Source organism: Streptomyces sp. HUAS 31, from assembly GCF_028198125.1.
Classification (GTDB): domain Bacteria; phylum Actinomycetota; class Actinomycetes; order Streptomycetales; family Streptomycetaceae; genus Streptomyces; species Streptomyces chartreusis.
In genome coordinates, this window is record NZ_CP116353.1 from 1996174 (window position 1) to 2051483 (window position 55310).

The 55310-nt window shown below is 71.7% G+C and carries 54 protein-coding genes (2 of these 54 only partly in view); 25 read left to right on the forward strand and 29 right to left on the reverse strand.

Going from position 1 to position 55310, the window contains the following annotated elements; genetic code table 11:
• Both PGH47_RS08680 and PGH47_RS08685 read left to right on the forward strand, forming a co-directional pair.
• Positions 1-717, forward strand: partial view of an L-idonate 5-dehydrogenase gene (locus PGH47_RS08680; RefSeq protein ID WP_271662930.1) — the 3' portion only. The gene continues 309 nt to the left of window position 1, outside the view; 717 of the gene's 1026 nt are visible here — the last part of the coding sequence; the start codon falls outside the window, past its left edge; the stop codon is at positions 715-717.
• A 159-nt stretch (positions 718-876) separates the two neighbouring features.
• Positions 877-2013 carry a hypothetical protein gene (locus PGH47_RS08685; protein ID WP_271662931.1) on the forward strand — a complete coding sequence of 379 codons (1137 nt, stop codon included), beginning with the start codon at positions 877-879 and terminating at the stop codon, positions 2011-2013.
• Here PGH47_RS08685 and PGH47_RS08690 read toward each other — a convergent pair.
• The 4 genes from PGH47_RS08690 to PGH47_RS08705 form a co-directional block, all read right to left on the reverse strand.
• Complete coding sequence (locus tag PGH47_RS08690; protein ID WP_271662932.1) at positions 1967-2590, reverse strand: cytochrome b/b6 domain-containing protein; 624 nt, start codon at positions 2588-2590, stop codon at positions 1967-1969. The genes PGH47_RS08685 and PGH47_RS08690 overlap by 47 nt on opposite strands.
• Complete coding sequence (locus PGH47_RS08695) at positions 2574-3323, reverse strand: molybdopterin-dependent oxidoreductase (protein WP_107909224.1); 750 nt, start codon at positions 3321-3323, stop codon at positions 2574-2576. The genes PGH47_RS08690 and PGH47_RS08695 overlap by 17 nt, the downstream gene beginning before the upstream one ends.
• Positions 3324-3442: 119 nt before the next feature.
• The gene (locus tag PGH47_RS08700; RefSeq protein WP_271662933.1) at positions 3443-4987 is read right to left on the reverse strand and encodes an APC family permease; all 1545 of its coding nucleotides are present in this window, start codon (positions 4985-4987) and stop codon (positions 3443-3445) included.
• Between the two features lie 112 nt (positions 4988-5099).
• Positions 5100-6047, reverse strand: coding sequence for a hypothetical protein (locus PGH47_RS08705; RefSeq protein WP_271662934.1), 948 nt, complete (start codon positions 6045-6047; stop codon positions 5100-5102).
• 306 nt (positions 6048-6353) lie between these two features.
• Here PGH47_RS08705 and PGH47_RS08710 point away from each other — a divergent pair, with 306 nt between their 5' ends.
• The 4 genes from PGH47_RS08710 (at position 6354) to PGH47_RS08725 (ending at position 8577) form a co-directional block, all read left to right on the forward strand.
• Positions 6354-7247, forward strand: a complete 894-nt coding sequence (locus tag PGH47_RS08710) for a DMT family transporter (protein ID WP_125526415.1) — start codon at positions 6354-6356, stop codon at positions 7245-7247.
• 33 nt (positions 7248-7280) lie between these two features.
• On the forward strand, positions 7281-7796 hold the full coding sequence (locus PGH47_RS08715) for an NUDIX domain-containing protein (RefSeq protein ID WP_271662935.1): 516 nt from the start codon (positions 7281-7283) through the stop codon (positions 7794-7796).
• 65 nt (positions 7797-7861) lie between these two features.
• Positions 7862-8254, forward strand: coding sequence for a YidH family protein (locus PGH47_RS08720; RefSeq protein ID WP_269642889.1), 393 nt, complete (start codon positions 7862-7864; stop codon positions 8252-8254).
• Positions 8251-8577, forward strand: a complete 327-nt coding sequence (locus PGH47_RS08725) for a DUF202 domain-containing protein (protein ID WP_107909218.1) — start codon at positions 8251-8253, stop codon at positions 8575-8577. Before PGH47_RS08720 ends, PGH47_RS08725 begins: the two co-directional genes overlap by 4 nt.
• A 195-nt stretch (positions 8578-8772) precedes the next feature.
• On the opposite strand, the gene PGH47_RS08730 is transcribed toward PGH47_RS08725, so the two are convergent.
• Positions 8773-9759, reverse strand: a complete 987-nt coding sequence (locus tag PGH47_RS08730; protein WP_271662936.1) for an NADP-dependent oxidoreductase — start codon at positions 9757-9759, stop codon at positions 8773-8775.
• 112 nt (positions 9760-9871) lie between these two features.
• Here PGH47_RS08730 and PGH47_RS08735 point away from each other — a divergent pair, with 112 nt between their 5' ends.
• The 3 genes from PGH47_RS08735 (at position 9872) to PGH47_RS08745 (ending at position 12600) form a co-directional block, all read left to right on the forward strand.
• Entirely contained in the window at positions 9872-10168 is a 297-nt protein-coding gene (locus tag PGH47_RS08735; protein ID WP_107909216.1) for a hypothetical protein, read from the forward strand.
• Positions 10169-10344: 176 nt separating this feature from the next.
• On the forward strand, positions 10345-11379 hold the full coding sequence (locus PGH47_RS08740; RefSeq protein WP_271662937.1) for a phosphotransferase family protein: 1035 nt from the start codon (positions 10345-10347) through the stop codon (positions 11377-11379).
• A 6-nt stretch (positions 11380-11385) separates the two neighbouring features.
• On the forward strand, positions 11386-12600 hold the full coding sequence (locus PGH47_RS08745; protein ID WP_271662938.1) for an acyl-CoA dehydrogenase: 1215 nt from the start codon (positions 11386-11388) through the stop codon (positions 12598-12600).
• Positions 12601-12617: 17 nt separating this feature from the next.
• Here PGH47_RS08745 and PGH47_RS08750 read toward each other — a convergent pair whose 3' ends face one another.
• From PGH47_RS08750 to PGH47_RS08760, 3 genes are read right to left on the reverse strand one after another with little or no spacing between them, the layout of a single operon-like run.
• Positions 12618-13211: a TetR/AcrR family transcriptional regulator gene (locus PGH47_RS08750; RefSeq protein ID WP_271662939.1), complete on the reverse strand. Its 594-nt coding sequence runs from the start codon at positions 13209-13211 to the stop codon at positions 12618-12620.
• Positions 13212-13266: 55 nt separating this feature from the next.
• Positions 13267-14931 carry a class I adenylate-forming enzyme family protein gene (locus PGH47_RS08755; RefSeq protein ID WP_271662940.1) on the reverse strand — a complete coding sequence of 555 codons (1665 nt, stop codon included), beginning with the start codon at positions 14929-14931 and terminating at the stop codon, positions 13267-13269.
• Entirely contained in the window at positions 14928-15701 is a 774-nt protein-coding gene (locus PGH47_RS08760; protein ID WP_271662941.1) for an SDR family oxidoreductase, read from the reverse strand. The genes PGH47_RS08755 and PGH47_RS08760 overlap by 4 nt, the downstream gene beginning before the upstream one ends.
• Before the next feature lie 188 nt (positions 15702-15889).
• Between PGH47_RS08760 and PGH47_RS08765 the strand changes: the two genes are divergently transcribed.
• Both PGH47_RS08765 and PGH47_RS08770 read left to right on the forward strand, forming a co-directional pair.
• Positions 15890-17122: an exo-beta-N-acetylmuramidase NamZ family protein gene (locus PGH47_RS08765; protein WP_271662942.1), complete on the forward strand. Its 1233-nt coding sequence runs from the start codon at positions 15890-15892 to the stop codon at positions 17120-17122.
• A gap of 97 nt (positions 17123-17219) precedes the next feature.
• Positions 17220-18554, forward strand: coding sequence for a serine-threonine protein kinase (locus PGH47_RS08770; RefSeq protein ID WP_271662943.1), 1335 nt, complete (start codon positions 17220-17222; stop codon positions 18552-18554).
• Positions 18555-18576: 22 nt separating this feature from the next.
• Here the strand turns inward: PGH47_RS08770 and PGH47_RS08775 are convergent, their stop codons facing one another.
• Positions 18577-21375, reverse strand: a complete 2799-nt coding sequence (locus tag PGH47_RS08775; RefSeq protein WP_271662944.1) for a penicillin acylase family protein — start codon at positions 21373-21375, stop codon at positions 18577-18579.
• Between the two features lie 231 nt (positions 21376-21606).
• On the opposite strand from PGH47_RS08775, the gene PGH47_RS08780 reads away from it, so the two are divergent.
• The 3 genes from PGH47_RS08780 to PGH47_RS08790 all read left to right on the forward strand — a co-directional run bounded on the left by PGH47_RS08780 (position 21607) and on the right by PGH47_RS08790 (position 24199).
• A complete protein-coding gene (locus tag PGH47_RS08780) occupies positions 21607-22212 on the forward strand; it encodes a hypothetical protein (RefSeq protein ID WP_269642899.1) in 606 nt (201 codons plus the stop codon).
• 84 nt (positions 22213-22296) lie between these two features.
• Positions 22297-23016, forward strand: coding sequence for a 3-keto-5-aminohexanoate cleavage protein (locus PGH47_RS08785; RefSeq protein WP_271662945.1), 720 nt, complete (start codon positions 22297-22299; stop codon positions 23014-23016).
• A 115-nt stretch (positions 23017-23131) separates the two neighbouring features.
• Positions 23132-24199, forward strand: coding sequence for an RNA ligase (ATP) (locus PGH47_RS08790; protein WP_271662946.1), 1068 nt, complete (start codon positions 23132-23134; stop codon positions 24197-24199).
• Between the two features lie 54 nt (positions 24200-24253).
• On the opposite strand, the gene soxR is transcribed toward PGH47_RS08790, so the two are convergent.
• Entirely contained in the window at positions 24254-24727 is a 474-nt protein-coding gene (gene soxR, locus PGH47_RS08795) for a redox-sensitive transcriptional activator SoxR (RefSeq protein WP_271662947.1), read from the reverse strand.
• 149 nt (positions 24728-24876) lie between these two features.
• Here soxR and PGH47_RS08800 point away from each other — a divergent pair, with 149 nt between their 5' ends.
• Positions 24877-25338, forward strand: coding sequence for a MaoC family dehydratase (locus PGH47_RS08800; protein ID WP_271662948.1), 462 nt, complete (start codon positions 24877-24879; stop codon positions 25336-25338).
• Positions 25339-25358: 20 nt separating this feature from the next.
• Here the strand turns inward: PGH47_RS08800 and PGH47_RS08805 are convergent, their stop codons facing one another.
• From PGH47_RS08805 to PGH47_RS08815, 3 genes are all read right to left on the reverse strand, one after another.
• On the reverse strand, positions 25359-25982 hold the full coding sequence (locus PGH47_RS08805; RefSeq protein WP_107909204.1) for a TetR/AcrR family transcriptional regulator: 624 nt from the start codon (positions 25980-25982) through the stop codon (positions 25359-25361).
• A gap of 89 nt (positions 25983-26071) precedes the next feature.
• Complete coding sequence (locus PGH47_RS08810) at positions 26072-26317, reverse strand: YiaA/YiaB family inner membrane protein (protein ID WP_030955107.1); 246 nt, start codon at positions 26315-26317, stop codon at positions 26072-26074.
• A 69-nt stretch (positions 26318-26386) separates the two neighbouring features.
• Positions 26387-27538, reverse strand: coding sequence for an acyl-CoA dehydrogenase family protein (locus tag PGH47_RS08815; RefSeq protein WP_126901925.1), 1152 nt, complete (start codon positions 27536-27538; stop codon positions 26387-26389).
• An 87-nt stretch (positions 27539-27625) separates the two neighbouring features.
• Between PGH47_RS08815 and PGH47_RS08820 the strand changes: the two genes are divergently transcribed.
• The 3 genes from PGH47_RS08820 to PGH47_RS08830 all read left to right on the forward strand — a co-directional run bounded on the left by PGH47_RS08820 (position 27626) and on the right by PGH47_RS08830 (position 30394).
• Entirely contained in the window at positions 27626-28267 is a 642-nt protein-coding gene (locus PGH47_RS08820; protein ID WP_269645565.1) for a TetR/AcrR family transcriptional regulator, read from the forward strand.
• A 78-nt stretch (positions 28268-28345) separates the two neighbouring features.
• Positions 28346-29056 carry an ArsR/SmtB family transcription factor gene (locus PGH47_RS08825; RefSeq protein ID WP_271662949.1) on the forward strand — a complete coding sequence of 237 codons (711 nt, stop codon included), beginning with the start codon at positions 28346-28348 and terminating at the stop codon, positions 29054-29056.
• A 399-nt stretch (positions 29057-29455) separates the two neighbouring features.
• A complete protein-coding gene (locus tag PGH47_RS08830) occupies positions 29456-30394 on the forward strand; it encodes a DMT family transporter (protein WP_271668012.1) in 939 nt (312 codons plus the stop codon).
• Here the strand turns inward: PGH47_RS08830 and PGH47_RS08835 are convergent.
• From PGH47_RS08835 to PGH47_RS08890, 12 genes are all read right to left on the reverse strand, one after another.
• Entirely contained in the window at positions 30386-31708 is a 1323-nt protein-coding gene (locus PGH47_RS08835; protein WP_271662950.1) for an MFS transporter, read from the reverse strand. The genes PGH47_RS08830 and PGH47_RS08835 overlap by 9 nt on opposite strands.
• Before the next feature lie 125 nt (positions 31709-31833).
• Positions 31834-32913, reverse strand: a complete 1080-nt coding sequence (locus PGH47_RS08840; protein ID WP_271662951.1) for a Zn-dependent alcohol dehydrogenase — start codon at positions 32911-32913, stop codon at positions 31834-31836.
• Between the two features lie 11 nt (positions 32914-32924).
• Positions 32925-34313 carry an aldehyde dehydrogenase family protein gene (locus tag PGH47_RS08845; protein WP_271662952.1) on the reverse strand — a complete coding sequence of 463 codons (1389 nt, stop codon included), beginning with the start codon at positions 34311-34313 and terminating at the stop codon, positions 32925-32927.
• A 117-nt stretch (positions 34314-34430) separates the two neighbouring features.
• Positions 34431-34883 (reverse strand): DUF3574 domain-containing protein, encoded by a 453-nt coding sequence (locus tag PGH47_RS08850; protein WP_271662953.1) that lies wholly within the window; start codon positions 34881-34883, stop codon positions 34431-34433.
• 30 nt (positions 34884-34913) lie between these two features.
• Positions 34914-36251 carry an ABC transporter ATP-binding protein gene (locus tag PGH47_RS08855; RefSeq protein WP_125529236.1) on the reverse strand — a complete coding sequence of 446 codons (1338 nt, stop codon included), beginning with the start codon at positions 36249-36251 and terminating at the stop codon, positions 34914-34916.
• A gap of 240 nt (positions 36252-36491) precedes the next feature.
• Positions 36492-37370 (reverse strand): class F sortase, encoded by an 879-nt coding sequence (locus tag PGH47_RS08860; protein WP_271662954.1) that lies wholly within the window; start codon positions 37368-37370, stop codon positions 36492-36494.
• Positions 37360-37971: a hypothetical protein gene (locus PGH47_RS08865; RefSeq protein ID WP_271662955.1), complete on the reverse strand. Its 612-nt coding sequence runs from the start codon at positions 37969-37971 to the stop codon at positions 37360-37362. Before PGH47_RS08865 ends, PGH47_RS08860 begins: the two co-directional genes overlap by 11 nt.
• A 97-nt stretch (positions 37972-38068) precedes the next feature.
• Entirely contained in the window at positions 38069-39307 is a 1239-nt protein-coding gene (locus tag PGH47_RS08870) for an MFS transporter (protein ID WP_271662956.1), read from the reverse strand.
• A 46-nt stretch (positions 39308-39353) separates the two neighbouring features.
• A complete protein-coding gene (locus PGH47_RS08875; protein WP_271662957.1) occupies positions 39354-40763 on the reverse strand; it encodes a CitMHS family transporter in 1410 nt (469 codons plus the stop codon).
• A gap of 132 nt (positions 40764-40895) precedes the next feature.
• Complete coding sequence (locus tag PGH47_RS08880) at positions 40896-43148, reverse strand: molybdopterin oxidoreductase family protein (protein ID WP_271662958.1); 2253 nt, start codon at positions 43146-43148, stop codon at positions 40896-40898.
• A 150-nt stretch (positions 43149-43298) separates the two neighbouring features.
• Complete coding sequence (locus tag PGH47_RS08885) at positions 43299-43913, reverse strand: TetR/AcrR family transcriptional regulator (protein WP_030951335.1); 615 nt, start codon at positions 43911-43913, stop codon at positions 43299-43301.
• Positions 43910-44611, reverse strand: a complete 702-nt coding sequence (locus tag PGH47_RS08890; RefSeq protein ID WP_271662959.1) for a hypothetical protein — start codon at positions 44609-44611, stop codon at positions 43910-43912. The genes PGH47_RS08885 and PGH47_RS08890 overlap by 4 nt, the downstream gene beginning before the upstream one ends.
• A 160-nt stretch (positions 44612-44771) precedes the next feature.
• Between PGH47_RS08890 and hmgA the strand changes: the two genes are divergently transcribed.
• Genes hmgA through PGH47_RS08905 form a run of 3 tightly spaced genes read left to right on the forward strand, consistent with a single transcriptional unit; the run spans position 44772 to position 48070 of the window.
• Positions 44772-46124 carry a homogentisate 1,2-dioxygenase gene (hmgA, locus tag PGH47_RS08895; RefSeq protein WP_271662960.1) on the forward strand — a complete coding sequence of 451 codons (1353 nt, stop codon included), beginning with the start codon at positions 44772-44774 and terminating at the stop codon, positions 46122-46124.
• A gap of 27 nt (positions 46125-46151) precedes the next feature.
• Positions 46152-46901, forward strand: coding sequence for a GntR family transcriptional regulator (locus PGH47_RS08900; RefSeq protein ID WP_271662961.1), 750 nt, complete (start codon positions 46152-46154; stop codon positions 46899-46901).
• 26 nt (positions 46902-46927) lie between these two features.
• Positions 46928-48070, forward strand: coding sequence for a type ISP restriction/modification enzyme (locus PGH47_RS08905; RefSeq protein WP_271662962.1), 1143 nt, complete (start codon positions 46928-46930; stop codon positions 48068-48070).
• Between the two features lie 75 nt (positions 48071-48145).
• Here the strand turns inward: PGH47_RS08905 and PGH47_RS08910 are convergent, their stop codons facing one another.
• Positions 48146-48868, reverse strand: coding sequence for a TetR/AcrR family transcriptional regulator (locus PGH47_RS08910; RefSeq protein ID WP_271662963.1), 723 nt, complete (start codon positions 48866-48868; stop codon positions 48146-48148).
• A gap of 63 nt (positions 48869-48931) precedes the next feature.
• Between PGH47_RS08910 and PGH47_RS08915 the strand changes: the two genes are divergently transcribed.
• Together PGH47_RS08915 and PGH47_RS08920 are read left to right on the forward strand one after the other, a co-directional pair.
• On the forward strand, positions 48932-49870 hold the full coding sequence (locus PGH47_RS08915) for an ATP-binding cassette domain-containing protein (RefSeq protein WP_271662964.1): 939 nt from the start codon (positions 48932-48934) through the stop codon (positions 49868-49870).
• On the forward strand, positions 49867-50649 hold the full coding sequence (locus tag PGH47_RS08920; RefSeq protein ID WP_271662965.1) for an ABC transporter permease: 783 nt from the start codon (positions 49867-49869) through the stop codon (positions 50647-50649). Before PGH47_RS08915 ends, PGH47_RS08920 begins: the two co-directional genes overlap by 4 nt.
• Before the next feature lie 250 nt (positions 50650-50899).
• Here PGH47_RS08920 and PGH47_RS08925 read toward each other — a convergent pair whose 3' ends face one another.
• The 3 genes from PGH47_RS08925 to PGH47_RS08935 all read right to left on the reverse strand — a co-directional run bounded on the left by PGH47_RS08925 (position 50900) and on the right by PGH47_RS08935 (position 52653).
• Complete coding sequence (locus PGH47_RS08925) at positions 50900-51169, reverse strand: hypothetical protein (protein WP_125527867.1); 270 nt, start codon at positions 51167-51169, stop codon at positions 50900-50902.
• Positions 51170-51295: 126 nt separating this feature from the next.
• The gene (locus tag PGH47_RS08930; protein ID WP_271662966.1) at positions 51296-52114 is read right to left on the reverse strand and encodes an anti-sigma factor; all 819 of its coding nucleotides are present in this window, start codon (positions 52112-52114) and stop codon (positions 51296-51298) included.
• Entirely contained in the window at positions 52111-52653 is a 543-nt protein-coding gene (locus tag PGH47_RS08935; protein WP_093745449.1) for a sigma-70 family RNA polymerase sigma factor, read from the reverse strand. Before PGH47_RS08935 ends, PGH47_RS08930 begins: the two co-directional genes overlap by 4 nt.
• 209 nt (positions 52654-52862) lie before the next feature.
• On the opposite strand from PGH47_RS08935, the gene PGH47_RS08940 reads away from it, so the two are divergent.
• Together PGH47_RS08940 and PGH47_RS08945 are read left to right on the forward strand one after the other, a co-directional pair.
• Positions 52863-54398 (forward strand): DUF4331 domain-containing protein, encoded by a 1536-nt coding sequence (locus tag PGH47_RS08940; protein ID WP_271662967.1) that lies wholly within the window; start codon positions 52863-52865, stop codon positions 54396-54398.
• A 182-nt stretch (positions 54399-54580) separates the two neighbouring features.
• Positions 54581-55310 carry the start of a tetratricopeptide repeat protein gene (locus tag PGH47_RS08945; RefSeq protein ID WP_271662968.1) on the forward strand. Its footprint extends 824 nt past the window's final position, so the window shows 730 of its 1554 coding nt (coding positions 1-730); it begins with the start codon at positions 54581-54583; its stop codon lies beyond the right edge, outside the window.

Consider the following 55310-nt stretch of genomic DNA (forward strand, 5'->3'; position numbering starts at 1 on the left):
AACGTCTGCCGGGACACGCGCTATCTCGGCAGCGCGGCACGCTTCCCGCACGTACAGGGCGGATTCGCGGCCCGAGTCGTCGTTCCCGCCGACCAGTTGCGGGCGCTCCCGCCCGGCCTCGACCTGCGGCGGGCGGCGCTCGCCGAGCCGCTGTCCGTCGCGCTGCACGCCGTGCGGCGGGCCGGGGACATGGCCGGCAGGCATGTCCTGGTCACCGGCGCCGGGCCCATCGGGTGTCTGGTGGTCGCGGCGGCGAAGGCGGCCGGCGCGGCGAGGGTGACGGTGACGGACCTGCTGCCTGCGGCGCTGGAGTACGCCCGTGCCGCCGGTGCCGACACCGTCGTACGGGCCGACGAGCCGGACGATGCCGGGTGGCCCGCCGAGGTGGACGTGGCGATCGAGGCGTCCGGGGTGGCCGCCGGGCTGGACACCTGTCTGCGGCTGGTGCGGCGGGGCGGTGTCGTGGTGCAGCTGGGGATGCTGCCGCCGGGGCAGAGTCCGTTTGCGGGCAACCTCGTGGTGAGCCGGGAGATCGAGCTGCGCGGGGCGTTCCGCTTCGACACGGAGTTCGACGCGGCGCTGGAACTGCTGGCCGTCGAGGGCTCCTTCGACGGGCTGGTCAGCGCTGTGGTGCCGGTGCGGCGGGCCGAGGAGGCGTTCGCACTGGCGGCCGACCGAAGCCGGTCGTGCAAGGTGCTGCTGGACTTCGAAGGCTGACCGGTCCGGCTTCCGGTTGCCCGGTCCGTGATCCGTGCGGGCCCGAACTCGCCCCGCCGATCAGCTGAAGCGCCTTCCCCGGGAGCGCCGCGGACCCGATGATGAGGAGACTCTCGAAGGCGGTGACGGCCTCCGGGGGCGAGGACTACGGGGGGCGTCATGGCGGTTTCCCTCGGGATGCGCATCTCGGGGCTGCTGGTCGTAGGGGCGGTGGCGGTGGCCGCCGCGGCCTTCACCGGTGACGGGCGCGGCACGGCGGACGGCAGGGGCGGCGGAGGCACCGTCGTCACCGCCGGACCGACGGCAGGCGCCGCGAGGCCGCCGACCGACCCGGCCGGCAACTCCTCCGTCCCGCCGAAACAGCGACCCGACGGGCACATCGGCGCACCCGCGGTCACGGGCACGCCCCTCGCTCCTCCGGTCGGCCGCACTCCGAGCGACCCCCCGAGCCCCTCCCCTCGCCCCTCCGTGAGCCGGAAGGTTCTCGAAGTCCCCGGCTGGCTGCCGCCCGGCCCCGCCTCGCCGGACGCCGACGGCGTCCCCGACCCGGCGAGCGTGTACGACCTGTTGAGCGACCCCGCCGACTGCCGGGCCGCCCTCGGCGTGGTCCCCCGGCTCACCACCGACGCCGACCGTGCCCTGCTGCGGGGCCTGGCCTCCGCGTGTCTCGCGGTGCAGGGCGAGGGCGGCGACTGGGCGCAGGCGGTCAGGGACGGTGCCGCGTCGGCGGGCGGTGGCGACTCCTGCAAGGGACGGGCCGCGCATGCCGTGCTCGGCGGGCTGCTCGACTTCCATCGACGGCATCCCGGAGCCTCGGTGCGGCTGAAGCCCGCGTCGGGCGGCCCGCCTGCCTGCGACTACCGGATCGCCGGGGTGGACACGGGCGGAGACGGAACGGCGATACCGGGCGAGACGATCGGCATCGAGCTGGCGGACACGTACTTCGACCCGGCCGAACTGGCGAGCGATGGAGGCGTGAGCATCGGAGGTCGGGAGGTACCGGTGCTCACAGATCGAGGGGTGCTGTCGGTGGTCGTACCGGCACTGGCGCCGGGCCCGGTGGACGTGGCGGTACGGTACGGCGGCACCGAGGTCCGGCTGCCGATGGCCTTCACGGTCGCCCTGCCCGAGCCGAACGCCCCCGACGAAGCAACCGACGGTCCACCCACCCCCCAAGGGGCGCGGGGAACTGCGCGACCAGCCACAACGAACCCGCACACACAAGCCGCCCCGTCCCTCTGGGCACCCGTCATGGTCGCCACAGCCGGTGCTCCCGCTCGGCCCACTCCCGGCTGACCAGGCCGGTCCGCATACCGCGGCGGGCCTCCGGGTCCCCCAGCGCCATCCCGATATGGCCGGCGAGAACGATCCCGATCGTGAGAGCCAGCCAGTCGTGGACGAAGGTCGCGCTGGTGCGCCACTGAAGGGGCGTGAGATGCGTGAACCACATGATCAGGCCGGTGCCGAGCATCACCAGCGTCGCACCGGCGATCCAGGCCGCGTAGATCTTCTGCCCGGCGTTGAACTTCCCCGCCGGACGTGCGGACCGCCGCTTGTCGCGCCGCACGGCAGCCCGCAGCCAGACGCGGTCGTGCGGGCCGAAGCGGTTGAGGAAGCCCAGGTCGGCGCGGAACAGCCGGGAGGCGAGGCCGGCCAGGAGGGGCACCGGCAGGGCGAGGCCGGCCCATTCGTGGATACGGACCACCAGCTCGCGGCGGCCGACGAGTTCGGCGAACTGCGGGATGTACAGGCAGGCCGCCGTCGCCACGCACACGCCCATCAGCACGGCCGTCGTGCGGTGCACCCAGCGCGTGGCACGGCCGAAGCGCCGGACGCCGGTGGCCGTGCCGGGGGCGTCAAGTCGTAGGCTCATCGTCGCGTCCGTTCGAGCGGCCGACCCAGGCGTCGACGTCGTAGCCCCGTTCCTCCCAGTAGCCCGGCTTCACGTCCTTGGTGACGGTGATGCCGGAGAGCCACTTGGCGGACTTGTAGAAGTACATGGGGGCGACATAGAGGCGGGCGGGGCCGCCGTGGGCGTGGCCGATGTCCTTGTCCTGCATGCGCAGGGCGACCAGGACGTCCGCGCGGCGGGCCTGGTCGAGGGTGAGGCTCTCGCTGTAGGCGCCGTCGAAACAGGTGAAGCGGACCGCGCCGGCTCCCTCGCGCACTCCCGCGGCGTCCAGCAGCCGGGACAGGCGCACCCCTTCGAAGGGCGTGCCGGGGACCCGCCAGCCGGTGACGCACTGGACGTCGCGCACCAGCCGGGTCTGCGGCAGGGCGCGCAGGTCGGCGAGGGTGTAGGACCCGGGGCGGTCGACGAGGCCGTCGACGGTGAGGCGGTAGGTGGTGGCGGTCTTGCGGGGTACGGAGGAGGTCACGGAGTAGTAGCGGAAGCCGCCGCCGTTGGGCAGCAGGTCCGTCAGGCCGGTGGGGTCCTTGTCGGAGGCGCCGGCGAGGAAGGACTCCAGGCCGCGCTGGAGGGTGGGCGCGGTGACGACGCCGAGGACGCCCAGGCCGAGGGTGCCGAGGAGGACGCGGCGGCCGATCGGCCTGCCCTTCCCCTCGCCCGGTTCCTCGTCGCGCGGCGCGGGCTGTTCGGGGTTCACCTCTTCATTCGAACACCCGCGACCCCGGCGGGGCCAGGGATCGCGGGTGCTCGTCAGAGTTCCGTAATCAGTTCTTACGCGGCTCGCGGTTCTCACACGGCTGCGGGCCGGGCGCGCGGCTACGGCGTCTGCGTCGCCGCCTTGTCCAGCTGGAACGCCTCGTTGCCGAGCCCGATGCGGGCGTGCCGCTCGGGGGCGCGGGAGCGCAGGAGCAGACCCTGGGCGACGCCGGCGGCCAGGGCGAGGACGATGACGGCGGGCAGCGCCCAGCTGAGGGCGGAGTCGGGGCCCGCGCCGATCAGGACGTCGAAGTCCTTGACGGTGTAGACGACGATGAACAGCAGCCCGACGACCGAGAGCCCGGAGGCGGCAAGCCGCCAGAACTGGGCGGTGACGGCCCCGCGGCGCACGAAGAAGGCGATGACGGAGACCGACGCGGCGGCCATCAGCGCGGCGACGCCCAGCGCGCCGAGGTTGCCCATCCAGGTGAACAGGTGCAGCACCGGCGCGGTCGGGTCGCCGGTCGGCCTGTCGTCGGTGAGGGCGAAGACGGCTACGACCACGAGGGAGATCGCGGTCTGGAGGAGCGATCCCGTGCCGGGGGCGCCGCTCGCGCCGCTGGTGCGGCCGAACGCGGCGGGCAGCAGGCCCTCGCGGCCCATGGCGAAGGCGTAGCGGGCGACGACGTTGTGGAAGCTGAGCATCGCCGCGAACATGCCGGTCACGAAGAGCACGTGCAGCACGTCGGTGAAGGTGTTGCCGAGCAGGTCCTCGGTGAGGAAGAACAGCAGCCCGGCGCTCTGGTCCTGCGCGGTGCCCACGATCGCCGAGGGGCCCGCGGCGACGGTGTACGCCCAGCAGCTGATCGTGTAGAAGACGGCGATGCCGCCGATGGCCAGGAACATCACGCGGGGCACGAGGACGTGCGGGCGGCTGGTCTCCTCGGCGTAGACGGGGGCCTGCTCGAAGCCGAGGAAGGCGGCGACGCAGAAGCACAGCGCGGTGCCGATGCCCGCGCCGCTGAGGGTGTCCGGGTTGAAGGCGTGCAGGGACAGACCTTCCTTGGCCGGGTCGGCGATGGCCGCGACGTCGAAGATGACCACGAGGACGACCTCGATGATCAGCAGCACGCCGAGCACGCGCGCGTTGAGGTCGATCTTCAGCCAGCCGAGCGCGCCTACGGCGAGCACCGCCAGCAGCGCCGGTATCCACCAGGCGATCTCGGTGTCGAGGTAGGTGGCGAACAGCCCGGAGACCTCGAAGCCGAAGATGCCGTAGATGCCGACCTGGAGCGCGTTGTAGGCGACGAGCGCGACCATCGCGGCGCCCGCGCCGGCGGTGCCGCCGAGGCCGCGGGAGATGTAGGCGTAGAACGCGCCCGCGTTGTGGACGTGGCGGCTCATCTCTGCGTACCCGACGCTGAACAGGGCGAGGACGACGCCGAGGATCACGAAGAGCAGCGGCTGGCCGAGGACCCCCATCACCCCGAAAGTCGTGGGCATGACACCCGCGACGACCATGAGGGGAGCGGTGGCGGCGAGCACGGACAGCAGCAGGCCCGTGGTGCCCAGCCGGTCGGCGCGCAGGGCGCGGTCCTGTCCCTTGAACGTACTGATGCCGCCGCCGGCGGTGGCTCTGCTCGTGCTGGAACTGCCCGTCGTCATCGAATGACCGTCCTTCGTCGGGTCGGGGGCGCTGGTGTGCGGTCGGTGTCGGTGCGTGTTCGTCGGGGCGGTGCGTCTTGGTCGGGCGATGTCGAGCGGCTCCCCGCGAGCCCTAGGCCGTGCCGAGCGCGGTGTCGCGGGCGGTGCGGAAGGCGGGGTACGGATCGCGGTCGGGGTAGGACCACGGCGACGGGGTGGCGTGTTCGCCGATGCGGTGGAAGAGGGCGGCGGCCTCGGCACCCCTCCCCTCGCACACCTTGGCGTGGGCGAGGAAGTTCAGGTCGATCAGCCGGCGCGGGTGGCCCTCCTGCTCCCACTCCAGCCACCAGTCGAAGGCGGCCCGCATCACCTGGCGGGCCCGGCGGCCCGTCCAGTGCCCGGAGGCGGCCGCGTCCCGCGGTTCGTGGCCCGCAGCCGCGAGGACTCGGTAGCGCTCGGCGTGGGCGATGACCGGCAGGACGGCGAGCGGGGAGTCGGCGGGCGCCCGTTCCGCGGCCGCGTTGGCGAAGTCGTAGACCTCGTGCAGCGGGTCGGTGCCGGTGCCGGACTGGTGCTCGGCGAGCCGGGCGATCATCAGGTGGTGGGCGTGGTGGTGGTCGGCGTACCGGGCGCGGACCTCGGCGAAGAGGCGGCGCACCTCGGGCTCGGCACCCAGAGCCTTCTCCAGCATGAGCAGGCCCAGCCAGGGCGTGGGGTCGGCGGGCGCGAGCGCGGCGGCGGCATGGCAGGCCTCACGGGCGCGGGTCGGCTTCTCCTTGCCGCGCAGCGCGCGCTGCACCTGGGCGAGGGCCAGCAGGACGGCGGCGTCCACGGAGTCGGGCTCGGCGAGCAGCCAGTCGCGGGTCCAGGGGACGCAGTACTGCTCCCGGGCGAGGACGGTCACGCGGTGCCCCCTGCGGTCCCACTCGTCGCCGGTTCGGGCGAGCAGCGAGCGGGCCGTCTGCCACCTGCCCTGGGCGAGGGCGGTGCGGGCGGCGGCGAGCTCGGCGTCGTCGAGGGCCGCGTCGTAGGCGTGGGCAGCGCGCTTTCGGCCGCGGCCCAGAGGAGGTGGTGGGGACACCGTCTTGGGTCCTGTTGTGAGCAAATCGTGGACTGTCATCAAGCGATCACTCGCAGCAAACCCCCCGCCAAGGGTGCGCGTCAAGTGCCGTCGACGCGTTACACGCGTCAACTAGTGTTACTGATGAGGCAGTTGCGGCATTCAACCTGTCCACAATGCCGGATTTGTTCGTTGTGTGTGGCGTACGTCATGGCGAGGTCCGTTTGGACATCGCACGATGGTGGAACGCGCACGCCGGGCCAGGGGCCGCTACAGTCGGCCCTTAACGCACCCCGTCCCAGCCCGGCAGGATTCGAGGTACGCAGCGTGTCGCTCCAGATCCTGATACTCGCCGTGACCGCCGCTTGCTGTCTTGGATTCGGTTTCGTCCTCCAGCAGAACGCGGCCCAGAAGGCTCCGCTCAGCGACTTCCTCTCGCCGCGGATCCTGCTGGACCTGATGAAGGTGCCGCGCTGGCTCGGCGGCATCGGCCTGATGGTGGTCGGCATGGCCCTGGGCGCGATGGCGCTGGGCCAGGGCGAGATCTCCCTGGTGGAACCCCTGCTCGCGACGAACCTGCTGTTCGCGCTGATGCTCTCCCGCCGCCAGACCAAGCAGCCCCTCGGACGCCAGGGCTGGACCGGCCTCGCGCTGCTCGCGGGCGGTGTGACGGCCTTCATCGTGGCCGGCCAGCCGACCGGCGGCACAGCCACCAGCGACCCCATGCGGCACTGGCTGATCATCGGCCTCATGGTCGGCGTGGCCCTGCTTCTCACCGCGTACGCCAAGCGCTCCCGTCTCAGCTCGGGCCCCGCCCTGCTGGCGACCGCGGCCGGTCTCCTGTACGGCGTGCAGGACGCCCTGACCCGGGTGACCGGTGAGCGGTTCGCCGAGGGCGGCATGGCCGAGGTCCTCACCGGCTGGCAGCCGTACGCCGTGGTGGCGCTCGGTCTGACCGGGCTGATCCTGGTGCAGAGCGCCTTCGAGACGGCCTCCCTGCGCATGTCCCTGCCCGCCCTGACCGCCGCCCAGCCGCTGGCCGGCATCCTCTGCGGCGTCGGCTTCCTCGGCGACCGGCTGCGCACCGACGCGGGCGCGCTGGCCTGGGAGGCGGCCGGACTCGCCGGGATCGTGGTCGGCATCATCATGCTCGGCACGCACCGGGCGATGCCGTCGGGAGTCATCCAGCCGAAGCGCACGCCGGCTCTGCAGACGCCCTGAACGCGTCCGGGCCGCCCCTGCTTGGATGGCCCCATGAGCTCTGCTGACGAGATCCTCGACATCGTCGACGAACAGGACCGGGTCATCGGACGGTCCCCGCGCGGCGAGGCCTACGCCAAGGGGCTGCGCCACCGCTGCGTCTTCATCGAGGCACGGGACGCCGAGGGCCGCCTGTTCGTGCACCGCCGCACCCCCACCAAGCTGGTCTTCCCCTCGCGGTACGACATGTTCGTCGGCGGGGTGGTCGGCGCGGGCGAGTCGTACGACGAGGCCGCCCTGCGCGAGGCCGAGGAGGAGCTCGGGGTGAGCGGGCTGCCCCGGCCGACACTTCTCTTCAAGTTCCTGTACGACGACGGTGCCGGGCAGACCTGGTGGTCGGCGGTGTACGAGGTGCGCTGCGAGCTGCCGGTGAACCCTCAGGTGGAGGAGGTCGCCTGGTACGACTTCCTGCCCGAGGCCGAGGTGGAGCGGCGGCTCACGGACTGGGCGTGGGTGCCGGACGGGCTGGCCGCGTACGAGCGGCTCAAGGCCCTGCGGGCGGCCCACTGAGCACCGACCCCCGGCGGGCGGATCCGGCGAAGCCCGCGGCGGAGCGCCCGGATAGGGTCGGGCATGTGAGCGAGTTCGTGCGAAACGTCCGGCTGTGGTTCGCGCCGCAGGAGGTGCGCCAGGAGGGCGGCACCCCCGACTACCGATTCTCGCTGGCGAACGAGCGCACCTTCCTGGCCTGGCTGCGTACCGCGCTCGCCCTCATCGGCGGTGGCTTCGCCGTCGACCAGTTCCTGCCGGACCTGCGCTGGGGCTGGCGCGTCGGCCTGGCGCTCGCGCTGCTCGCGGCCGGCGTGCTGTGCTCCCTGCGCGCGGTAAATCACTGGGTTCGCTGCGAGCGGGCGATGCGCCGGGGTGAGGACCTGCCGGTGTCGCGGTTCCCGGCGATGCTGAGCCTCGTGGTCGCCGTCGTGGCCGTGGCGATGGTGGTCGTCGTGCTCGTCGGGTGGGAGGGATGAGCGCCTCGGCGGCGGAGCCGGTGCGGGACCCCGGGCTCCAGCCCGAGCGGACGCGCCTCGCGTGGCGCCGTACGACGCTGGCCGGCACGGTCGCCGCCGTGCTCGCGATGAAGACCGCGCTGCACGGCGGGGTCTCGGTGGCGGGAGGCCTCGTAAGCGCCCTGTGCTGCGGGCTGTGGCTGGGCTTCCTGGCCCTCGCGCACCGGCGCATCCGGGACCTCTCCTCGTCGCCCCGGCCTGCCGCACTGGCACCCCGGCACGCCACGGCGACCGTCCTGATCACGGTGGCCCTGGCCGCGTGCGGGGCGGCACTGCTGTTCTGAGGGCACCGCGCGGCAGGCAGCGCTGCTGTTCCGAGAGCACCCCGACGCCGGCGCCCCGACCGCTGCTCCGTCCGCCCGGGCTCGTGCCACAGCCCGTACAGCGCCGTCGCCTCCGCTGTCCCAACCGTCGGTGACCCTGGCCGCCTGCGGGGCATCGCCGCTGAACCGAGAGCCCCTGCCCCGACCGCTCGCCCGCTATTCCGCCTGCTCGCGCTCCTGCCACAGCCCGTCCGGCGGCGACGCCTCCTCCGTGTCCCAGTCCACGGTGACCACGATCTTGCCCCGGGTGCGGCCCTCCTGGTTCAGCCGGTGGGCGTCGGCCGCCCGCTCCAGCGGGAAGGTCTCCGAGACATGGACGCTCACCACGCCCTGCTCAGCCAGCTCGGACAGCCGCAGCAGGTCCGCGGCGTCGGGGCGCACGAAGTAGTAGCGGCCGCCGTAGTCCACGACGTCGGGGTCGGCGATCGACACCAGGCGGCCCTCGGGGGCCAGCAGATCGGCGGACGCCTTGAGCGCGTCGCCGCCGACCGTGTCGAAGGCGACGTTCACGCCCTCGGGGGCCAGCCCGCGCACGCGTTCCATCAGACCCTCGCCGTACACCACGGGCTCGCCGCCGAGGCCGCGGACGAAGTCGTGGTTGTGCTCGCTCGCCGTGCCGATCACCCGGGCACCCAGATGGCGGGCCAGCTGGACGGCGATCGAGCCGACGCCGCCCGCCGCGGCGTGCACCAGGACGGTCTCGTCCCGCTTGACCTGGAGCACCCCGGTCAGGACCTGGTACGCCGTCAGCCCCACCAGGGGCAGTCCGGCCGCGGCCTCCCAGGTGAGGTTGCGGGGCTTGCGGGCGAGGGTGCGCACGGGAGCGGCGACGTACTCGGCGAAGGTGCCCCGGGAGAGGAAGTCCTCGCGGACGTATCCGATGACCTCGTCGCCGACGGCGAACTCCGTGACGGAGGCGCCGGGCTGGACCACGACGCCCGCGACGTCCCATCCGGGGACCACCGGGAAGACCGGCTCGATCAGCCCGTCCAGGTAGCCCTCGCGGCACTTCCAGTCGACCGGGTTGACCGCCGCCGCCCGCACCTTCACCAGCACGGAGTCGGGCCCGACGCGCGGGTCGCGCACATCTCCGTATGCGAGCGTCTCGGGCCCGCCGTAGCGTGAGTAGCTGATCCCCTTCATGGCTTCGACCCTCCGGGGTGACCGGACGCCACGCAAGCCGAATAGCCCGATATGCGGCGTTCGCGTGGCAGCCTGTCCGACGTCATCACCCGCTCCTCCGAAGGTGAGCACCATGACCACCCTCCATACGGAACACCGCTCCCACGCGCACGCCCACGGCCCCTCCTGCGGGCACACCGCGGTGCCGCACGGCGACCACACCGACTACGCCCACGACGGCCATCTGCACCGCGAGCACGCCGGGCACTGGGACGAGTGCGAGACGGACGGCCACAACGCGCACGAGGGCCACACCCACCGGCACGGCGCCGACTGCGGGCACGAGAGCGTGCTGCACGGCGACCACGTCGACTACCTCCACGACGGCCACCGGCACGCCGCGCACGACGGCCACTGGGACGACCACTGAGGTCACAGGCACCCCGCCGAGTCCAAAAAGCTTCCCAACGACAGCTCCCAGGCGCCCGACGCGGGGAGCTGTCGGCCTATCGTGGCCCCGATCACGTTCGGCTCCTGTACTGGACGACATACCGACTGGTCGGCATCATGAGTCAGGTCGCGTTCACCTGCCTTTAGGAGCCACGTATGAGCCCCGACCATCCGCCCGGCCTCGACCTGGACCGGCTGCGCGGCCTGCTCGAGCGCGAGCGGCCCGGTCTGGCGCACGGTCCGCTGACCGGCCGGCTGATCGAGGGTGGCAGGTCCAATCTCACCTACGCGGTCTCCGACGGCACCTCGAACTGGGTCGTACGACGCCCCCCGCTCGGCCATGTCCTCGCCACCGCGCACGACATGAAGCGCGAGCACCGGGTCATCAGCGCCCTGTACCCGACGGACGTGCCGGTGCCGCGGCCGGCGCTGCTGTGCGAGGACGAGGAGGTGCTCGGCGCGCCGTTCTACGTCATGGAGTTCGTCGAGGGCACCCCGTACCGCACCGCCGACCAGCTGGCCCCGCTCGGCCCCGAGCGCACCAGGGGCGCGGTGCTGTCGCTGGTGGACACCCTCGTCGAGCTGCACGCGGTGGACCCGGCGTCAGTGGGGCTTGAGGACTTCGGCCGCCCCGAGGGGTTCCTGGACCGCCAGCTGCGCCGCTGGGGCAAGCAGCTGGACGCCTCCCGCAACCGTGAGCTGGCCGGCATCGACGAGCTGCACGCCACGCTGGGCCGGCAGCTGCCCTCCTCCCCCACGGCGACGGTGATCCACGGCGACTACCGCCTCGACAACGTCCTGATCGGCGAGGACGACCGGATCAAGGCGATCCTCGACTGGGAGATGTCGACGCTCGGCGACCCGCTGACCGACCTCGGCCTGCTGGTGATGTACAGCATGCCGCTGGGCATGAAGCACTCCCCGGTCTCCACGACCGCCGAGGCGCCCGGACACCCCTCCCCCGCCGAGCTGATCCAGCGGTACGCCGAGCGCTCGGGGCGCGACGTCTCCGCGGTCTCCTGGTACACGGCGTTCGCCTGGTTCAAGCTCGCCGTGATCCTGGAGGGCATCCACTACCGCTACACGCTGGGCCAGACGGTCGGCCGCGGCTTCGACCGCATCGGCGACCTGGTCCCGGTCTTCATCGAGCACGGCCTGACCACTCTTCAAGAAGGCATCCAGGAAGGCTGACGGGACATGGACTTCGCGTTCGACGCACGCACCGAGGAACTGCGCGCCAAACTGCTGGCCTTCATGGACGAGCACGTCTATCCGGCCGAGGCGGTCGCGGAGGAGCAGCGGGCCGCGCTGGCGTCCCCCTGGGACACCCCGGCCGTGGTGGAGGAGCTCAAGGCCGAGGCCCGCAGGCAGGGCCTGTGGAACCTCTTCCTGCCCGACGCCGAGTACGGCGCCGGTCTCACCAACCTCCAGTACGCCCCGCTGGCCGAGATCACCGGCCGTTCCCCGCACCTGGCACCGACGGCCACGAACTGCGCGGCGCCCGACACCGGGAACATGGAGGTGCTCTCCCAGTTCGGCGACGAGCAGCAGAAGAAGCAGTGGCTGGAGCCGCTGCTGGTGGGTGAGATCCGCTCGGCGTTCGCGATGACCGAGCCGGAGGTGGCCTCCTCGGACGCCACCAACATCACCACGCGCATAGAGCGGGACGGCGACGAGTACGTCATCACCGGCCGCAAGTGGTACATCTCCGGGGCGATGAACCCGGACTGCAAGATCCTCATCGTGATGGGCAAGACGGACCCGGACGGCGAGGACATCCGCCGTCAGCAGTCCATGGTCCTGGTCCCCCGCGACACCCCGGGCGTCACGATCAAGCGCGCCATGCAGGTATTCGGTTACGAGGACCACTCCCACGGCGGCCACGCCGAGGTGATCTTCGACCACGCGCGCGTGCCGGTTTCCAACCTCGTCGGCGAGGAGGGCGGCGGCTTCGCCATCGCCCAGGCGCGGCTCGGCCCCGGCCGGATCCACCACTGCATGCGGCTGATCGGCATGGCCGAGCGGGCGATCGAGCTGATGTGCCGCCGGGCGGCCTCCCGCACGGCCTTCGGCAAGGCGCTGGCCCAGCAGGGCGTGGTGCACAACTGGATCGCCGACGCGCGGGTGACCGTGGAGCAGCTGCGGCTGCTGGTGCTGAAGACGGCCTGGCTGATGGACACCGTCGGCAACCGGGGCGCCCACACCGAGATCCAGGCCATCAAGATCGCCACCCCGCGCGCGGTCGTCGACATCATCGACCGCGCGATCCAGCTGCACGGCGCGGGCGGCGTCAGCCAGGACTTCCCGCTGGCCGAGCTGTACGCCGGGGCGCGCACCCTGATGATCGCCGACGGTCCTGACGAGGTCCACCAGCGGTCGCTGGCGCGACGGGAGTTGAAGAAGTACCTGTGAGCTGAGGTACCCGTCGGCTAGGGCCGCAGAGCCCTCAGCAGCAGGTCGGCCAGGTGGTCGGCGAGCTGCTGGGGGCTCATCGGGCCGTCGGGGCGGTACCAGGTCGACAGGTGGTGGACGGAGCCGAAGTGGTAGTCGACCACCAGGTCGGCCGGGGTCGCCCTGGAGAAGACGCCCGCTTCCTGGCCCTCCTCGATGAGCGCACGGAAGCGTTCGTGGTAGCGCCGGCGCTCGGCGCGCACCTGCTTGTTCTTCTCCGGGCTCAGGTGGTGCATCGAGCGGAAGAAGATCATCGCGTCGTCGAGGTTGTCGATGGTCGTCACCACGACGTCCGCCGCCGCGGCCCGCAACCGCTTCTCGACCGGCTCGTCGGCGTCCGCGAAGGAGTCGAGCCGCTCCTGCTGGACGCGCAGCACGCGCGCGTACACCTCGTGCAGGAGGTCGTCCTTGGAGCCGAAGTAGTGGTACAGCGCACCCTTGGTGACGCCGGCCGCCTCGACGATCTCCTGCACCGAGGTGCGGTCGTAGCCCTGCTCCGCGAAGAGCCGGGTGGCGGCGGCGAGCAGCCGCTGCGGGACGGGCGTACCGTCTCCGTCCGTCGTCCTGGCCACTGTGCCGCCACCTGCCCTTCCGAGATGTTCCGCCTGCCGTGGTGCCGACCGCTGTCTAGCCGTCGTTCGCGCGGGAACGAAGTTCCCGACGGAGGATCTTCCCACTTGCCGTCTTGGGCAAGTCGGGCAGGACCTCCACCTGCCGCGGGTATTTGTAGGCCGCCAGTCTCTCCCGGCAGTACGCGGCGAGTGCGTCGGGGTCCGCTTCGGCACCCGGACGGAGGCTGATGTACGCCTTGACGGTCTCTCCGCGGTACCCGTCGGGTACGCCGACGACGGCCGCCTCGCGCACCGCCGGGTGCGTGTAGAGCACGTCCTCGACCTCGCGCGGCCAGACCTTGAAGCCGGACGCGTTGATCATGTCCTTCTTGCGGTCGACGACGTACAGCCAGCCCTCGGCGTCCATGAAGCCGATGTCGCCGGTGCGCAGCTCGCCGTCGGGGAAGGTCTCGGCGGTGGCGTCGGGGCGCCGCCAGTAGCCGGGGACGACCTGCGGCCCCCGTACGACGATCTCGCCCTGCTCGCCGAACGGCACCTCCTCGCCCTGGTCGTCGACGATCCGTACGACCGTCTCGGGCCCCGGCACTCCCACGGCGAGCGTCCCGGAGGCCGGGTCGACTGGGGCCTCCAGGCCGGGCGGCACGGCGGCGCAGGGGGCGGTGCACTCGGTGAGGCCGTAGCCGTTGCGGATGTACGGCCCGAAGCCGGCCCGGAACTTCTCCACCAGGGCGGGCGGCAGCGGGGCGCCGCCGGAGGAGATGTTGACGAAGGACGTGAAGTGCTCGCGGCGGACGTCCGGGTGGGCGGCCAGCGCCATGAAGGCGGTCGAGGGGCCGACGGTGTAGTGCGGCCCGTGCTCGGCGAACGCGTCGAGCACGACGCCCGCCTCGAAGCGGTACGCCAGCACGAGCAGTCCGGCGCTGTCGAGGCAGGCGGCGAACTGGGCGACCATCCCGGTGATGTGGAACAGCGGCGCCATCGCGAAGTAGACGGGCGCCTCGGGCAGCGCGAGGCCGGTGCGCTGCCGCTCGGCGTTGTACATGATGTTGCCGTGCGTGTTGGTGGCGCCCTTGGGCGTGCCGCTGGTGCCCGAGGTGTAGCTGATCAGCGCGATGTCGGACGGGCCGGGGTCGCGGTCCTGCGGCGCCTTGTGCCCGTCGCGCGCGACCGCCGCGAGGTCGTCGGCGTCGGCGGCCTGCGGGAGCCGTTCGAAGGTCAGCACGCGCGCGTCGCCGCGGGTCTGGAAGTCCAGCTCGCACCCGGTGAGCACGATCCGCACCGGCGAGCCGGCCGCCGTCTCGCGCAGATACGTCTCCCAGGCCCGGTCGGAGCAGATCAGCGCGGCCACGTCGCCGTCCCGCAGGACGTGGGTGACCTCCCCCGACTTGTACATCGGGTTGACGGGCACGACGACCGCCCCGGCCTTCCAGGCGCCGAGCACGGCGAGCACGAAGTGCGGGGAGTTCTGGAGCAGGACCGCGACCCGCTCCCCGCGCTCCAGGCCGCGCGCGGCGAGGTGGCCGGCGACGGAGTCGCTGAGCTCGTCGACCTCGCGGTAGGTCAGACGGCCGTCGAAGTAGGCGAGGAAGGGGCGGTCGGGATGCCGCTCGGCGACCCGGCGCAGAGCGTGCACGAGGGAGTCGTCGGGGGTTATCGGGGCGCGCTGGGTGTCGCTGAGCAGCGCCAGCCAGGGCTTGGTGGTGTAGCCGGAGTGGGTCACAGGGTCTCCTCCCACTTCCGCTGGATGTGGTTCATACCGGCCAGCCAGTGGTCGGGGTCGCCGGCCCGCGCCTGGTAGAACCCGGCCACCTCGGGGTGCGGCAGGATCAGGAAGCGATCCTCCTCCATCCCCTTGAAGAGGGCGTCCGCCACGTCCTCGGGCGCGATGGCGGTGGGCTTGAGCACCAGGTCGCCCGCGCTGCCGGTGGCGTTCAGCATGTCGGTGCGCACGCCTTGGGGACAGATGGCGTGCACCTTGATCCCGCGGTGGCGGTAGGTCAGCGACAGGTACTCGGCGAAGGCATAGGCGCCGTGCTTGGTGACGGCGTAGGGCGCGGCGCCGATCATGGTGAGCAGGCCGGCGGCGGAGACGGTGGAGACGAAGCGTCCGCTGCCGCGCTCCAGCCACTCGGGAAGCAGGGCGTGGGCGGCACGGACGTGGGCCATGACATTGACGTCCCAGGACGCCGACCAGGCCTTCTCGTCGGCGAGGTCGTCGAGCTCGGGCCCGCCGAAGGCGACACCGGCGTTGGCGCAGTAGACGTCGACGGCACCGCCGAGCGCGTCCCGGGCGTCGTCGACGATCGCGGAGGCGTCGCCGGGAACCGCGATGCCTCCGATCTCCTCGGCGACGGCCCCGGCCTTCGCGGCGTCGAGGTCGTTGACGACGACACGAGCCCCTTCGGCGGCGAACCGCCGGGCGAGCGCCGCGCCGATGCCACCCCCAGCCCCGGTAACGACGACTCCGGCACCCTGCACGGCTTCCACCATCGGTCTCCTTCGACTGCGGCTCTCCTGCGATCGTCAGACTAACCGGTCGGTATGTCTCAAGGAAGGGGAGCTGTCGCGCCCGAAGGGGCGCGGGGCTGTATCGATGTGCGGCTCCGCCCCGTGGGCGCGACGAGCCACGACGGACCGGCACCTTCCCCACAACCTGCGGGAGCAATACCGTGCCCCCCATGCGCCTATCCAGACGAGCCCTACTCGCAGCGACAACGGCAGCAGCATCCCTCCCTTCCGCAGCGTCAGCGTCGGAGCGCCCCACGCGCCTACGGACCGGCTTCGAGCGACTCGCGGCCGACGGCTACTCGGTCCTCGAAGGCCAAAAGGTCGGGATCGTCACCAACCCCACCGGCGTCACCAGGACCGTCCGTCACATCGTGGACGTCATGCACGCCGACGAAAGGGTGAACCTGCGGGCCGTTTTCGGCCCCGAGCACGGCTTCCGCGGCACCGCCCAGGCCGGCGGCTCGGAGGGCCGCTACGACGACCCGGCGACCGGCCTCCCCGTGTACGACACGTACCTCAAGAGCGGTCAGCCGCTCGCCGACATCTTCACCGCCTCCGGCGTCGACACGGTCGTCTTCGACATCCAGGACGCGGGCGCCCGCTTCTACACCTACATCTGGACCCTCTTCGACTGCATGGAGGCGGCCGCACTCGCCGGCAAGCGCTTCGTCGTGCTGGACCGGCCGAACCCGGTGACCGGCCGCGCCGCGCAGGGACCGGTCCTGCACATGGAGTTCTCCACCTTCGTCGGCCGCAGGCCCGTCTCCCAGGCGCACGGCATGACGGTCGCCGAGCTGGCGCGACTGTTCAACGGGGAGTTCCTGACCACCCCGGTCCCCCTGGAGACCGTACGGATGTCGGGCTGGAAGCGGTCCTCGTTCTACGACGCCTGGGGTCTGCCCTGGGTGCCGCCGAGCCCCAACATGCCCACCCCGGACACGGCCCTGGTGTACTCGGGCACCTGTCTCTTCGAGGGCACGAACCTCTCCGAGGGCCGTGGCACCACCCGGCCCTTCGAACTGCTCGGCGCGGAGGGTATCGACCGGCGCTGGGCCGAGGCGGCGGAGGCACTCGGGCTGCCCGGTGTGCACTTCAGGGAGGCGTACTTCGCGCCGACGTTCTCGAAGTTCCAGGGCAAGACCGTCGGCGGGGTGCAGATCCACATCCACGACCGCGCCGCCTACGACCCCGTCCGCACCGGAATCGCCCTGCTGGTGACCGCCAAGAAGGTGTGGAGCGGGTTCGCCTGGCGCCCGGACAACTGGATCGACAAGCTCACCGGCAACACCCGGGTGCGGACGCTGATCGACGCGGGCGCGAGCGCGGACGAGGTGGTCGCGGACTGGCAGCAGGAGCTGTCGGCGTTCCGCCGGACCCGCCGGGAGTACCTGCTGTACACATGAGCGGCCCACGGATGGGGTGCCGACGTATGGCCATTCCCGCCCGCCGGCAGGACGATGCGCCCGTATCGCACTGTCACGGGGGACGAGGGGGCCTGTCATGGCGGAACCGGCAGTGGGCGTCAGTCCGTACTGGGAGCTGACCTTCGACGCGGACGGGGACCCGGACGCGGGCCGGCGGGACAGGCTGCTCGCCGGAGTCGCGCGGCACGACGTCCGTGATCTGATCGTCTTCGCGCACGGCTGGAACAACGACCGCGCGGGCGCGACCCGCCTCTACGACGGCTTCTTCGCGCCGATCCCGGGACTCGTGCCCGAGGCGAGGGTCGGGTACGTCGGGGTGGTCTGGCCGTCGATGCGGTTCTCGGACGAGCCGATCCCGGACTTCCCGCGGGCCGTGGCCGCCGAGATGCCGCGCCGGCCGGCGCTCGACAAGGACACCCGGCACGCCCTGCTGGAGACGTTCCCTGGACGGGCGACCGTGATCGAGCAGATCGCGCGGCTGCTGGACCAGCAGCCGCGCGAGGAGGCCGAGTTGGCGGAGTTCGGGCGCCTCGTGCGGCTGCTGGTGGACGTCGTGCCGCCGGGGCCGCAGGCGCTGTTCGCGGCGGACACGCTGTGCGAGGGAGTGCCGCAGGACTCACCGGACCTCTTCGCGGACTCCACCGCGGCCGTGTGCGAGGACTTCGCGCAGGCGCTGACGCACCTCGACGCCCCGGCCCCGGACTCGGCGCCGGACGGCGTGGCGTCCTTCTCCTTGCCGAACCCTTGGGAGGGCGCGCACGAGCTGCTGCGGCAGGCGACGTACTACGCGATGAAGCGGCGCGCGGGGACCGTCGGCGAGCGCGGACTCGGCCGGATCGTCGGGCAGCTCGCCGCCCGCTCGCCCGAGCTGCGGGTGCATCTCGTCGGGCACAGCTTCGGCGCGCGCCTGGTGTCGTTCGCGCTGCGCGCGCTGCCCAAGGGCGTGCGGTCGGTGAAGTCCGTGACACTGCTCCAAGGCGCCTTCTCGCACTACGCGTTCGCGTCCCGGCTGCCGCACGACGCCCGCGCGGGCGGGGTGCTGGAGGGCCAGCACAACCGGATCGACGGGCCGCTGGTGTGCTGCCACTCACGGCACGACTCGGCCCTGTCCACGATGTACCCGTTGGCCTCCCGGATGGCCGGGGACGCGCGCGGGATCGCGGCGCCGGACATCGGCCGGATGCTGGGGGCCAAGTGGGGTGCGATGGGGCACGACGGGGTCCAGGCGGTGCCGGGGACGAAGTCGTACGACCTGGCCGGCGCGCTGCGGGCGAAGCTGCCCGCGTCGGGGTGCGTGAACGTCGACGCGGCGGCGGTGGTCCGGCGGGGCGGGCCGCCCGCGGGTGCCCACAGCGACATCGTGCATCCCGAGCTGGCGCGGCTGGTGCTGGCGGCGGGGCGCATCCACTGACCCCGCCGCCGGCCGCCCACCGTCACCTGTGTGACGTGAACTCCACGACCTGCTGGTACGTAGGCCGGTTCTGCCAGCTGATCCTGCCGTGCTTGATGCCGCCCAGGGTGCGCTGGACGATCGAGTCGGCGCACCACTGGTCGCCCGCCGAGCACTGGTCGTCGCCCGGGTAGACCTGGGCCGCGGTCCGGCCCGCGGCCGTCTTCAAGGTGCTGATCAGCAGGTCCCGGCAGGCGCCGAGACTGCCGCCGCCGCAGTACTTCCGGTCGAGCGGGCCCTGTACGGACTCACCGAGCACGGCCCTGATGTCCTTGTCGACGTAGCTCCACCAGCCGTACTGGAAGGAGCTGCCGGCGTGCGAGCCGGTCGGGCCGTGCCCGGCCGACGGGGACTCGTCGACAGGCAGGTTGGCGGTCATCGCCGTGTACAGCTCGCTGCCGAGGCCCGGTTCGAACTCGGCCTTCACCAGCAGCGGCCACCAGGCGTCCAGGATGCGGATCGCGTCGGCGTCGGCGTACTTCTTCGAGCCGGCTGACGTCTCGGTGCGCCTGCCGCCGGCCGACAGCCACGTCTGGAGCTTGCTCACGGCCGCGGCCGCCGTGGTGTCGGTCACCGGGGAGCTGTTGACGACCTTGAGCAGATCCGGCAGGACGTCCTCGGCGCGCAGGTCGGCGAGGGCCGCGTCGGCCATCGCCTTCACCAGCGAGGCGCGGGTCACGCCGCCCGCGGTGACCAGCTTCTTCACCCGGTTCTCCAGCAGGTTGCCGCGGTGCACCGAGCCGTCGCCCCAGGACGCGGTCGTGTAGTCCTTGGCCTGCTTGTTGTTCCAGGAGACGTAGTAGTCCTGGTCGATGGAGTTGGGGTGCTCGGACGGCGGGGTGTAGGTCGCCGTGTTCGTCGCCGGGTTCCAGCCGCGCCACTCGTACGCCGGCTGCGCCCACACCGGGAACTCCGCGTCGACGCCACTCGCGCGGACCGGGTTGTCGCCGCTGTTGTAGTAGGCGGTGTGCTCGGAGTCGGCGTAGAACCAGTTGAACGTGTAGTTGATGTGCTGCGCGGCCTTCTGGAAGTCCTCGGGGCCCTTGACGTAGTCCGGGTCGTTCAGCATCTGGAAGCCGATGATGGAGTCGGCCTCGTGCATGTAGGAGGAGCGCAGGGTGGTGTAGGCGACCTTCTTGCCGCCGACGGTCGCCCGGTGGGTGACGGGACCGTACTTCGTGCGCCACACGCGCATCGTGTACGAGCCCGCGGGGGTGCTGTCGGCGGTCGTGGGCTTCCAGGAGTTCTTCTGCTCGATCTTCTCCATCGCCGTGCAGGTGCCTCGGTACAGGTAGTGGTAGTCGTCCTGGCACAGCTCGACGGCGTAGGTGTCGATGATGTCCTGGCCGGAGGTGGTGGCGCTCCACGAGTAGTCCTGGCCGCGGCCGAGCTCGACGTACATGCTCAGGCCGGCGAAGGAGGCGCCGCGGGCGCTGATGCCCGGTCCCTGTATCTCCTGGAGGAGCAGCAGCTGGGGTGCGAAGTAGCCGGTCTGCGGTCCGAAGACGGCGACCGGGTGGCCGCTCGCGGTGTGCTCGCCGCCGACCACGAGGGCGTTGGACATGCCCCGCTTCGCCGAGGTCATCGCCGTCCGGGCGGCCGTGGTCGTGGCGCCGGACGCCGCCGCGCCGGACGCGCTGCCCGTACGGTCGTACACGAGCTGTTCCTCGTTCACCGAGCCGGCGTCGGGCAGGGCCTCGCCCTGCGGGTCGGCGGGCTTGGTGGCGTACGGGAAGCTCTTGTCGTGGACGGTGACGACGGCCTCGGGGTCGTTGCGCTCGCGGAACGACTCCCACAGCTTGGTGCCCTCGGTCACGCCGTACTTCTCCTGAGCGGCGAGCAGGGAGAGCGCGTTGTTGACCTCGCCGCCGCCCCCGGAGCCGAACAGGGCGCCGATCACCGAGCCGAGCGCGACCAGGTCGGTCACCTTGAAGTGCTCGATGGTGCCGGCGTTGGTGACGGAGTCCTTGTGGCCGGTCAGGACGTACTCGCCGGGGAAGTAGCGGCCGCTGTCGGAGGCGTCGATGTAGGCGTTGATGCCGTCGAGATAGGCCTTGGCGTCGGCCAGGGCCAGCTGTCCGCGTTCGCCGTTGGAGGCGACGGCGTTGTCGATCTGCGCCTGGAGATCGGCCTCGGTGTAGGGCGCGTTGCGCCAGAACTGCTGCTCCAGGCCCTGGTTGGAGGGCGCGCCGCCCGCGAAGGAGGTGAGCTGGCCGCGTCCGACGTGGCGGAATACGTCCATCAGCCACAGCCGGTCCTGGGCCGCGGCATAGCCCGCACCGAACTCCGTGCCGTATCTGGTGGTACCGGTGATGTGCGGCACACCCGTCTTCTTGTCGCGGACGATCGTCACATCACCGCGCCCTGCGGGACTGACGGTGGAGGCGACTTGATCGGACGGGACGCCGAACGAGGCGTCGTTGAAGAAGTTGAGAATCGTCGCATTGGTGAGGCCGGAGTAGCCCTTGGCCAGGTTGGCGTACGGGCCGAGCTGGTCCTCCGCGTGCTCGGGCTGCGTGCCGAAGGCCTGGTTGAGCAGGATCTGGGCGAGGGTGGCGTTGCCGTTCTGGCCGGGCGGCAGGATGTCGGAGCACTGGTTCCCGCAGTGGTCGTTTGCGGCGGCGGCCTCGGCCGCCGCGACCGGGGGCGCTGCGGCCGCCGGGGAAAGAGGAGACAAAAGTCCGGCAATCAGCGCGCATACGGATGCGGCCTTCAGGAACCCGGGAGATCTGCCGGGAGTTCTCAGTCTGACTGGCGCGGTGCGTGGGGTACGCCGTGGCATGGCAGCTCCTACCGACGAGGGTGGGCCGAGAGTGTTACCGGCGGTATCCCCGGGATTGAAGATGAACATGCGTCACTTTTCGAGTCACCAGGACTCGCTTTGGAGGCCGTCGGAAATCGGATGGAGCCGAATCGCTTGTCGATACGTCTATTCGTCAACGTCGCACGAAGTCCGTGCGGCAACGCCGAAGTGACCGAAGTACAGGTGCAGATGTGACGGAGGTGCAGGGCGATGGCCGGTTTCCGGAGTCTGGCGAGACAGGTGCGCGATCCGCGGTGCGATCTCGCGCTGCGGCGCTACTCGCTGCGTAAGTGCCTGGAGCGGTTCGCTCCTTACGGGCACAGGGCGACCTGGGACCACTTGTGCTCCCGGGCGGGATTCGGTCCCGAGGACCGCTCGCCCGACCCGGCGCGGCTCGTGGCCGCGTTGGAGGAGCTGGAGGAGGCGCGTTCGGTCTGGCTGGCCTACGAGGTCGAGTTCGCCGAGCGGCGCAAGAAGGAAAAGCACGACGGACTGCGCAGGCCGGGCAGCGTGGACGACTGGCACCGGCTGACCTGGGGCGGTTTCGGAGTCGCCTGGTGCGACGACCCCCGGGTCCACCCGCAGGAACCCCTGGGCGAGGTGCTGCGCCGGCTGATCTCCGCGCTGGAGCGCGAACCGGGCTCGGAGTGCCCGGCGTGCAGCGGGGGGCGGCTGATCTGGAAGTACGACCTGGCCCATGAACCCTCGTCGGGCCCGGTCTGCACGGACTGCGGGATCGTGGTGCCGCGTCCGGTTCTCACGCCGGAGGCGCTGGCGGCGGCCAGGCGCGGACGGCGGCTGCTGATGTCCGCCTAGTACGACGGGGGTGCGCCGGGGATGCCGCACCCCCCCTTTGCCGGGGCAGCGACGACTGTCAGTGGTGACTGGCACCATCGACACATGATCCAGGTGTGTCTGAACGGACCGCGCGGAGCGGGCGACGGCGCCGTGGTGCCGCTCTCGCCCGAGGCGCTGGCCGAATCCGCGGCCGAGGCCGTCGCGGCCGGGGCCACGGACATCCACGTCCACCCCAAGACCCCCTGCGGACAGGACAGCCTCTCGCCGCGCGTGCTCGCGTCGACGCTGGAGGCGATACGGGCCCGGGTGTCGGTGCCGGTCGGGGTGACGACGGGCGCCTGGACGGAGCCGGATCCCTTGGCGCGGCCGGCGCGTGTCCGCAGCTGGACGGTGCTGCCGGACCACGCCTCGGTCAACTGGCACGAGGCGGGCGCCGAGGAGCTCGCGGCGGCGCTGATCGAGCGGGGCGTGGGCGTGGAGGCGGGCATCTGGTCCGGCACGGACGGCGCGGCCCGGTTCGCCGCCTCGCCGCTGGGGCCACGGGTGTTGCGGGTGCTGGCGGAGGTCACGGACACGTCGGCGGAGACGGCCGAGGCGAGCGCGCGTGCGCTGCTTGCCGACCTGGGCCCGGCGTTCGGCCGCCCGGTGCTGCTGCACGGGGAGGACGGGGGCGCATGGCCGGTGCTGCGGCTGGCGGGACGGCTGGGACTCGCGACGCGCATCGGCCTGGAGGACACGCTGACCCTGCCGAACGGCGAACGGGCCGTGTCCAACGCCCGGTTGGTGGCCGAGGGACTGGTCCAGTACGGCCGACTGCCCTGAGCGCCCGGGCGGGGTCCGCGACGATAGCAGGGCGTAAATCGGTCGCTCCATCGCTTTCCCGTACGGACAGTTGGGGGCGATGAAACGAGAACCGAGGACCTGAAGGAGCCCCCTCATGTCGACGCTGCGCGTCACCGCCGAAGTGCTGACCGTCCATGAACATCCCAACGCCGACGCGCTGGAGCTGGCCCAGGTGGGTCTGTACCGGGCCGTCGTCGCCAAGGGCGCGTACCGCTCCGGTGAGGCCGCGGTGTACATCCCCGAACAGGCGGTGCTGCCGGCCGGCCTGATCGAGGAGCTGGGGCTGACCGGGCGGCTGGCGGGCAGCGCGTCCGACCGGGTCAAGGCGGTGCGGCTGCGCGGTGAGCTGTCGCAGGGGATCGTGTGCCGGCCCAAGGCGCTGGGCGACGTGGACCTGACGCGGGCGGCAGCGCAGGGCACCGACTTCGCCGAGCTGCTCGGGATCACGAAGTGGGTGCCGCCGATCCCTCCGACGATGTCGGGAGACGTGGAATCGGCGCCGGATCTGCTGCCGTGGGTCGACATCGAGAACATCCAGCGGTATCCGGACATCTTCACGCCCGGCGAGCCGGTGGTCCTGACCGAAAAGCTGCACGGCTCCGCCTGCCTGCTGACCTACGTCGCCGACGAGGAGCGGGTCTACGTCTCCTCCAAGGGCTTCGGATCGAAGTCGATGGCGCTGCGCGAGGAGTCGCGGAACCTGTACTGGCGGGCGATCCGGGGACACGGCGTCGCCGAGGCGGCGGCCCGGCTGGCCGAACGGCTCGGGGCCCGGCGGGTCGGCGTCTTCGGCGAGGTCTTCGGGGCCGGCGTGCAGGACCTGACGTACGGCGCCGACGGCCGGCGCGAGACGCTCGGGTACGCCGCGTTCGACGTGTCCGCGGAGATCGACGGGCAGGTGCGCTGGCTGGACGCGGCGGAAGTCCTGGACGGGGAACTGCCCCTGGTGCCGCGGCTGTTCGAGGGCCCCTTCGACATCGAGCGGGTCCTGGAGGTCGCGAGCGGGCGCGAGACCGTGTCCGGGCGGGAGCTGCATCTGCGGGAGGGCGTGGTGATACGTCCGGCCGTCGAGCGATACAGCACGGTGACCGGCGGCCGAGCCATCGCGAAGGCGGTCAGTCCGGCCTATCTGACACGCAAGGGCGGCACGGAGTACGAGTGAACGGCGGCAGCGCTGCGACGCCTCACCCCCGAACGGCGGCAGCGCTGCGACGCCTCAACCCCGACGCCCTCTCCCTCGCTCCACCAGCAGTCGCGACCCCGCCATCCTCTCGCCGAAGGCGTCGTCCGGATTGGACAGGACGCAGCCGTCCAGCGAGAGGCAGCCGCAGCCGATGCAGTCGGTCAAGTGGTCGCGCAGACGGTTGAGTTGCTTGATGCGCTCGTCCAGCTCGGAGCGCCACGCCTCCGACAGCCGTGCCCAGTCCTCATGGGTGGGCGTGCGTTCCTCGGGGAGTTCGGCGAGGGCGTCCCGGATCGTGGCCAGGGGGATGCCGACGCGCTGCGCGGCCCGCACGAAGGCGACGCGGCGCAGCGTGTCACGGGTGTAGCGGCGCTGGTTGCCGGAGGTGCGCCGGCTGCTGATGAGGCCCTTGGACTCATAGAAGTGCAGGGCGGAGACGGCGGCGCCGCTACGGGCGGACAGCTGGCCGACCGTGAGCTCGTGAATCTTCTCGGGGATCTGGGGCACCCCTCAAACCTACCTACCCGCGTCACCCTCCCGGTCCGTTGACAGAGGCTCCGCCACCTAGCATGCTAAGCAGTTGCTTAGACATGGGCGCAGGCATTGCTCACTGGGCACATCACACACTGGGCATACGTGACGCGGGAGGCCGGGACATGGCAGAGCCGAGGATCTTCACCTCCGTCGACGAACTGAGGTCGGCGGTGGGCGAGCAGCTGGGGTACACGGACTGGCTGGAGGTCGATCAGAAGCGGATCGACCTCTTCGCCGAGGCCACCGGTGACCACCAGTGGATCCACGTCGACCCGGAGAAGGCCGCGACCGGTCCCTTCGGGACGACCATCGCCCATGGGTACCTCACCCTGTCGCTGCTCCCGCTCTTCGGCCCCCAGCTCATCAAGGTCGAGGGCGTGAAGATGGGCGTCAACTACGGGTCGAACAAGGTGCGTTTCCCCGCCCCGGTGCCGGTGGGCTCGCGGCTGCGCGCCACCGCGACGATCACCGGCGTGGACGACGTGACGGGCGGCGTCCAGGTCAGCGTCGCGTTCACCGTGGAGCGCGAGGGCGGGGACAAGCCCGTGTGCGTCGCCGAGTCCGTCTCGCGCTACTACCTGTAGCCGGGGCTCCCGGCCGGGGCCTACTTCGCCCCCACCATCCGCAGCACGAGGTCGGCGTACAGCGCGCCGACCTCGTCGGGCGTCCAGGGGCCGTCGACGTTGAACCAGCGGGCCACGTCGATGCACAGCGACAGCACGGCGAGGGTCGTGCCCTTGACGTCCAGGACGTCGAAGTCGCCGGCACCCATCCCGTCCTCGATGATCGCGCGCACCTCGGCGTCGCACTGCCTGCGCAGCGCGAGGATCTCGGCGCGGGCGTCGGGGCCGAGCGAGTCGAGTTCGTACTGCACGACCCGTGCGGTGGTGCGCCCCCCGGCGTGCCAGCGGACGAAGGAGCTCACGGCGTCGGAGAGCCGCTCGGCGGGGGTGCCCTCGCGCCGGGCCGCGGTCCGCAGGATGTCCAGGGCCTTCTCGTGGCCGATCCTGCTGATCCGGTGGAGCAGCTCTTCCTTGGTCTTGTAGTGGATGTAGAGCGCGGCCGGGCTCATGCCGGCGCGGCCCGCGATGTCGCGGGTCGTCGTGGCGTGGTAGCCGCGCTCGGCGAAGGCCTCCACGGCGGCGATCAGCAGCCGCCGGGCCGCGTCGGGCGTGACCTCGGCCCACGCCGACGTCTCGCCGCCGGCCGTCTCCTCCGCCGTACTCATCGCTCACTCGCCCCTCTCGCTGACAGAAGGACCACCATACCGCCCAGGGTGAGCGGGCGCTTAGCGGCCCGGCAGGGCGTCCGGGGTTCTCAGAGCTTTTCGAAGGGGTGGTACGCGGGCCGGTCGGCCTCCTGGCGGTCCCGGATCACCTTGGCGAGCGTGAAGGCGGAGGTGACGAGGTACAGGACGGCGATCGCGAGGAAGGCCCGCACCCAGGCGTCGGCGTTGAGTTTGAAGATGCCGATGGCGGTGGCGGCCATGGCGACCGCGAAGGAGGCGACCGCCTGACCGTAGAAGGCGGCGGTGTTCTGCTGCTTGCCGGATGCGTCACTCATGGGGACAAGGGTCGGCGGATGTGGCCGTAACCACATCCGCCGAAGTACCTAGGCGGCGGGCGCGGATACTCAGAACGCCGACACTCCCGTCAACGCCCGCCCGATGAGCAACTTCTGGATCTGGCTGGTGCCTTCGTAGAGGGTCATCACTCGGGCGTCCCGCAGCAGCTTGCCCGCCGGGTACTCGTCGATGTAGCCGTAGCCGCCGAAGACCTGGAGGGCGTTGTTGGCGGCGCGCACGGCCGCCTCGGAGGCGAAGAGCTTGGCCTTGGAGGACTCCACGGCGAAGGGCTGCCCGCGGTCGATCAGATCGGCGACGCGCCAGGTCAGCAGCCGCGCCGCGTCCACGTCGACGGCGATGTCGCTGATCAGCTCCTGGACCAGCTGGTGGTGGGCGATCGGCTTGCCGAACTGCTCGCGCTCCCCCGCGTAGCGGACGGCCGCGTCCAGCGCGGCCTGGGCTATGCCGACGCAGCCCGCGGCGACCGACATCCGCCCCTTGGCCAGGGCGGCCATCGCGACCGAGAAGCCCTTGCCCTCCTCCCCCAGCATGGCCGACGCGGGCACCCGTACGTCCTCCAGCACGAGCTCGGCGGTGGCCTGGCCGCGCAGGCCGAGCTTGCCGTGGATGGTGCGGCGGGTCAGGCCGGGCGTGTCGGTGGGAACCAGGAAGGCGGAGACACCCTTGTGGCCCGGCGCGTCGGTGGACCGGGCGAAGAGCAGGACGACGTCGGCCCAGGTGCCGTTCGTGATGAACATCTTGGTGCCGTTGAGTACGTAGTCCCCGCCGTCGCGCACCGCCCGCGTGGACAGGTTCCCGGCGTCGGAGCCGGTGCCCGGCTCGGTGAGACCGAAGCAGCCGACCAGCTCGCCCGTGGTGAGCCCGGGCAGCCAGCGGCGCTTCTGCTCCTCGCTGCCCCGGGCCGCGATCGTCTTGGCGACCAGGCCGAGGGAGACGGAGACGATCCCGCGCACCGAGGAGTCGCCGCGTCCCAGCTCCTCCGTGACCAGGCAGTACGCGAGATGGTCGCCGCCCGAGCCGCCGTACTCCTCGTCGATCGTCAGGCCGAGGAAGCCGACCTCGCCGAGTTTCTTGACCAGGGCACGGTCCACTTCCTCCGCACGGTCCCACTCGACGACGTTCGGCGCGATCTCGCGGTCCACGAAGTCCCGGGCGAGGCGGCGGACGGCGGTCTGCTCCTCGCTGAGCTCCAGGTTCATGCGGAGTCACCCCACAGACGTAGATTGAAAGCCGTACATTTAAATTAGCACTGCTAGTTTCCGTTGGGCAGCCCTACTATGTGCGCCATGGCCCGACCGCGCAAGCCCCTCCTCAGCTACGACCGGATCGTCGAGACGGCTCGCGAACTCGTGGACGCGGAGGGCCTGTCGGCCGTCTCCACGCGCCGCCTCGCCGCCGAGCTCGGGGTGAGCGGGCCGTCGCTGTACAACCACTTCCGCACGAAGGACGAGATCCTGGAGGCGGTCGCCGACTCGGTGAGCGCGCAGGTCGACCTGTCGATGTTCGAGGACGGCCGGGACTGGCGGACCGCACTGCACGACTGGGCCGTCTCCTACCGCGCGGCCCTGCGCGACCACCCCAACATCGTGCCCGTCCTGGCCCGCGGGCCCGGCCGTCGCCCGGCGGCGCTGCGCCTCGCCGACGCCGTGTACGGCGGGATGGTGGCGGCGGGGTGGCCGGCGGCGCAGGCCACGTCCATCGGCGCGCTGATGCGGTACTTCATCATGGGCTCGGCGCTGGGCTCGTTCGCCGGGGGCTTCGTGGACGACGCGAGCGCGTACGACCCCGCCGACTACCCGCACCTCGGGCAGGCCCACCTCCTCGCCGAGCAGCAGGAGAAGATCGACGAGCGGGCGTTCGAGACGGGGCTGACGGCGCTGCTGGACGGGCTGGCCCGGCAGTACGAGCAGGTCGGCCGGGACGTCTGAGCCCGCGCTCGGTCGGTTGCGGCGGGCACCGGTGACTCTTCGGCCGTCGCCGAAGTGTCCGTGCCCCATCCTGGACGCATGGCCACCAAGGACCCCCAGGCGACGCAGCTCGCCCGCCTCGCCGGTCTCGTCGCCGACGAGACCCGGGCCGCCTGTCTGCTGGCGCTGCTCGACGGGCGGGCCTGGACGGCCGGTGAGCTGGCGCGGCACGCGGGCGTCGCGGCGTCGACGCTGAGCGAGCATCTGGGCAAGCTGGTCGGGGGCGGGCTGCTCACCGAGGAGCGGCAAGGGCGGCACCGGTACGTCCGGTTGGCCGACGAGCGGGTCGCACAGCTGGTGGAGGACCTGGCCGCGCAGGTGAGCCCCGGTGCGGTGCGCCGGCCCCGGAATCTGCGGGAGTCCAGCGCCGGTTCGGCGATGGCCCGCGGCCGGACCTGCTACGACCATCTCGCCGGGCGGCTCGGTATCGCGGTCACCGACGCGTTGACCTCGCGGGGGTTGCTGCGGCAGGACACCGGGTTCGCGCTGACCGAGGCGGGGCTCGGCTGGTTCGACGCCGCGGGCATCCCCCTCGACCGCAGCGGCCGCCGTCCGCTGGCCCGGGGCTGCCTCGACTGGACCGAACGGCGGCCCCATCTCGCGGGTGTCTCGGGGGCGGCCCTGTGCCGGCATGCGCTGGAGGCGGGGTGGTGCGTGCGGATCGGGTCGGAGCGGGCGGTGAAGGTGACTCCGGCGGGGGTGCGGGTGCTGGGGGAGCTCTTGGGGATCGAGGCGGGGGCGTTGGGGTGAGGCGGCGGCTCCCGGGGGGGGTGGCTTGTGTTGTGTGCCGGGTGCGGGTGGGTGGGGGCTGGTCGCGCCCGCGCGGCGGAGCCGCAAATTGAAGCGGCCCCGCGCCCCTGGTCGGCAGTGGTCGGCGGGGTCTTCGCGGGGCCCGGCGTGTCGGTCGACGTGTCGGGTGCGGGTGGGTGGGGGCTGGTCGCGCCCGCGCGGCGGAGCAGCAAATTGAAGCGGCCCCGCGCCCCTGGTCGGCAGTGGTCGGCGGGGTCTTCGCGGGGCCCGGCGTGCCGGTCGACGCGCGGCGGAGCCGCAAATTGAAGCGGCCCCGCGCCCCTCGAAGCGGCGCTGTCATCGCCCCGTCCGAAAACCGCGAGCCCTTGCCCTCTCCTCCCTCCTAGCCTCTGGAGCATGATGCGCACCTCCTCCGCCAACCGTCCCGAGCTGCTCGCCGCCGGTGCCGCCGGTGTCACCGTCGTGATGTGGGCCTCGGCCTTCGTTTCCATCCGTAGTGCCGGGGCCGAGTACTCGCCCGGAGCGCTCGCGCTGGGGAGGCTGCTCGTCGGGGCCGTGGTGCTGGGGCTCATCTGTCTGGTTCGCCGGGAGGGGCTGCCGCCCAGGGCGGCCTGGCCCGGGATCGCGATATCGGGGCTGTTGTGGTTCGGCTTCTACAGCGTCGTCCTGAGCTGGGGCGAGCAGCAGGTGGACGCCGGCACGGCGGCCCTCGTGGTGAACACCGGGCCGATCCTCATCGCGCTGCTGGGCGCCCGGCTGCTCGGCGATCCGATGCCGCCGCGGCTGCTCGCGGGCATGGCGGTGTCGTTCGCCGGCGCTGTGACCGTGGGTCTTTCGATGTCGGGCGAGGGCGGCTCCTCGGTGCTCGGCGTGGTGCTGTGCCTGCTCGCCGCGATCGGCTACGCGGGCGGCGCGGTGGCGCAGAAGCCGGCGCTCGGCCATGCGAGCGCGCTCCAGGTGACGACGTACGGGTGCCTGGTCGGCGTGGTGCTCTGCCTGCCGTTCGCCGGGCAGCTCGTCGACGACGTGGCCCATGCCTCGCCGTCCGCGACGCTCAACCTGGTCTATCTGGGCGTCTTCTCGCTGGCGCTCGCGTTCACCACGTGGGCGTACGCCCTGGCCAGGACGACCGCCAGCCGGATGGGCGCGACCACGTACGCGGTGCCCGCGCTGGTCGTGCTGATGTCGTGGCTGGCGCTCGGCGAAGTGCCCGGGCTGCTCACGCTGGCGGGCGGGGTGCTGTGTCTGGCGGGTGTGGCGGTGTCCCGGTCCAGGACCCGGTCCGCCCGGGTCGTGGCGAGCGCGCCGCGACCCGAGCAGACCCGCGAGTCAGCGTGAACGCGCCTTGTCGGCCAGCACCTTGATGGACAGCAGGGCGATCACGGCGAGGCCGATGATGTAGGCGGACACCGCCATCGAGGTGCCCGTGGCCTCCAGCAGCAGCACCATGACGAACGGGGCGAGCCCGCCGCCGAGCACGGCCGCGATCTGGTAGCCGAGGGAGGCGCCGGTGTAGCGCATCTCGGGCGTGAACAGCTCGGCGAACAGGGCCGCCTGGGGGCCGTACATGATGCTGAGGAAGCAGCTCGCGACGAAGCTGCCGACCGCCAGCCACAGCAGCGAACCGGTGTCGATCAGCAGGAACAGCGGGACTGCCCACAGGGCTATGCCGGCCGCGCCGAGCGCGTAGACACGGATGCGGCCGATCTTGTCGGAGAGCGCGGCGGCGGCCGGGATCAGCACCAACTGGGTGAGGCTGACGCAGAGCGAGACGGTGAGGACGGCGCTCTTCTTCATACCGAGTTCGCGGGTCGTGTAGTCGAGCACGCCGGTGATGATGATGTAGAAGGTCGCCGTGTTCACGGCGAAGGAGCCTCCGGCGAGGAGCACCGTACCGAGGTGGTCGCGCAGGATCGTCCGCAACGGAGAGGACTGCTCGACCTTCTCCTCCTCGGCCAGCCTCTTCTCCGCCTCCCGGAATTCGGGGGTCTCCTCGACGCGCGTGTGGATGTACCAGGCGAGCACGAGGACGAGCAGGCCGACGAGGAACGGCACACGCCAGGCCCAGGCGGCGAACTCGGAGTCGGTGGTGAACGCGCCGGCCAGCAGGAACACCGTGTTGGCGGTCACCACGCCGATGGGGACGCCGAGCTGGACGAAGCTGCCGTAGATGCCGCGCTTGCCCTCGGGGGCGTACTCGGTGGCCATCAGCATCGCGCCGCCCCACTGGGCGCCCACGGCGATGCCCTGCAGCACCCGGAAGAGGACGAGCAGGATCGGGGCGGCGACGCCGATCGTCTCGTAGGTCGGGAGCAGGCCGATGCCGGTGGTGGCGATGCCCATGAGGGTGAGCGCGAGGACCAACATGGGCTTGCGGCCGCGCTTGTCGCCGAGCTGGCCCGCGACGATGCCGCCGATGGGGCGGGCGAGGAAGCCGACCGCGAAGGTGGCGAAGGCGGCGAGCACCCCGGCGGTGGGGCTGCCGGCCGGGAAGTACAGATCGCCGAGGACGAGGGCGGCGGCGATGCCGAAGACGAAGTAGTCGTACCACTCGACGGCCGAGGCGAGGGCCGCCGCTGTGGCAACGCGGCGCCGGTTGACCGTGGGGAGGGCGGTCGTGGTGGCTGGGTGAGCGGAGGGGGCCATGTCCATGCGTGCACACTCCGGTGGGTGCGTGGGGACGTTGGCGGCGAACGTACCGACCGGGCGGTATGGGGTCAACGGTTGTGCGGGAAGGTTGCCCGGGGCACCCGAGGGCCCCGGGCGACATCAGAGGCTCAGAACACCACCAGGGCCCGGCCGCCCTTGCCCGCGAGCATGTTCTCGAAGGCCGCCGGAATCCCCTCAAGCGCGATCCGCTCCGTCACCAGCGCGCCCAGGTCCAGGCGCCCCGCGCGCACGTGCCCGGCCAGCACCGGCAGGTCCCGGGCCGGGTCGGAGTTGCCGTAGACGCAGCCGGAGAGGGTGCGGCCCCAGTGGAAGATCTCCAGCGCGTTGAAGGTCACCTGCTGGTCCTTGCCGCCGATGCCGACGACCGTGGTGCGGCCGCCGCGGCGGGTGGAGTCCCAGGCGGTGCGGATGGTGGTCGCGCGGCCCACGCACTCGACGGCCACGTCCACGCCCTGCTTGCCGGTCAGGCCCCGGATCTCGCGGGCGGTGTTCTCGGAGGCGATCACATAGTCGGTGGCTCCCGCCGCGCGCGCCAGTTCCTCCTTCTCCGGGGAGACGTCGACGGCGACGATCTTCGAGGCTCCCGCGATCCGGGCGGCCTGGAGGGCGGCCAGGCCGACCCCGCCGACGCCGAACACGGCGACGGTCTCGCCCTCCCGCACCCGCGCCGAGTGGTGCACGGCGCCGTAGCCGGTGAGTACGGCGCAGCCCAGCAGGGCGGCGTCGGCGAGCGGCACGCCGTCCGGGAGCGGCAGCAGGCAGTCGGCGGAGACGACCGTCTCCTCGGCGAACGCGGCGACGTTCAGACCGGGATGCAGTTCGGTGCCCGAGGCGGTGCGGGCGTGGACGTCGGCGGCGCCGTTCAGCGCGTTGGCGCACAGCCAGACCTCGCCGAGCCCGCAGGCGTGGCAACTGCCGCACGAGGGCGCCCAGTTGAGGACGACTCCGTCGCCCGGCGCGAGATGGGCGACCCCCTCCCCCACGGACACCACCGTGCCGGCGCCCTCGTGGCCCAGGACCGCGGGGACGGGGACGCGCATGGTGCCGTTCGACAGGGACAGGTCGGAGTGGCAGACGCCGGCGGCGGCCAGGCGGACGCGGACCCGGCCGGGGCCGGGCTCGGGCAGTTCGATGTCGGTGACCTCCAGCGGAGCCCCGACGGCGGGCAGGACGGCGGCGCGAACCATGTGCGGGCTCCTCAGAACTGGAGGGACTTGGTCTGGAGGTACTCGGCCAGGCCGTGTGCGCCCAGCTCGCGGCCCACGCCCGACTGCTTGTAGCCGCCGAAGGGGGCGCGGACGTTGAAGCGGCCGCCGTTGATGTCGACCTGCCCGGTGTCCATCCGGCGCGCGAAGGCGACCGCCTCAGCCTCCTCGCCGGCCCACACGGCGCCCGCGAGGCCGTAGACGGTGCCGTTCGCGATACGCAGGGCGTCCTCCTCGTCGTCGTAGCGCAGGATCGACAGGACCGGGCCGAAGATCTCCTCCTGGGCGATCGTCATCCCGGGCGTCACATCGGCGAAGACGGTCGGGCTGACGTACCAGCCCTGCTCGCGCGGCGCCTCGGTGCCGCCCGCGACCAGCCGTGCCCCCTCGGCGACGCCCTTCTCGATGTAGCCGAGGACCCGTGCCTGCTGCTTGGCGCTGACCACCGGGCCGATCCGCTCGCCGTACTTCGCGGCGGCGGTCGCGGCGAGCTCGACGGCCTCGTCGTACTGGTCGCGGTGGACCAGCATCCGCGTCCAGGCGCTGCACGTCTGCCCGGAGTTGGACATCACGTTGGCGACGCCGACGTTGACCGCCTTGGCCAGGTCGGCGCTCGGCAGGATGACGTTGGCGGACTTGCCGCCCAGCTCCAGGGCGACCTTCTTGATCGCCGCTCCGGCCACGGCGGCGATCTGCCGGCCGACGGCCGTGGAACCGGTGAAGGACACCAGGTCGACGTCCGGGTGCTCGGCGAGCGCCTGGCCCGCGACCGGGCCGAGGCCGGTGACCAGGTTGAAGACGCCCGCGGGGACGCCGGCCTCGTGGACCGCCTCGGCGAAGAGCTGGGCGACCAGCGGGGTGTCCTCGGCGGGCTTGAGAACCACCGTGCAGCCCGCGGCCAGCGCCGCGGCGACCTTGGCGACGATCTGGTGGAGCGGGTAGTTCCAGGGCGTGATCGCGCCGACCACACCCAAGGGCTCCAGGTACACGGTCGAGTTGCCGACCCGCTCCTCGAAGGCGTAGGTTGCCGCCAATTCGGCGTACGAGCCCGCGACCCCGATCGGCGCGCCGGTCTGGACGGCCTCGGAGAACTTCAGGGGCGAGCCGAGTTCGGCGGTGACGGTCTCGGCGATCTCGTCCTTGCGGGCCACCAAGGCGTCCCGCAGGGCGGCCAGCCGTGCGGCCCGTTCGGCGGGCGGGGTGGCGGCCCAGCCCGGGAAGGCGGCTCGGGCGGCCCGTACGGCGGTGTCGACGTCGAGGGCGGTGCCGGCCGGGACCTGCCCGATGACCTGCTCGTCGGCGGGGTTCACCACCTCGATCACGTCCCCGCTCGTGGCGGGCCGCCACGCGCCGTCGATGTACATGCCGTCGTGTGCCTTCATCACGCTTCCTCCCGGGCGGGGCGCCTCGTCGTCCGGCTGTGGTCGCCGGACTCATAAACTAGCGGCGATAGTTTTTGCGCGCCAGACACCCCGGACGATCAGCCGGACCCCATGACATCAGAAGTCCACCCGCGCCCGGTCGTCCACCCTCCCCACGGCCTCCTGCCCGAAGGTCTTCTCGTAGGCGCTCCGGATCCCCTCGATCCTGCGGTCGCCGTCCTGCGCCCGCGCCTCGGGGTAGAGCAGGATCAGCTCGTACGAGGTCTCCTTCTCGATCGCCCCGTTCGCGTCCCGCCACTGTCCGCGCCCGCTCTGCACGGTCAGCCCGTCCGGGAAACCGGGCGTGACCTCCTCGTCGACGAACTCCATGAACTGCCGGTCGGTGACGGCCGGGCCGCCGTCGGGGCGTGCGGTGCCGAAGAACAACCGGGTCTCGATGTACGGCTCTCCGCGCGCCGGCACCGCGGCGGCGGTGTCGTCGAGGGTGGCGTAGGCGGTCGGGGCACCGACAGCCAGGAGCAGTCCGGCGACCGCCAAGGAAGCCCGAGTTCGGGTGAGTTGCACGTTCATACACCCATGACTACCTATGTCCGCGGTGCGTCATTCCTCCAGATCCGGCAGCCGCGCCGGGGCAGGGCAGATGCGGTCGCCGTGCTGGTCGAAGACGAACAGATGGGCGAGGTCGACGAGGAGCGGGACGTGCATGCCGTGCCGGAGATCGAAGTCCGGGGTGGTGCGGACGATGAGGTCGCCGGGCAGCCGGCCCTCGGGCGGCGCGGGGTCGTGGGCGTCGTCGGCCGGGTGCTCCAGCGCCACCACCGGCCCGGCGCGCAGGGCGCCCGCGCGGTTGCGCAGCCGCTCCAGCACCGAGCCCGAGTCACGGCGTCTGCGCCGGACCGGCGGCGCCGGACGCGGGGCCTCCAGGTCCGGGACGACGGCCGGCCGGGAGCCGGTGTTGAAGTGGACGAGGACCTCGTGGCCCTGGAACTCCACATGCTCGACCAGTCCGGTGATGTGCACCTCGCCGGGGCGGGCACTGGCGGGCTTCGCGATGCGGACGGCCTCCGAACGCAGACCCACGATCACCTCGCGCCCCTGCTGCACCCGCAGCAACTGGTGGTCCAGGCACAGGGGTTCGGGCAGCCGGAGGTACTGCTTGCCCAGGCTGATGGTCATCGCGCCGTCCAGCGGGGCGCGCACGACGCCGCGCAGCAGGTTGATCCGCGGGGTGCCGATGAAGGCGGCGACGAAGACGTTGCGCGGCAGCGAGTACACCGAGCGGGGCGTGCCGACCTGCTGGAGGACGCCGCCGCGCAGCACGGCGACCCGGTCGCCGAGGGACATCGCCTCGGCCTGGTCGTGGGTGACGTAGACCGTGGTGACGCCCAACTTGCGGGTGAGACCGGAGATCTCGGCGCGCAGATGGTTGCGGAGCTTGGCGTCGAGGTTGGACAGCGGCTCGTCCATCAGGAACGCGGAGGGGTGTCGGGCGATGGCCCGGCCCATGGCTACGCGCTGGCGTTCGCCGCCGGAGAGCTGGGCGGGGAAGCGGTCGAGGAGGTCCTCGATGCCCAGCATGCGGGCGGTGGCGTCCACCCGCGTACCGGGGTCCTCGCCGGGCGCCTCGATGCGCAGCGGGAAGCCGATGTTGTCGCGGCTGGTCATGCTCGGGTAGAGGGCGAAGTTCTGGAAGACCATCGCGATGCGCCGGTCGGCCGGCAGCAGGTCGTTGGCCCACTCCCCGTCCAGCAGCAGTTCGCCCTCGTCGATCTCCTCAAGACCGGCGATCATCCTGAGCACGGTGGACTTGCCGCAGCCGGAGGGCCCGAGCAGCACGAGGAACTCACCGGGCTCGATGTCCAGTGTGAGCCGGTCCACGACGCGGGTGCCCCGCGTGTAGGACTTGCTCACGTCGTGCAGGGAGATGGCGCGTGTCATGACGGATGCCCCCGGGGGCTCATTCAGGCGCCGGGGCCCGTCCGGCATGCCGGGTGATGGGTGCGTACGGTCCGGCACGCGCTCCGCCGGACGGGCCCTGGTGCTCCGCGGTCGAACGCCTCGTGCGGGTCGCACGGGGTGTGTGAGTCACGGAAGTTAACGGAATGTATGCGGCCGGGGGAAGGGAACGGGCCGAATCGGGCGCCGCTGTCCATCAGGCGGGCAAACGGACGGCCGGATTCAGCGCCGGCCGCCGGCCTTCGGCTCACGGGTCGCCTTCAGATGGGCGTACACGACGACGTTGCCGGTGTAGCCGGTCCTGCGGTTGTAGTTGCCGCCGCAGGTGATCAGCCGCAGCTCCGGCCGGGCCCGGGCGCCGTACACCTCACGGTTGGGGAACTTGTCCTTCTGGTACGTCTTGATGGCGTCGACGGAGTAGACGGCGGTCCGCCCGTCGGCGCGCCGGACCTCGATGCGCTTGCCGCGCTTCAGTTCGCCGAGGCCGCCGAAGACGGCGGGGCCGGTGTTGGTGTCGAGGTGGCCCACGGCGATGGCGGTGCCCGTCTCCCCCGGGGAGGGTCCGTCCGCGTACCAGCCGACCAGGTTCGGCTCGTCCTCCGGGGGCGCGGGCAGCCGCCGCTCGCTGTCGAGGTGCAGGTCCATCAGCGGGGAGTCGACGCTGATGTAGGGGATGACGAGGCGGGTCGCGCGGGAGCGTGGCAGGGGGACGGGGCCGGCGGGGCGCTTGGCGGACTTTCCGGCGCGGGCGGGTTGGGGTGACGGGGAGGGTGGGGGTGGGGCCGGGGTGCTCGCCGTGCCCGTACCGGTGGTCGCGGGCGTGGCAGGAGCGGGGGGTGGTTCGGGGGGTGCCTCGCGGGTGCCGGGAGGCGGATCGCCCGCCCGAGGGCGGGAGTCGGCGCCCGCCCCGCCGGCACCGCTTCCGGTGCCGGCGGCTCGGACCTCGGAGGCCTCGGCCGAGCCCGGAGCGGTCGTACCGGCTCCGGGCCGTTCATGGTCGCACCGGACGCAGACCACCACCAGCGAGACGGTCAGTACGGCCGTCCTCGCCAGGCGGTAGGCACGCCGGCGATACCAGGGCCTGCGTCTTCTACGCGCCATGCGTACGGCGACGGAGCCGGAACCACATCACCCCGCCCACCGCGGCCAGGCCGACGATGCCGGCACCGGCGACCGTGGTGAAGGCCTCGCCGCGCGCGATGCCACCACCGCCGGCCGGCGGACCGCCCTGCGGGCCGGGCGGGGGTGTCGTCATCGAGGTACGGCAGTCGACCGAGAAGGTCTTCTGCCGCTCGCCGCCCGTGATGCCCGTGAACGTCCACGTCAGCTGGTACTGCCCGTCGGGCAGGTTCAGGTCCTCGGTGTGGCCGATGCCGCCCGCGAGGTTGAGGGTCCCGCGCAGCGTGGCGCCGCCCGGCACATTCGGCTGGGTCGCGATGTTCCAGGTGACGGCCGTGATGGTCTCGAAGTTGGCCGCGTCGAGGTAGAACCGGCAGACCCTCGGCTCGTCGATCGCGTCCCCGTAAGGCGTGCGCGCGACCCCGTCCCACGGCGCCGTGTGGATCTTGAGCGTGCCATTGTCGCCGGGCGCCATCGGCGCGGCTCCCGACGTCGGCATCCCGGTGAGCGGAGTCAGCGCGGCGGTCAGCGCCGTGACGGCGACGATGCGCGCGGCGCGGCGTGGAAGAGGCGTGGTGGGCATGCGAGTCCTCCGAGTCAGACGATTTTCGTACAAATCGCTCTTCTGACTCTCTTTCACATGTGCACGCCGAATCGTGGAAGCAGCGCCTTACGGCCCATCAGATACCACTCTTTCGACGCAAGATCGCCCTCGACAGGCTCGCCTTACCGGCGTCCTCGGACGCCCCCGCCGGCCGCGCGGGCGCTCGCAGCGCCGTACCCGCCGACACCAGCAGCAGCGCGCCCAGCATCACGAACGGCGCAGCCACCCCCGCGAGCCCGGCGACCAGCCCCGCCGACGCCGGTGCGGCGACCTGGCCGAGGCGGTTGCCGGTCAGCCGCAGCGCGAGGGCGGTGGAGCGGGCGCCCTCGGGGGCCGCCTGGACGACCGTCGTCATGGACAGCGGCTGGCCCACACCGAGGCAGAAGCCGAGCACCGCCAGCATCACGGCGAGCGCCCACACCGGCACCGGCAGCGCGATGCCCGCGCACAGCAGGGCCGCCAGCAGACAGGTCACGGTCAGCAGCAGGGTGCGGCCGAGCAGCCGCAGCAGGGGCGTCAGGACAAGGCGGCACGCGATGGTGGCCGCCGCGCGCAGGCTGAGCAGGACGCCGATCATGGCCGGCGCGATGCCCCGGTGCTCGCCGACCACCGGCAGATAGGCGGTGAGGATGTCGGTCGCGGACAGCACGGCGAGGCTGATGAAGATCCCGGCGGGTACGCCGCGGGCGCGCAGGATGCGCTGTACAGGCACCCGTTCGCCCTGTTCGCTGCGGGAGTTGGCCGTCGCAGGGCTCTCTATGCGCCACAGCGAGGTGAAGGCGACCGCGCCGCCCGCGCCGGCCACCAGCAGGGCGAGAGCGCTGGTCCCCGCCATGTCGGGGCCGCCGATCAGCGCGCCCGCGGCGATCGGGCCGACCAGCTGGCCGAGGGAGGCGCCGATCGTGAAGTGGCCGAAGTTGCGGTCCTGTTCGTGCGGGGCGGACTGACGGGCGACCAGGGACTGGGCGCCGATCACGAAGCAGAGGTGGCCGAGGCCCATGACCCCGCTCCAGACCGCCATCGCCCACAGCGAGTCCGCGAGGCCGCTGAGGGCACAGCCGCCGGATATCAGGACCACGCCGACCGGCAGCAGCGGGGCACAGCGGCCGTGGTCGGTACGGCGGCCCAGTGGGACGGCGACGAACAGCGGGAGCAGGGCGTACACGCCCGCGATCACACCGATCGCCCGCTCGTCGGCACCCAGCGCGAGGGCCCGGTAGGAGACGGCGGGCCGTGCCATCGACACCGCCCCCTGCGCGAAGCTGAAGGCGATGACGAGGCGGAGCAGCCAGCCGCGGTTCCCACCGGGCCTCATTGAACGTGTCCTCCGTGAGCTGTGTGCGTGGACGGGGCGATGCGGATCAGATGATTCCGAAGAGCATGCCCGCCGCGAGGATGATCAGACAGGTGAGGGCCGCCCACTTCACCACGAACTTGGTGTGGTCGCCGAACTCCACCTTCGCCATACCGACGAGGACGTACACAGCGGGGACGAGCGGGCTCGACATGTGCAGCGGCTGGCCGACCAGGGAGGCGCGGGCCATCTCCAGCGGCGTGACGCCATGTGCAGCGCCGGCCTCGGCGAGCACCGGCAGGACGCCGAAGTAGAAGCCGTCGTTGGACATGAAGTACGTGAGCGGAAGGCTCAGCACACCGGTGACCAGGGCCATGTGCGGGCCCATGCCCTCGGGGATGACGTCCACCATCCACTTGGCCATGTGGTCGACCATGCCGGTGCCCTGGAGGACGCCGGTGAAGACGGCGGCGGCGAAGACCATGCCGGAGACGTTCAGGACGTTGTCGGCGTGCGCGGCCAGGCGGGCCTTCTGGTCCGGGATGTGCGGGAAGTTCACCGTGAGCGCGAGCGCGGCGCCGAGCAGGAACAGCACCGGGATCGGCAGCCACTCCATGATCATGGCGGTCAGCAGGCCGACCGTCAGCAGCGCGTTGAACCAGTAGAGCTTGGGGCGCAGGGTGGGCCGGTCGGGGTCCAGGGCCTGGAAACGCTCGTCGTCCTCGGTGTCCTCCGCGTCGGTGCCGGAGCCCGAACCACCGTTCGTCACCGGGGACTTGGCCGCACCGGAGCCGGAGCCGCCCGAGCCCACGAGTACCGTCTCGGTCTCCTTCTCCTCGACCAGGACCTCGTTCAGCGTGAGCACGCCGAGACGCTTGCGCTCGCGCAGACCGAGGAAGTACGAGAGGACGAAGACGGCGAGCAGACCCACGGCGAGGGCCGGGATCATCGGGACGAAGATGTCGCTGGCGTCGAGCTTGAGCGCGGTGGCGGCACGGGCGGTCGGGCCACCCCACGGCAGGGTGTTCATCACGCCGTTGGCCATCGCCGCGACACCGGTCATCACGACCAGGCTCATCTTCAGGCGCTTGTACAGCGGGTACATCGCCGAGACGGTGATCATGAAGGTGGTCGAGCCGTCGCCGTCGAGCGAGACGATCGCGGCGAGGATCGCCGTGCCCACGACGATCCGCATCGGGTCGGCCTTGCAGAACTTCAGGATGCCCCGAACGATCGGGTCGAAGAGGCCGACATCGATCATCACACCGAAGTAGACGATCGCGAACATGAGCATCGCCGCGGTGGGGGCGAGGCTGGTGACGCCTTCGATGACGTAGTCACCGAGCTTGGCGCCCTTTCCGACGAACACACAGAACAGTGCCGGAATAAGCACGAGCGCCGCGATCGGCGACATCTTCTTCATCATGATCAGGACCAGGAAGGTCGCGATCATGGCGAAGCCGAGGATGGTCAGCATGTGGATACCTAACGTTCGCCCTTGAACATCCCACGAGGGCCGGGGGTGCGACGACGTTAGGTCTCGCCATGCGGCGTTAACAAGACGTTGACATGCGAGCAATAAGCGCAAAACTCCAGGTCAGAGCTTTGCTCAGGTCAGAGCCGTGATCTTTTCGGACACCGGGGACACCTCGATGGGCACTCCGTTGAGCACTGCGTTGCCCGACAGCGGGTCGAGCAGGCTGCCGTCGAGGAGCTGGTTGACGTTGACTCCGGGGTCGGTGGCGGCGTGGCCGAGCCGGGTGCCGGGACGGTCGTGACCCCAGCCGTGCGGCAGGCTCACCACACCGGGCCGCACGGCGTCGGTGACCTCGGCGGGCGCGGTCACCTCTCCCCCGGCGCCCTTGAGGCGTACGGCCGCCCCGTCCCGTACGCCGAGCCGTTCGGCGTCCTGCGGATGGATGTGCAGGGTGCAGCGGTTGGAGCCGCCGGTGAGGGCGGGCACGTTGTGCATCCAGCTGTTGTTGGAGCGCAGATGGCGGCGGCCGATGAGAACGAGCCCCTCGGGGCGGTGCCGCAGGGCCTCCCGCAGCCGGGGCAGATCGCCGGCGATGGGCGCCGGCAGCAGCTCCACCTTGCCGCTGACGGTCTTCAGCGGCTGCGGCAGACGGGACTTCAGCGGCCCGAGGTCGATGCCGTGCGGATGCGCGAGCAGCTTCTCCAGGTTCAGCCCGTCGGGGCGTACGCCGAAGCCGTCGCCGTAGGGGCCGAGGCGCAGCATCATGTCGAGCCGTCGCTCGGGGCCGCTGACGCCGGTGAGCTGCGCGGCGAGTTCCTTCGGGTCGCGGCCGTGCACCGGTGAGTGCGGCTCCTCGACCGCCTTGCCGAGGGTCTGGTCGACGACCATCGCGTCCACGGCGGCGGGGTCGGCGCCGTGCATGCCCGTCGCGGCCAGGATCAGCCGGGCCAGGATCTCGGACTCGGCCATGCGGCCCGGTTCCAGCGGGACGGCCGCGGGGGTGTAGCGGACCTGGTTGCGCACGGCGAGGGTGTTGAAGGCGAAGTCGTGGTGCGGGCTCTGCGAGGGCGGGGGCGGCGGCAGCACGACATGGGCGTGCCGCGAGGTCTCGTTGAGGTACGGGTCGACGCTGACCATGAAGTCGAGCGAGCCGAGGGCCTTGTCGAGCCGGTCGCCGTCGGGGGCCGACAGGACCGGGTTGGACGCGACGGCGACGAGGGCCCGGATCGGCTCGCCCTCGGCGGTGGCGGTGTCGATCTCCTCGGCGAGCGCGGACAGCGGCAACTCGCCCTTGGCCTCGGGGTGCCGGCTGACCCGGGAGTGCCAGCGCCCGAGCGCGAAGCCGTGGCCGGGTCCTGCGGGGCGGGGCGTCTTGTCGGTGGCGGCCTGCGGGAAGAGGGCGCCACCGGGGCGGTCGAGGTTGCCGGTGAGGATGTTGAGGACGTCCACGAGCCAGCTGGCGAGGGTGCCGTGCGGGACGGTGCAGCTGCCGATGCGGCCGTAGACGGCGGCGGTCGGGGCGGCGGCGAGCTCGCGGGCCAGGGCACGGATCGTGCCCGCGTCCACGTCACAGGCGTCGGCGACGGACTCCGGGGCGAAGTCCCGTACCTCCGCGCGCAGTTCCTCGACTCCCTGGACGTGCGGCGCCAACTCCCCGAGGGCGACCAGGTCCTCCTCGAAGAGCACGTACGCCATCGCCGCCAGCAGCAGCGCGTCGGTGCCGGGGCGGATCGCGACATGCCGGTCGGCGAGCCTGGCGGTGCGGGTGCGGCGTGGGTCGATGACGGTGAGGGTGCCGCCGCGGGCCTTGAGCGCCTTGAGCTTGCCCGGGAAGTCGGGGGCGGTGCACAGGCTGCCGTTGGACTCCAGGGGGTTGGCGCCGATGAGCAGGAGATGGTCGGTGTGGTCGAGGTCCGGCACGGGGATCGCGAGGGCGTCGCCGTAGAGCAGCCCGCTGGAGACGTGCTTGGGCATCTGGTCGACCGTGGAGGCGGTGAAGACGCTTCGGGTGCGGAGTCCTGCCATCAGGATCGGCGGGTAGAGCGCGCCGGCCACGGTGTGCACGTTGGGGTTGCCGAGCACGACGCCCACGGAGTTGGGCCCGTACCGCTCGACGACCGGGCGCAGACCGGCGGCGACCGCGTCGAAGGCCTCCTCCCAGGTGGCCTCGCGCAGTTCGCCGTCCCGGCGCACCAGCGGGGTGCGCAGCCGGTCGGGGTCGCCGTCGACGGCGCCGAAGGAGGCGCCCTTCGGGCAGATGAACCCCCGGCTGAACACGTCGTCACGGTCGCCGCGGGCGCCGGTGACGGCGGTTCCCTCGATCGTGAGCGTGAGGCCGCAGGTGGCCTCGCACAGGGGGCAGATACGCAGTGCGGTGCGGGACACGGGGTCCTCCCGGATGGCGGCGGCAGTGGCGCGGGCACTCGAGCTGAGCATACCGACCGGTATGCATGGAGGGGAGCCCTCTCCGGGGGTGAGGTCGGAAATTCGCGAGAGGCCGGTCCCGCGCCGCGCGGGACCGGCCGCGGCGGGCGGTCAGTCCAGCACGCGCGCCAGATACGCCCGCAGCAGCTCCCGGGCCTCCTCCAGGATCCGGTCGTCGCCCTCAGGAGCCACCCGGAAGGCCAGGTGGACCAGCGTGTCGGCCGTTTCGACGGAGACCAGGAAGGTCCGGCGCAGATCCTCGTCCGGTTCGCGGTCGAGGTAGCCGGACAGCAGCTCGGTGAGGCGGTCGGCGACGCGGTGGTTGGGTTCGCCGCGGGTGCCGACGGGGATCTGGTTGCCGAAGTCGACCAGGGAGAAGCCGGGCGCGGTGCGTTTCATGGCGATGTACTCGTCGAGCACCGCGTCCATCGCCACCCGCCAGCCTCCCCCGCCGGCCCCCTCCAGGCGCTCGGTGACCCGGGCGGTGTAGCGCTCGAGGTTGCGCTGGGCGAGGGCGTCGGCCATCTGGCGTTTGTTGCCGAAGAACCGGTAGACCGAGCCGATCGGGACGCCGGCCCGCTGGGCGACGGCCCGGGTGCTCAGGTCGTCGTAGCCGACCTCGTCGAGGAGGTCGGCGCAGGCGTCGAGGATCCTGGTGAGCCGTTCTGCGCTGCGCCGCTGCACGGGCGCCCGGCGAAGCGTTGCTGGATGGGGCACGGTCTTCATGATGCCTTTCCGGCTCGGTCCGGTGAACCCTGCCCCCCGGTACGGAGGCGGGTACCCGGCGCACTCAGTGCTGCGCTCGGTACAGGGGCGGATCCCGTCGGTGCCGGCACCTCGGTCGTCTCCGCCGCCCTCCCGGTCGCCGTCCTCGTCTCCGTATGCGTCTTCATCCCCGTTCCCGCTCCGGTCTCCGCTTCCGAGGCCGTGACGTCGGCCGTGCTCTGCACAGGGTCGCCGTCCACGGCCCACACCGTGCCGTCGTCGGCGTACAGCCGGACCGTGACCTGGTGCGTGCCGCGCGGGACGAGGTCCGCCGGGAGGCGGTGGTCGAGGGCGCGGAGCCGGGCGACGAGGCGGCCGTCCACGAACAGGTACGCGAGCCCGCGCCCGGCCACCGCCCGGGCCTCGGCGCCCGCGGGCGAGAAACGGAAGGCGTGGAGGGTCAGCCGTACGTCCCAGCCGCTCTTGTCGCCGTCCGGGTCCGGCTGGACCTCTATGGCGACCTCGGGCGCTTCGTCCTTGTCGACCTCCCGGTAGTGCCGCCCGTCGTCGTCGGTGTCGTCGAGAACCTTGCCCACCGGGGAGGGCGATACGCCGCCGTCACCCGGGTCCCGGGCCTCGCCGGAGCCACAGGCGGCGGATCCGGTCAGCAGCAGGACACAGACCGCCGACGCGGCGAGCAGGGTCCGGGTCCATGGCATGCCCGGAGACTAGAACACCGGTCCGACAGCCGAATCCCCCTTGAGTCGGGCCGGCGTCCGTTTCCGGTCGTACCCGCAGAGGAGGACCGGCCGATCTCTTGCGCCGGAGAAATCGCAATCCTACGGTGAAGCATAGGAATCAGATCACTAGGGAGCGATCATGAGCGATGGGGGCACCTCCCGCGCGGACGTGTTCGGGCGTGAGGCAGCGCGGAAGACCGCGGAGGGGCTGACCTACCTCTCCGGCTTCGGCAACGAGCACAGCTCGGAGGCGGTGCCCGGCGCCCTCCCCGAGGGCCGGAACTCACCCCAGCGCGCCCCGCTGGGCCTGTACGCGGAACAGCTGAGCGGTTCGGCGTTCACCGAGCCGAGGGCGCACAACCGCCGCTCGTGGCTGTACCGCATCCACCCGTCGGCCGCCCACCCGGCGTTCACCCGCACGGACAACGGCGCGATCCGTACGGCGCCCTTCACGGAGTCGGTGCCGGACCCGAACCGGCTGCGCTGGAACCCGCTGCCCGAGCCCGCGCCCGGCACCGACTTCCTGGCCGGCCTGTGGACCCTGGGCGGCAACGGCGACGCGGCCCAGCGCACCGGCATGGCCGTGCACCTGTATCACGCCAACTCCTCCATGGACCGCGTCTTCAGCGACGCCGACGGCGAGCTGCTGATCGTCCCGGAGCGCGGCGGGCTGCTGCTGCGCACGGAGTTCGGGCTGCTGCATGTGGAGCCGGGACATGTAGCGCTGATTCCACGTGGGGTGCGCTTCCGTGTGGAGCTGCTGGACGCGTCGGCCCGGGGTTATGTGTGCGAGAACTATGGGGCGCCCTTCCACCTCCCCGACCTCGGCCCGATCGGCGCCAACGGCCTCGCCAACGCCCGTGACTTCAAGGCGCCGGTGGCCGCGTACGAGGAGGTCGAGGGCCCGGTGGAGGTGGTGAACAAGTTCTGCGGCAACCTCTGGACGGCCATGTACGACCACACACCCCTCGATGTGGTCGCCTGGCACGGCAACCATGTGCCGTACATCTACGATCTGCGCCGTTTCAATGTGATCGGCACCATCTCCTACGACCACCCCGACCCGTCGATCTTCACGGTGCTGACGTCCCCTTCGGACACCCCGGGTCTCGCCGGCGTCGACTTCGTGGTGTTCGCGCCGCGCTGGCTGGTCGGCGAGGACACCTTCCGGCCGCCGTACTTCCACCGGAACGTGATGAGCGAGTACATGGGCCTCGTCGAGGGCGCCTACGACGCGAAGGCGGAGGGCTTCGTGCCCGGTGGCGGTTCGCTGCACAACATGATGTCGGCGCACGGCCCGGACCGGGAGACGTTCGACAAGGCCAGCGCGGCCGAGCTGAAGCCGCAGAAGATCGACGACGGTCTTGCGTTCATGTTCGAGACCCGCTGGCCGGTGACGCTGACCCCGCAGGCGGCGGGCGCCGACCACCTGCAACAGCGCTATGACGACGTCTGGCTCGGCATGGAGCGTCACTTCCGCCCCTTGCAGTAGAGATCCCCTACCGGTACGGATGGCCCAGTGACCTCCTTCGCCCCGGACTCGATCGTCCTGAACCGCAAGCTGCCGCTCTGGTACCAGGTGTCGCAGTCGCTGCGCGCCTCGATACTGGGCCGCCGACCGCAGGACCCGCTGCGGCTGCCCACCGAGGAGCAGTTGGCCGAGCACTACGGCGTGAGCGTGCTGACCATGCGGCAGGCGCTGAAGGAGCTGGAGGACGAGGGCCTGATCACGCGCCATCGCAGGCGTGGCACGTTCATCGAGCCGGACGCCCGCCGGGGCGCCCCCGTGCGGCTGCTCGGCTCGGTGGACGCGATCGTGGCCCAGCAGTCCGGCATGGCGACCGAACTGCTGGACCACGGCAGGGCGCAGGTGCCTGCCGAACTCGCCGAGTACTTCCCGGACGTCGACGAGGTGGCGACGTACCACCGCCTGCGCAGCGACGAGAAGACGGGCGAGCCGACCAACCACGCCCGCAACTACGTCCGCCCCGAACTGGCGGCGCGCATCGACCTGGACGACCTCGTCCGCTGGCCGATGACGAAGGTGCTGCGGGACGTCGTCGGGGCGGACATCAGCCGCATCACGGACACCGTGGAGGCGCGCCTGGCGGATCCGGAGACGGCGAAGCTGCTCCAAGTGCCCCTGCTGAGCCCGATCCTGCACTACACGGGCGTGACGTACGACGCGGCCGGGTGCGTGCTGGACGCGGTGGTCATCCACTACCGGGGCGACCGCTTCTCCTTCACGGTGACCCTGGACGCCAACTGACCACCGTGTCGGACCCAGGCCGTACGATGCCCAGCGTGACGCACGACGACGCTCCGCCGCTGGCGGACCTCATGCCGTGGTCCGTCGCACCGCCGCGGCTCGGCCGGGGGTGGCCGGCGGGTCCCGACCCGGCGACCCTGAAGGCCCGCTGGGACGCCTTCGTCAAGGCCGAGGGCCCGGACCGGGAGGCCCTGCTGGAGCCGACCCGCTCCCGCACCCTGCACTCCGCGGTCGGCCGGCTGCCCGGCGGTTCCGCCGGTACGGAGAAGCTGGTCCGCGCCTCGGGCCCCTGCCCGGAGCCGGTGCGCGTCCTGCACGCCCCCTTCGACGAGCAGTGGCTGATCCCCGACCACCGTCTGATCGACGCGGCCCGCCCGGAGTTGTGGCGGGTGATCGACGAGCACCAGGTCTTCGTCCTGGAGACGCCGGAGTCCGGCCTGCTGGCGACCTCCGTGCTCCCGCTGGTCCGCCCGGGACGCGTCCGCCCGCTGTACCGCCGCCCGGGCGGCACGGAACCCAACCTGGCACCCGGCCTCGTGGAGCACCTCCGGGACCGGCTGGACGAGCCGGTCGAGCCGCTGGACCTCCTCGCCTGGACCCTGGCGGCCGTACGCCCCGACCTCACCGTCCCCCTCACCGCCGACCCGGAACTCTGGGCACGCGGCGTGGAGTCGGGCCGCCGCGCCCTGTGGCTGATGCGGCGCAACGGCGACCGCCCGAAGCTGCCCGGCGGCCGCCGCCCGTACGTCCGCGCACCGCTCCCCTCCCGCCCGCTGACACTGGACTACGACCGCGACGAGGAGGCCCTGCTGCTGGACGAGGGCCGCATCTCACCGGTCCCGCCGCAGGCCTGGGACTACGAGGTGGCGGGCGTGAGGGTCCTGGAGCAGTGGTTCACCACCCGCGTCGAGGAGCCCGAGCCGGGCGCCCTGGCGGCGATCCGCCCGCCGACCTGGCCACAGGCGTGGACGTCGGAACTGCTGGAACTGATCACGGTCCTGGCCCTGCTGGCGGAACTGCAGCCGCTCGACGAGGAGTTGACGGCCCCGATCACCGCGACCGACCTCCGCGGGGCCGGGGTCCTGCCGGTGCCGGACGCGACCCGCAGGCCGGCATCGGTGCTGGAAAGCCACGAGGAGGGCCCAGAGGGCCAACTGGTGCTGATCTGACCCGACCCGGGCCAAGCGCCCCAAAGGGGCGCGGGGAACTGCGCGACCGACCACGACGGCGCCGCACCCGAACGACTACACATCGCGGCACCCGGGGTCGAAAGCATCCAGCACCCGCTCCAGCGCCCGCCGGAACACGCCCTCCAGATCGATCGGTCCGCTGTCCGCCATGAACGCCGCGGCAAGGAGCGGATACTTGCCGGTGGCCACCTGGCCGCCGAGATACGCGATGCGGACCGCGTTCTCCTCCTCCTCGGACCACGGCATGGACCGGGTGCGCTCGGCGGTGGCGATCTCGTTCGCGGTGTACGTCGTCACGACCCCGTTGAGCAGCGCGACCAGCTCCATCTTCACGCTGTAGGGAACGTCGAGCGGTTCGAGGCAGGCCAGGCAGTGCTCCAGATAGCGCAGGGTGTTGGGGCTGAAGCCGTACACCCCTGACATCAGCCGCGGCACCCAGGTGTGGCGGTGCATGATGTCGCGGGTCTCCTGCGCGTTGCGGATCATGTCGGCACGCCAGTCGCCCGAGGGCTCCCGGATCTCGTGCTCGGCACCCACCGCGTCGATCATCAGCTCGTGCAGGTCCTCCTTACGGGGGACGTAGTTGTACAGCGACATCGTCCCGCAGCCCAGTTCGGCCGCGACGTGCCGCATGGACACGGCGTCCAGCCCGCGGGCGTCCGCGATGCGCACCGCCGCGGCCGCGATGTCCGCACGCGTGAACGCGGGCCTGGGACCTCGCCCGGTCCGCTCGGGACGCGCCCAGATCACGCCGGGCTCGGCCGCCTTGCCTGCCATCGATCATCACCTCGACCACCATCCTAGTTACGTACACCGTACGTAGTGCGCTATGGTCGACCCATGACTTCTACGTACGCTGTACTTAGTGAAGGTCTGGAGAAGCGATTCGGCGAGGTCCACGCCCTGCGCGGACTCGATCTGGCCGTCGCGCAGGGCACCGTCTGCGGCCTCCTCGGCCCGAACGGCGCGGGCAAGACGACGGCCGTACGCCTGCTCACCACGCTCCTGCGGCCGGACGCCGGTTCGGCCCGGGTCGCGGGGCACGACCTGCTCAGGGACCCGGCGGCGGTCCGCCGCAGCATCGGCGTCACCGGCCAGTACGCCTCGGTCGACGGCGACCTCACCGGCCGCGAGAACCTCCGGCTGTTCGCCCGGCTGCACCGGGTGCGCGGGCCGGCCGACCGGGCCGCCGAACTGCTGGACCGCTTCGGTCTGACCGAGGCGGCCGACCGGCAGGCGTCCACGTACTCGGGCGGGATGCGCCGCCGCCTCGACCTCGCGGCGAGCCTGGTGCGCCGCCCCGACGTGCTCTTCCTCGACGAGCCCACGACCGGCCTCGACCCCGCGAGCCGCAACCGGATCTGGGACGCCGTCCGGGAGCTGACCGCCGACGGCACGACGGTGCTGCTGACCACGCAGTACCTGGAGGAGGCCGACCAACTGGCCGACGACATCGCACTGGTGGACCGGGGCCGGGTCGCGCACCAGGGCTCGCCCGCCCAGTTCAAGGCGACCATCGGCGCGCATGTGGAGGTCGTCGTCGCCGACGCCGACGTCCTGGTCAAGGCGGCTGCCGTGCTCGATCAACTGACCGGTTCGGAGCCGTCGTTCGACCACGACCGACGCTCCGTCGGAGCGATCACCCGGGACGCCACACTCACCCTGCCCCGGCTGGTCCGCGAACTCGACGCGGCGGGGGTGCCGTTGCTGGACGCGAGCATCCAGCCGCCGACGCTCGACGACGTCTTCCTGCGACTCACCGAGGAGAGTGCCGCATGAGCACCCTTGCGTACGACGGCGGCGCGATGCTGGGCCGGCAGCTGCGGCGGATCCGCAACAACCCCGGGCTGCTGATCCTGACCCAGACGATGCCGATCACCATGCTGCTGTTCTTCGGCTACGTCTTCGGCAGCGCGCTGGCGATGCCGGGCGAGGAGTACCGGTCCTTCCTGGTGCCGGGCCTGCTGGTGGCGACCGCGGCGAACGGGATCATGACCGGGATGTTCCAGGCCGCCCAGGACACCCATCGCGGAGTGATGGACCGGCTGCGGACGCTGCCGATGAGCCGGGCCGCCGTACCGCTCGGGCAGGCGGCCGCCGATCTGGTCGTGACGGCCGCCGGGACGGTGCCGTTCCTGCTGGTCGGGCTCGCGGTGGGCTGGCGGATCGAGGGGACCGCGGCGGAGGCGGCGGGCGCCGTGGCGCTGCTGCTGCTGTTCCGGTTCGCGACGACGTGGATCGGGATCTACCTGGGGCTGCTCACCCGGAGCGAGGAGGCCGCAGGCCAGTTGGGCGGGGCGACGTTCGTCCTGCCGCTGCTGTCCAACGCCTACATTCCGACGGACGGTCTGCCGGGCTGGCTGCGCACCATCGCCGAGTGGAACCCGATCAGCGCGGTCACCACCGCACTGCGGGACCTGTTCGGCAACGCGCCCGTGCCGCAGGACGCCGCCTGGCCGGTCGCACACCCTGTCGCCGGGTCACTGATGTGGTGTGCGGTACTGATCGCGGTGTTCGCGCCGCTCGCCGTGCGGCGGTACGGGCGCGGCGAGAGCTGACACCCCGGGTGGGGAGGACCGGGGTTCACAAGGGCCGTCTCGTCAACGTCCGTGCGCGACCGGGGCGTTGCGCACAGGACGTGGGCCGGTGAACGAGGCGGGGTGGACTTGGGGGACGTGCCCGCGCTCGGGTAGCACTCCGGGGCACCGCTGCTTGCCGTGGGGATGACGGCGGCGACAGCGCGGTGCCGGGACGGAGCCTGCGACCGGGCGCGGGCCTCGTGAGTCGCGCGAGGAACGCCGGTGTGGCTCAGCGCCCGCCGAAGAGCGAGCGCCGGAGCCGACGCAGCGGGGCGAAGAGCGAGACCCGACTGACGCGCGCACCACGGTCGCTGCGCTCGTGCGTCTTGTCACGCGTCGTCAGCTCAAGCATCAGCGAAGTGGCCTCGGCCGCCTCCCGCTGGGGCACGGCGGGGCCCGCCAGCACCGAGAGATGGCGGTCGAGACGCGAGCTGGTCGCGCTGCTCCCGCAGGTGATCGCAGGGACCCTGGCCCTGCTGCGCACTGTTATCTGATCCATGTCACTCCCCACCCGTACGAGTCCACCCGGCCCGGGCAGGTTAACCCTATCGTCCCGGTGAGGCACTCGTGTATCGCGGTCACAGGATTCACCTTCCCCGTAAGGGTGTTGACGATTCGTTCCCGGTTACTCTCCGAATCCGACCGATTTCAGGGCGAGTTGGACAACGGGCTGGCTGGTGGGTTGCGGTGATCCCCCGTCGGGCTCGACCGTCACAGCCAGTGACGTCGCCGACTTGTCGAGACCGGACGCGACCAAGGGCGTGTCGCCGTCGAAAAGCCCCAGGGAGCGTGGTTGCACATCGGGGCGCATGAGCCAGAGCTGGTGCACCCGGCCGCTCGGCAGATCGCCGTATCCGCTCAGAGTGACGACGGCGCGCCCCTCGGATGCGGAAGCCAGCACTCCGATCGTCCGGCCCTCGGCGTCCTCGCCGGCGGCCGCCCGGGCGTCGGGAGCGCCCAGAACGTTAGCGATCTCACTCGCCCGCGCCTGCTGTGCGTCCAGCTGATCCTGCGTGCGGTTCGCCTGGACGGCGAAGAGGGAGGCGACGACGAGCGCCGCGGCGGCGGTGGCCGTGGCGAACGGCACGAACAAGGGACGCGTCCTGGGCGCACGGGAGCGCGGAGGCGGCTGGGTGCCCCACACGTGCGGCGGCAACTGAGGCGCCCGCGCCTGCGCCGACTCCCGCCCGACATGCTCCTGCGGAGTCGCGCGTACGGCGGCCAGGACCCGGTCGCGCATCGCGGCCGGCGGCGCGGCGGCCGTGGACCAGGCGAGGCGGGCGGCGTCCTCGGACAGTGCGCGCACCTCGGCGGGACAGCTGTCGCAGGTCCTCAGGTGCTTCTCGAAGCGGAGCCGCTCGCCGGGCTCCAGCGCGTCGAGGGCGTAGGGCGCGGCGAGGGAGTGCAGGTCCTCGCGGCGCAGCAGGCGGTCGACGAAGCTCACGCGACTCCTCCCAGGCACTTGCGCAGCTGGGTGAGTCCGTCGCGCATCCGGGTCTTGACCGTGCCGAGCGGCAGGGACAGCCGCTCGGCCACTTCACGGTATGTGTAGCCGTCGTAATAGGCGAGGGTGACCGACTGACGCTGGAGGGCGGTCAGGCGCTCCAGGCAGCGGCGCACCCACTCGCGTTCGAGACCGGCCTCGACCTCCTCGGCCACATGGTCGAAGGCGGGGTGGTTCGCGCGCAGGGCCTCGCGCTGCTCGCGCTCACCTGCCGCGCGGGCGCTGCGCACCCGGTCGACGGCGCGGCGGTGGGCGAGGGTGAGGACCCAGGACAGGGCGCTGCCCCGGCCCGGGTCGAACTTCGCCGCGGACCGCCACAGTTCGAGCAGTACCTCCTGCGCCACCTCCTCGGACTGGGCGGGGTCGCGCACCACACGCCGCACGAGCCCGAACACCGGGCCGGAGACCAGGCCGTACAGCTCCTCGAAGGCCTTCTGGTCACCGCCCGCCACGAGCACCAGCAGCTCGTCCGCCTCCAACTCGTCTCCCCCTCCAGCCAGACCGCATCTCGGCCGCCTTGTCCCACGAGGTATTCGCAACGAACACACCTCCGGATGGGGTTACGGATCAACGGACCGAAAAAGCGGGTCGGGCGGCCGAAAAAATTGTTTTCGAGATCGACCAATCCGGCCCGCCCCCCGCTCCGAATCCCGGTGCGTCAGGCAAGTTGGGACTGAGGACGGACGGCATGACACCTAATTCCAGGAGCGGTGCGGGACGCAAGGGCCTCGCGACCCTCGTATGTGGTGCGCTGGCCGCCGGGGGGCTCGCAGCCGCCGGCGTCGCCGCGCTGGAACCGGGGGCGGCCTCCGCCTCCAGCCACCGGGAGGCCCCGCTCATCTCGGGGACCCCGCAGTACGACAACACGGACGTGTACGCGTTCGTCAGCCCGGACAAGCCGGACACGACGACGATCGTCGCGAACTGGATCCCGTTCGAGGAACCGGCCGGCGGACCGAACTTCTTCCCCTTCGCGGAGGACGCGCAGTACGACCTCCACATCGACAACAACGGTGACGCGCAGGGCGAACTGCTGTACCGGTTCACGTTCGACACGCACGTCAAGAACAAGAAGACGTTCCTGTACAACACGGGTGCGGTCGAGTCCCTGGACGACCCGGACCTCAACGTCACGCAGACGTACGACATCGAGCTGATCAAGCTCAGGAACCAGAAGCTGGTCTCGAAGACGAAGATCGCCAACGACGTTCCGGTGGCGCCCTCGAACGTCGGCAAGGCGTCGATGCCGGACTACGCCAAGCTGCGCGAGCAGGCCGTGCACGAGCTGCACGGCGGCACGACGACGTTCGCCGGTCAGGCCGACGACCCGTTCTTCCTGGACCTGCGCGTCTTCGACCTGCTGTACGGCGGGAACCTCTCCGAGGTCGGCAACGACACGCTCAAGGGCTACAACGTCAACTCCATAGCCCTCCAGGTCCCGACCCACATGATCGCCGAGTCGGCGGACCAGCCGATCGTCGGCATCTGGTCGACGACGCAGCGGCAGAACGCCAAGGGCTACTACGAGCAGGTCTCGCGCCTGGGCAGCCCGCTGGTGAACGAGGTCGTCAACCCGATCAAGGACAAGGACAAGTTCAACGCGTCCGCGCCCTGGGACGACGCCCAGTTCCTGAAGAACGTCACCAACCCCGAGCTGCCGAAGCTCATCGAGGGGATCTACAAGATCCCGGCGCCCAAGGAGCCGCGCAACGACCTGGTCGACGTCTTCCTCAAGGGCGTCAAGGGCCTCAACCAGCCGCCGCACGTGCGCCCGGCCGAGGAACTGCGCCTGAACACGTCGATCAAGCCGACGGACAAGCCCAAGCGACTCGGTGTCCTCGACGGCGACAACGCGGGCTTCCCGAACGGCCGCCGGCTCAGCGACGACGTCATCGACGCCTCTCTCCAGGTCGTCGAGGGTGAGCTGCTGGGCGCCAAGAACGACCTGGGCGACGCGGTCGACAAGAACGACAAGGACTTCGAGAAGGCCTTCCCGTACGTCGCCCTGCCGACCGAGGGTTCGCGCGGCCCGCTCGCCAAGGGCACTGACGGCGGCACGGACGTCCGCAGCCAGCTCGGCGACGCCCTCCAGCCGGCCGGCGCCTCCGGCGGCACCGACAACATGGCCCTGATCGCCGGCTCCGCCGGTGCCGGCGCCCTGGGCATCCTCCTCATCGGCGGGGCCCTGATGTGGTGGCGCCGGATGCGGGACCGGGCGTACTAGACGCTCCGCGGGGTGCGGGGAACTGCCGTTGGCCGTGTGCCGGTCCGCTGTGGCTGGTCGCGCAGTTCCCCGCGCCCCTCTGGGCGTTGCCGGAGCCCCTTTTACTGGCGCGGCCCGCGAAGTACTCATCCCCCACGGCGCGGGCCGCGCCGCAGCACGCGAGAAGGAATCGAGGAGAGGGCATGGCCCCGCGGAAGAACGACGACGCCCCCGAGGACGAGGCTTTGCAGCGCGTCGAGCGGCACCTCTCGACGCCGGGGCGCATCTTTCAGCCCGTCCGGCGTCTGAGGACGAGGCCCGTTCAGGGCCGAAGCGGGGGTCCGGGGGCGGCAGCCCCCGGGGACGGGGAGGGCAAGGGCGCCGGGGGCGAGGAACGTGTCGCCGCGCTGCGGCGCTTCGCCGCGGCCGCACGGCGTCACCGGGCCCTGCACCTCGCCGGCTGCGCGGCGCTGCTGGCCGTGGCGCTCACCACCGGCTCCATCGCCCTCGGCGCCGCCCGCGACAACACGGGCCAGCACGTCGCCCCGGCCTCCGCCGCCGTCTCCCCCGGCCTGCTCACCACCGGCGACCTGGACACCGGCATCGCCTCCCTCCAGTCCCACCTCCGCGACCAGCCGAGGGACTTCGGCAGCTGGTCCACCCTCGGTCTCGCCTACGTCGAGCAGGCCCGCACCAAGGGCGACCCCTCCCGCTACCCCCAGGCGGAACAGGCGTTCAAGCGCTCACTCGCCCTGTCCCCCGACAACGACCAGGCCCTCGCCGGCCGAGCCGCCCTCGCCGCCGCCCGGCACGACTTCGAGGACGCCCTGAAGTACGCCGACCAGGCCCTGAAGGTGAACCCCTACAGCGAACGCGCCCTGTGCACCCGCGTCGACGCGCTGGTCGAACTCGGCCGTTACGCCGACGCGGCCA

What these genes read in the sequence shown, in the direction of transcription:
- PGH47_RS08815 (WP_126901925.1), bottom strand. Translation starts at nt 27,538, where the DNA reads ATGAACCTGGAGCTCAGCGAGGAGCAGACCGCCGTCCGCCGCCTCGCC.
- PGH47_RS08780 (WP_269642899.1), top strand. Translation starts at nt 21,607, where the DNA reads ATGGCCGGTTTCCGGAGTCTGGCGAGACAGGTGCGCGATCCGCGGTGC.
- PGH47_RS08840 (WP_271662951.1), bottom strand. Translation starts at nt 32,913, where the DNA reads ATGGTTCGCGCCGCCGTCCTGCCCGCCGTCGGGGCTCCGCTGGAGGTC.
- PGH47_RS08855 (WP_125529236.1), bottom strand. Translation starts at nt 36,251, where the DNA reads ATGACACGCGCCATCTCCCTGCACGACGTGAGCAAGTCCTACACGCGG.
- PGH47_RS08785 (WP_271662945.1), top strand. Translation starts at nt 22,297, where the DNA reads ATGATCCAGGTGTGTCTGAACGGACCGCGCGGAGCGGGCGACGGCGCC.
- PGH47_RS08860 (WP_271662954.1), bottom strand. Translation starts at nt 37,370, where the DNA reads ATGGCGCGTAGAAGACGCAGGCCCTGGTATCGCCGGCGTGCCTACCGC.
- PGH47_RS08800 (WP_271662948.1), top strand. Translation starts at nt 24,877, where the DNA reads ATGGCAGAGCCGAGGATCTTCACCTCCGTCGACGAACTGAGGTCGGCG.
- PGH47_RS08825 (WP_271662949.1), top strand. Translation starts at nt 28,346, where the DNA reads ATGGCCACCAAGGACCCCCAGGCGACGCAGCTCGCCCGCCTCGCCGGT.
- PGH47_RS08905 (WP_271662962.1), top strand. Translation starts at nt 46,928, where the DNA reads ATGCCCAGCGTGACGCACGACGACGCTCCGCCGCTGGCGGACCTCATG.
- PGH47_RS08865 (WP_271662955.1), bottom strand. Translation starts at nt 37,971, where the DNA reads ATGCCCACCACGCCTCTTCCACGCCGCGCCGCGCGCATCGTCGCCGTC.
- PGH47_RS08870 (WP_271662956.1), bottom strand. Translation starts at nt 39,307, where the DNA reads ATGAGGCCCGGTGGGAACCGCGGCTGGCTGCTCCGCCTCGTCATCGCC.
- PGH47_RS08835 (WP_271662950.1), bottom strand. Translation starts at nt 31,708, where the DNA reads ATGGACATGGCCCCCTCCGCTCACCCAGCCACCACGACCGCCCTCCCC.
- PGH47_RS08885 (WP_030951335.1), bottom strand. Translation starts at nt 43,913, where the DNA reads ATGAAGACCGTGCCCCATCCAGCAACGCTTCGCCGGGCGCCCGTGCAG.
- PGH47_RS08700 (WP_271662933.1), bottom strand. Translation starts at nt 4,987, where the DNA reads ATGACGACGGGCAGTTCCAGCACGAGCAGAGCCACCGCCGGCGGCGGC.
- PGH47_RS08910 (WP_271662963.1), bottom strand. Translation starts at nt 48,868, where the DNA reads ATGGCAGGCAAGGCGGCCGAGCCCGGCGTGATCTGGGCGCGTCCCGAG.
- PGH47_RS08790 (WP_271662946.1), top strand. Translation starts at nt 23,132, where the DNA reads ATGTCGACGCTGCGCGTCACCGCCGAAGTGCTGACCGTCCATGAACAT.
- PGH47_RS08845 (WP_271662952.1), bottom strand. Translation starts at nt 34,313, where the DNA reads ATGAAGGCACACGACGGCATGTACATCGACGGCGCGTGGCGGCCCGCC.
- PGH47_RS08685 (WP_271662931.1), top strand. Translation starts at nt 877, where the DNA reads ATGGCGGTTTCCCTCGGGATGCGCATCTCGGGGCTGCTGGTCGTAGGG.
- PGH47_RS08735 (WP_107909216.1), top strand. Translation starts at nt 9,872, where the DNA reads ATGACCACCCTCCATACGGAACACCGCTCCCACGCGCACGCCCACGGC.
- PGH47_RS08810 (WP_030955107.1), bottom strand. Translation starts at nt 26,317, where the DNA reads ATGAGTGACGCATCCGGCAAGCAGCAGAACACCGCCGCCTTCTACGGT.
- PGH47_RS08875 (WP_271662957.1), bottom strand. Translation starts at nt 40,763, where the DNA reads ATGCTGACCATCCTCGGCTTCGCCATGATCGCGACCTTCCTGGTCCTG.
- PGH47_RS08820 (WP_269645565.1), top strand. Translation starts at nt 27,626, where the DNA reads ATGGCCCGACCGCGCAAGCCCCTCCTCAGCTACGACCGGATCGTCGAG.
- PGH47_RS08760 (WP_271662941.1), bottom strand. Translation starts at nt 15,701, where the DNA reads ATGGTGGAAGCCGTGCAGGGTGCCGGAGTCGTCGTTACCGGGGCTGGG.
- PGH47_RS08920 (WP_271662965.1), top strand. Translation starts at nt 49,867, where the DNA reads ATGAGCACCCTTGCGTACGACGGCGGCGCGATGCTGGGCCGGCAGCTG.
- PGH47_RS08690 (WP_271662932.1), bottom strand. Translation starts at nt 2,590, where the DNA reads ATGAGCCTACGACTTGACGCCCCCGGCACGGCCACCGGCGTCCGGCGC.
- PGH47_RS08725 (WP_107909218.1), top strand. Translation starts at nt 8,251, where the DNA reads ATGAGCGCCTCGGCGGCGGAGCCGGTGCGGGACCCCGGGCTCCAGCCC.
- PGH47_RS08730 (WP_271662936.1), bottom strand. Translation starts at nt 9,759, where the DNA reads ATGAAGGGGATCAGCTACTCACGCTACGGCGGGCCCGAGACGCTCGCA.
- hmgA (WP_271662960.1), top strand. Translation starts at nt 44,772, where the DNA reads ATGAGCGATGGGGGCACCTCCCGCGCGGACGTGTTCGGGCGTGAGGCA.
- PGH47_RS08925 (WP_125527867.1), bottom strand. Translation starts at nt 51,169, where the DNA reads ATGGATCAGATAACAGTGCGCAGCAGGGCCAGGGTCCCTGCGATCACC.
- PGH47_RS08745 (WP_271662938.1), top strand. Translation starts at nt 11,386, where the DNA reads ATGGACTTCGCGTTCGACGCACGCACCGAGGAACTGCGCGCCAAACTG.
- PGH47_RS08830 (WP_271668012.1), top strand. Translation starts at nt 29,456, where the DNA reads ATGCGCACCTCCTCCGCCAACCGTCCCGAGCTGCTCGCCGCCGGTGCC.
- PGH47_RS08740 (WP_271662937.1), top strand. Translation starts at nt 10,345, where the DNA reads ATGAGCCCCGACCATCCGCCCGGCCTCGACCTGGACCGGCTGCGCGGC.
- PGH47_RS08765 (WP_271662942.1), top strand. Translation starts at nt 15,890, where the DNA reads ATGCGCCTATCCAGACGAGCCCTACTCGCAGCGACAACGGCAGCAGCA.
- PGH47_RS08775 (WP_271662944.1), bottom strand. Translation starts at nt 21,375, where the DNA reads ATGCCACGGCGTACCCCACGCACCGCGCCAGTCAGACTGAGAACTCCC.
- PGH47_RS08940 (WP_271662967.1), top strand. Translation starts at nt 52,863, where the DNA reads ATGACACCTAATTCCAGGAGCGGTGCGGGACGCAAGGGCCTCGCGACC.
- PGH47_RS08805 (WP_107909204.1), bottom strand. Translation starts at nt 25,982, where the DNA reads ATGAGTACGGCGGAGGAGACGGCCGGCGGCGAGACGTCGGCGTGGGCC.
- PGH47_RS08850 (WP_271662953.1), bottom strand. Translation starts at nt 34,883, where the DNA reads ATGAACGTGCAACTCACCCGAACTCGGGCTTCCTTGGCGGTCGCCGGA.
- PGH47_RS08890 (WP_271662959.1), bottom strand. Translation starts at nt 44,611, where the DNA reads ATGCCATGGACCCGGACCCTGCTCGCCGCGTCGGCGGTCTGTGTCCTG.
- PGH47_RS08915 (WP_271662964.1), top strand. Translation starts at nt 48,932, where the DNA reads ATGACTTCTACGTACGCTGTACTTAGTGAAGGTCTGGAGAAGCGATTC.
- PGH47_RS08715 (WP_271662935.1), top strand. Translation starts at nt 7,281, where the DNA reads ATGAGCTCTGCTGACGAGATCCTCGACATCGTCGACGAACAGGACCGG.
- PGH47_RS08770 (WP_271662943.1), top strand. Translation starts at nt 17,220, where the DNA reads ATGGCGGAACCGGCAGTGGGCGTCAGTCCGTACTGGGAGCTGACCTTC.